This is a genomic window from Streptomyces sp. NPDC052687, from assembly GCF_040678395.1.
Lineage (GTDB): Bacteria > Actinomycetota > Actinomycetes > Streptomycetales > Streptomycetaceae > Streptomyces.
Genome location: NZ_JBFATR010000016.1, coordinates 51,914 through 106,910 on the forward strand (window position 1 = coordinate 51,914; position 54,997 = coordinate 106,910).

The window sequence follows — 54,997 nt, forward strand, 5'->3', positions numbered from 1 at the left end:
CGATGGACTCGTAAAGGTCGCGTTGCTCCGGCGTTAGTTTCGCGAGTGCTTCACGATACTCGTCGGTTTTCGTCTTGGCCTTTGCCGTGGTGTCGATCGAGGAGAGCCGGGCGGACTCGACGCCCCGCTCCGCTGTGGCGATGGACTCCGCCGCTTGCGTCTGGGTGACGGCCGCGTTCTCGACAGCGTCGGCTAGGTTGCGCTGTGCGTCGGCGACGGACTGAGCCGCCTCGACCTGAGTGCGCGCTGCGTCCTTCTGTGCGTCGGTCAGCGCCTCGGCCTGGTCACGCACGTTCCGCTGTGCATCGGCGACGGCCTCAGTGGCGCGCTTGACGTTCTCGTTGCCGTTGACGCCGGCCGCATGCGCAGCCTTCGCCTCTTCCTGGAGGCGCTTGTATTCGGTTGCCTGGTCCTTCTGGCTCTGGAGGGCCTGGTCATAGGCAAGCTGTGCTCGCTCGCGCTGAAGGTCCGTAGCCGTCGGGTCCGCGAGGGTCTGTTGCAGCTCCTCGTAGGCCTCCTGGACGCGGAGCGCGGCCTCCCGCTCGTCGAGGGCTCCGGAGGCAAGCCGGCTCTCCAGATCCTCCAGTTGCTGCGCAGCGTCCCGGCGTGCCTGCGTGAGGGCTTCCTCCGCCTGGAGTGACTGGCGCTTGGCGTCGGCAAGTGACTGCTCTGCGTCCTCGACACGCTCCGCGGCCTGCTCGCGCTGCTCCATGGCACGGGCCGCAGCCTGGCCAAGAGCACGCTCCGCGTCCTCGACCTGGCGGTTGGCCTGAGCGATGGAGCGGGCGGCGTTGCGGTGCGCAGACGAGAGGGCCTGCTGAGCGCCGGCCATCTGGAGGGCGCTCTGAGCGGCACGGACGGTGGCGGCAGCGCTGTTGTCCGTCGCCCGCGCCGCCTCCTTCTCCGCAGCGCTCTTGGCCTGGATGACGGAGGTAACGCCCTTGATCGCCGGAATGGCAGCCAGGGCCAGTGCGCCGACGCCGGCGGCAGCAACGAACGCCGCAGAGGCAATGGCGCCGATACCGGCGGCAGCGATGGGGATAACTGGGAGGACTGCAACGGCACCCAGGGACACAGACAGCTGGAAAAGCGCTGCCTGGGCCTGTGCCGTGTTGGCGTGGACGCGAATCCGGACGTCGTCGCGGTCCAAGTCATTGACCTGATGCTGTACAGCAGCGAGCCGAGCCTCCGCGGCTGCTGCGTCGGCCCGAACATCCACGGTCGGGGTGCGCCCGCGAAGCCGGTCGATCATCAAGTTCAGATTCGTGATCGCGACCCGGGCACGGCCTGTGTCGACGTCCACCTGTGCACGCTGCGCGGAGAGAAGGCGAAGCTTCGCTTGAATTTCGTTGATCTGCGCCAGCGCGTCCTCAGCACTGATGTCAATGCCGACCTTCAGATCCCGCATGGCAGTTAGACGAGCGCGCAGAGAAGCGATCTCTCGTTGGGCCGGGGATGTGTCCGCGTCGATATTGATGTTGGGGAGACTTGCCTCCGCCTCCCGAACAGCCGCACGAATCCTGGCGCCGAGAGCGCCGTCAGTCTCGATACGGATGCGCGTAGGGTCCGCAGTAGCGGCGTCGATCTCCTCGCGGAAGGCAGCGAGAGCCGCCCGCGCAGCAGCCGTATCAACGCGCACTGCTACGTTCGGATGTGCGGCACCCAGTCGACGGAGTTCCGCCTCCAGCTCCTCGACGTGTGCGCGGGCGGTAGCCGCGTCAACGTCGATACCGATGCGCTTGGCGGACAGCTGCTCCAGCTTCGCCCGGATGCGGGCAAGTTCCGCGTCAACGCCCGTGTCACTCAGCTTGACGTCGAGCTTGGGCATGGAGCGGAATGCCTGCTCCAGCTTGCCGCGCAGGGACCGCGCAAAGGCGCCACCAGCGTTGTTACCCTGCCGGGTGGCGGCGACACGAGCAGCCTGCCCACCCTGGTTGATGGCGTCGGGAATGGCAACGGTGATGTTGCGGGAGATCGCGTCTCCCATCTTGCGGCCGGCTTCCTCCCCCACCTTGTCCGCGATGGGCAGGACGATTGCCTTCAACTGTTGGTGGAAGTTGGGGGCGATCGGGACGACGTCGACCGCTGCCGTCCCGACAATGTCCAGGTTGGCGGCCATGCGCTACGCCTCCTTCGGCTGGTTCCTCAGCCGCGGATCAAGGGCGCGGCGCTGCTCGACTGTGAGTGCTCTGCGCGACTTCTGCGCGCTCTTCGGCGGGATGCCGGGGCGTGGTGTCGGGGTGAACTCCCCAGGCTTGCCGCCGTTGACGGCGATGAGTGCCAGACGCACGAGGCGCACCTCGTCCTTCACGGCCGCTAGCAGCGTCTCTGTGCCGCTCCACGGCGCCAGGTCGGGCCGTCCCTCCCCCGCCTTCTCCAACTCCTCCGGCGGGATGCTGTTCCGGATCGCCGTCTTCGTCGCCGACTCCGGCGGCAGATGCTCGATGAGCACTCGCAACCGCCGGATCGACAAGCGTCCTCGGTAGACGTCGAGGAGGTCTACGCCCTGGTAGAAGCGGAGGAGGTCTGCCTCTAGCGCTTCCGCGTGCTCCGCGAGGATCGCGGCTGTGCGGAGCGCTTTCCCACCGGCTCGCCGGCGGACTCCGTCGCCTCAGCGGTGAAGGTGTTGATCTCGTCGAAGGTCGCGTCCGCCTCGATGAAGGCGTCCACGTCGTCCGGGTGGAGGGCCCCCTCCGCCCAGGTGTCGTAGTCGCCCAGGCGCAGCGCTCGCAGATACGACGGCCGCCACTGGCCGATGGTCTTCACGCGAAGCGGCTTGTCTCCGAGGTTCGCGGTGACGTAGCCCTCCGTCGCCTCGATCTCTTGGGCCTTCGCGGGGGTGGTGGTCTCAGACATGCGCGGGTCTCCTTCTGCCGGGCGTCGACGCCTGGCGCTGATCGGTGTGGTGCTGCGCGGGTCGTTGTGGAACTGGAGCGGGACCCCGGACCCGCGCAGATACGGGGCCCCGCTAGTCATTTATGGAGCGGCAGGGAAGAAGCCGGAAACGTCGACGTCGCCGTAGTCGATGCTCCGCGTCACGGCCGCCGCACTGGCGCCCTTGTAGAAGCGGAAGGTCATCTGAACTGGCATGACGTCCTCGGTCTGAGGCTGCTCGTCGCCCCGCTCCACAACCTTGCCGTTCGGCATGTAGAGCCGAATTCGCTTGTCACCGTCGATGGTGTCGGCGAGGAAGGCGTATCGAAGGTCGTTTGGCTTGTCCGGGAACGCGTAGCTTGCGATACCGTCGGTCGGCTGGAGAGCCGTCACCGGGACGTTGTCGTACAGCGCCCGGACGAGAGGGTTCAGACCCTCCAGGAAGGTGACCTGAAGCGACTTCGTCGACCGGGTCATCAGGGTTCGGATCGGCTCCAGAGAGCCGGCAGCGTTGACGTCCTGGCTCTCCTCCTCGACCTTGAAAAGACCGCCTTCGGTCGTCACCCACCCGAGGCACTGCCAGGCGGCAGCGGGATCGGCGAACCCGGTCGGGCTGGCCGTGTTCACGGCCGCCATGTGGATCAGCCAGTCGGTGGCGCCAAAAGTCAAGTCGGCATTGCGGGTATCCGCCATGAGCCCTCCAGGGCATGCGAGAGACCCGCGCGACGGCGGGTCGAATGATCAGGGGTTACGCGGCCCGGAAGGACACGGTGTACGCGGCGCCGCGACGGTGAATCGCCTCGTTCGCCCACGGCCGCCGGGACGGGCCGGAGTCGCAGCGGACACCGCGGATGACAGCGCCGTTCACAGCTCCGCGGAGGGCGATCAGGGCGTCACGGAGGTCGTTGGCCAGGGAGCGTGCCTCATCGGCCGTGGCGGCGAAGACGTCGGCATACACCCGTGGGTGACCGCTGAACTGGCCGTCTGCCCCACCCCCACGCTCTATACGGATGTAAGGGAGCTTCGCCTCCAGGTCCGCCGGCGTAGAGGCTCCGGCTCGAACTCCGGTCACCGCCTCCGCCCACGGGTTGAGGACCGCTTCAATGTCAGGCACCGTGGGCCGCCTTCACTGCGTCCATGGCCCGCTGAAGCACCGCGTACCGCGGGACTCGTCCGTCACCGTGCTCCACGCGCCAGGCGTGCGGAGCGGTGTTGATCAAGCGCGCTCCGGCGCGCATCTTTGGCTTGCCGCGGAATGGGACGTTCTTGTAGATCGGGACAACGTCGAAGGAGCGCGCATAGAGGCCCGGGTGCCGGTCCTCCTCCGGGTCTCCCACTGGCGATGTCGCCTCCGCCACGGTCTTCATCTCGACAGCCGCGTCCCTGCACTTGCGCTGGATCCCGGGCTTGGTGAAGAGGTTGCCGATGCCGGTGTACCGGCCGGTGTACTTACTGCGAAACGTCGCCATCAGCCGGTCACCTCCTTCAAAGCGGCCTCGACGTGGGCGAGGGATGTAGCGGGGAGCACGTTCGGCCGTCCTACTACCTGCCAGCGTTCGCCGTTGGTCCGGACGATCACGTCAGCGGGGCGGACGTCGGTACCGAGAGGGGCGAAGAGGACCCGACGCGTCTCGACGATCGCCGACGCGTCGTGCGTCTCCGTCGAGCTGCCTACCGTCACGCCGTAAGGCGGCATGATGGCGCAGTAGTCGACGGAGGTCCGCACGGGTGGCCCGGGGATCTCGGATCCCGTGGAGTCGCGGACAGGCGGCCCCGGGCGCTCGATCTCGATCGTCTCGTTGAAGAGCTGCGCGAAGAGACTCACAGCGCCCTCCAGACCCTCGTGGGCTGGCAGGCGTCCTCCGGCGCGATGTCCAGCGACGAGGCACCGGACGCCATGCCGACGGACCGGCGAAGGCGCCGGCGTTCGTCGTCGGACAGCATCACGCCAGTTTCGGAGTCTGCGTATGTCTGGAGCATGCCGCCCGCCTGCTCCGACCGAAGTCCGCCGGGGTTAGTCAGGATGCGAGCCGCCACGGCGAGAGCGACGCTCTTTACGCCCCGCTGGGGCGGATTCGCCAACCGGTCCCCGACCTCACCAAGGAAGGCGTCCTCCGTGAGGTCGTGGGCGAGCGTGCACTCATCATCGGTCAGCGGACGCCTAAGCAATGTGCGCAGCTCAGTCGCGCTGAACAGTGCCACTTCCGGCCGCCTTCCGTCGAGGCGCGGCGCGCTTTGCGGGCGCTGGCTTGGCGGGCTCCTCCGTGAGACGACTTACGGAGGGAGGCTCCGTCCACGCCTTCGGATTCGTGATCAGTTCCGCAGCCCACGTCGGGACATCATCCGCGGGGCCGAACACGTGGGCCGCGCCCTTGTCGTCCGTCACGTGGACGTAGCCGTTAAGGGTTGCCATGCGTAAGTGACTCGCGTTCTGGGTCAGGCGTTCAGGACGTCAGCGACGAAGGTCAGGTCCGGGGCGCCGACCACCGGGAGGACGATCGACGTCGCGCGGGTCCACACGGTCTGTGGGTCCTCCGACTTGTAGCCGCCGACAGCCACGCCGGCAGCGTCGCCCTGGAGACCGTAGCGGGGGTCGTTCGCCTCGACGGGAACGCCCCACAGGGTCTTACCCAGCGCGTCCCCCTGCGCAGGCAGGAACGCAATCTTGTCCTCCGGCGTCACCCGGGTCGCGGTGCCGTCGACGGAGACCTTGGCGTCGTAGATCGTGACCGGCGGGATGTCGAAGTCGCCAAGGATGTTGTTCAGGTCGTCGCGCGTCAGGACGGTCGGGGCCGTCGAGGCGCCACGGTAGGCGAGTTCGCGGATCTGCTTGTTCCGTCGCAGGAAGTTGTACGCCTTGCGGGACATCAGCGTGACCGCCGGAAGGTCGCCGTTCGTGTCGTTGTAGACGTCGAGCCACGACATGAAGTAGTCGTAAGCGAGGCTGTTCTCCGTGTCGTTCCAGGCGATTGCCGCCGTGACGGAGTGGCCGGCCTTACGCCCGAAGTCGACGGAGGCCGACACCCGGTTCTCGTTGATCGTCACGGAGCCGTTGAAGATCGCGTCACCGCGAGCGAGTTCCACACGAGCCGCGATGGCGTTGACGAGCTTGATGGAGTCGGCCTCCATCGCGTCGCGAATCTCCGCGGCCTGCGTGTCGACGTTCCGCATGCGGATCTGCTCGTACTCACCGACGGGCATCTTCCGTGAGATGGGCGGCAGTTCGCCGCTCACACGCGCGGCACCCGCACGGGTACCGATGTCCGACTCAGCATCGTACGCGCGGTACACGGCCGCCTCGACGAGGCCACCGCCACCCCGGTTGAACCGGTAGGTCAGGTCGTTGATGGTGTCGTTGGGAAGCCAACGGTTGAGCGAGAACTGATTCTCTTCGCGGTCCCGGAGCGCGGCGCGGGCGTAACCCGTCAGCTCCGCGGGAGTCGCGTACTCAGTGAAGAGCTGCATGCTCTACCTCTCAGACGAAGATGATGCGGCCGGCGACGTCCGCCTTGCCGTTGGCGTCGACAGCACCGAGCGGGAGCTTCGCCTCGCGGATGAAGCAGTGAAGGAGCATCGAGCCCACAACCTTCGTCGACGCGACGCCGCGCGCGTTGACGTCCTGCGCGGTGAAGAGGAAGCCCACGAGGGTCTGACGGCCGTCGGTCGCGGCGTCGTCGTAAGGCCCGTAGAGGCTGGTCGCGGTGACCTTGCCGAGGGGGATGCCGCTCTTGATGTAGCCGTCCGGGTAGTGAGTGCCGGCGGTGAACTTGGAGACGTCGAGCGTCACAGAGACAGGGGCGTCGGTACCGTGCTGGGACCCCAGCCAGTTCCGCTTGTCCTGCGTGAAGCTCTCAGTCTTGAGGCTGAGGTCCATACGGATCCCTCCGTGTTAGGTGGTTATTTGCCGTGCTTCTGCGCGTAGCGCTCAGCTCCTGCGCTCACGGACTTGGTCGCGCCGACGTCCGATCCGCGAGCGCCGCCAGAGCGCGGGGGCGGCGTGGCGCCGCCGGTAACGGCGGGCGCACCGAACAGCGCCTTCAGGGCGTCGGCGTCAGCCTCCAGCTCCTCCTTCGTGGAGCCCTGGAGCCGGGAGGCCTGCGCGGGAGTCAGGCCCTTGTCGAAGGCGATCTCCAACAGGAGTGCCTTACGCGTTGCGGCCTCCGCTTCGGCCTTCGCCGTCGCAGCCGCAGCCTCAGCAGCCGCCTTCTCCGCCTGAACGCGCTCCGCCTCGGACATCTCCGCGGCCTTGCGCTGGTTCAGCTCCGCCTCAGCTGCACGCAGACGCTCCAGCTCCGCAGCGTCGGGGGCGGAGTTCGCCCGCTGCTCGTGCTTGCGAGCGTGGTGCCTCCAGTAGGCCACCTGATGCTCCGCCGACATATCGGCGACGGGAGTCGCGTCGGGGTAGCCGTGTTCGTTGACCTTTGGAGCGCCACCACCCCCGCCACCGCCGGCTCCCGGGTCGTCCTCGAAGAGGTTCCAGGGCTGCGCGGAGAACGTAAGGAGCGCGGCGTTACGGCGTGCGAAAGTGCGTCGAGGCATGCTGAAGTACCCCTGTCGGGTGTCGTCGGCCCATGTCGGGCGTCAGGTCGGAAGGTTGATGTCGTCAGGGCCGGTGAACCGCTGCCCTGCGAAACCGAGCACGGGACCAATCTCTCCGTGCTCGTGGGAGACGATGATCTTGCGGTAGTCGACCGCTCGGCCTCCACGGTCAAAGGTGCCCAGCGCCTCTTCCACGAGGTCATGGATCCGCTCTAGGCGCTCCTCGTCGATGATCTGGCCCGGGTCGTAGTCGGCTGTGACGGTCTTGACGAGGCAGTCACATCCGGGGTGGATCGGCGCCAGGTCACGCTTGTGGTAGCGCTGGGTGGAGGCGATCATGCACAGCGCACAGTCGTACTCTCCTTGCAGCTCACGGACGGTGTACGTGAAGCGGGGCATGTCGGCCGACACCTCGCGCACCGTGTGCGTGCGGGCGAGTTGCAAGTCAGTCTTGACGAGGGTTTCAAGGCGGTGTGCGCCCCGGTTGACTGCCTCGTCGAGAGACACATCGTCAGCTAGTGCCGCGCGGAGTTCCTTGAAGGGGCGCTCATAGACGTCCGCCGGATCCACGCCGCGGAGGGAGCGGCCCGTCACGGCGTCGAGGTCGACGGACACGCGATGTGTCTCGTCGGCCTCCCCTCGGTAGAGCTGTTCCAGGTAGGACGCTGTGAGCGTCGCTATCTGCCGCTCGCCGGCGAGAATGATGGGGAGCGCCTGGCGCTGGAATCGGCGCACGTCCGCGTCACGCCAGGAACCGAGCCCCAGGAAGGACCAACTAGTCCGTCCCAGGACGCTCGCCCACACGCTGCGGACCGCGGAGCCGTAACGGAGGTCAAGCCGCGATAGCGCCATCGTCCTCTTCCTCGCGTCCGATCACGGGGCGTTGATCGCGTCGTGCGCGCGCCTCGTCCAGCGATGTCGGGACTGGGGCCGCCGCATCGGTCGCCGTCTGCGCGTTTAGGGCGTCTGCCGCGCGGTCGATCTCCATGCGAGCGATCTGCGCCGGGGTGTAGCCCATGTCCTCCATGCGCTGACGCCACGGGACGCCGGCGGTCGACTTCTTCACAGCAGCGTCGGCAAGCTCCGCGATGCTGCGAGACTCCGGGTCACGCCATAGGGTCTCCGCGGTGTACGCCGTGGCCTTCGCCTCGTCGCCCAGGACGCGGAACGCCAACCTCATGGTCTGCTCCCACGACTCGCCGAAGCTGCGCTGGCGGTCCCTGACCTTGCTGATAAGGCCTGTCTCTGCGGCCTTCAGGGCGTCACCGGAGACGTTGACGACGGCCCCGATCAGGTAGTGCGGCGGAGTGCGGGAGATGGCTGCCAGATCCTGAACAGCAGCCTGAACAGCCGCAACGTACGGCTTCAGGTCCGTGGCCGCGAACTCGCCGAACTTGACGTCGGGATCGTCCGTTGTCCACAAGCGCCTGATATCGAGCTGGAAGGGTTCAATCGGCTTGCCGGTGACCGGGTCCTCTCCGACCTCTAGGCCCGCGGCCCAGCGCTGACGGAAGGCGCCGTACTTCATCGCGGCCAGGAGGTTGATCAGGCTCAGGTTGATCCGGTTCTGAATGCTCAGAACGTCCTCATGTTCGGCGAAGCCGGTGAGCCGACGGTTCCGGCGGTTGATGAAGGGGACGAGCGGGACCGTGCCCAACTCATTGGGGCGGGAGCCGTCGTCGGAGTCGGGCAGGACGAGCGCATCCCAGCCGCGGAGTTCGGCGGCGTTACCCGCGAACTCAATGAGATCGCTCTCCGATACGAAGTCGAAGATCCGCTCCGGAGTCCAAAGAGTGGCCCGGGTGTGCCCGGTCCAGTCGTCCCTCCAGAGCTTCAGACCCGCGGCGAGCTTCCGCCGGCTCCCCTGCTCGTGCTCCACGGCCACCTGGCGGGGCGTCTCGTGCGTGATGACCGGACGCCCGTCCTCGCCACGCTCGACGAGGGCGAAAGCTCGTCGCTGGGAGAGAGCGCCATAGTGAATGAGGTCTGCATCCGCGTCGAGGCTGTTCTCCTGCCAAACGCGGTTCGCCTCGCTGTCGGCCTTGCGGGCGTCTTCGCTGTCGTCGTCCGGGTCGCCGAAGCGGAAGCCGTCGACGTGCATACGCTCTGCGGGGCTGTCGAGGACCAGCGCAGTCCAGTTCGTGCGCGCGTCCTTCATCCACTCGCGGGCCTCCCGCGGGTCGACGCCCAGGACGTGCGGGACCGGCGGCCGGCCTTCGGCGTAGTCCCGGAGGGTGTCGAGTCCCGGGATCCTCTCGCCGCTGGCGTCGGTGTTGTCCTCTCGCTCGTCGAGGAGCTTTTTACCGAGGCGCTGGAGCCACCATCCGGGAGACTCGACTACCGATGCATCGATAGGCACTTATGGACCTCCCTCAGAAGGCGACTAGGCGACCGGACTTCTTCTTACGTTTGGTGATGCCTGCGGCCACGGCGTCGGCGCGGCATTCGTAGGCTAGGACGGCGCCCATGGCGGCGTCGATCTTCTTCGGGGACTTCGGATGTTCCTTGCCGATGCCCATGTGGTTGCGGCCCATCGGCCGGCGCTTCGCGTTCAGCACGTGACGGGTGAGCGTGGCGCCGAGTTTGGACCATTCCGACTCGTCGTCGTCAGCCTTGTCGGTGCCAGCGAAACTCAGTGCCTTATCGTCGACGGCCTCTACGAATCGGTCGAGTGCATGCTCCATGGCTGTGGGTCGGTTGGTCCACCACTCCAACGGTCGCGCCTGCGTGGCGCTGATCTGGAGCTGATCGGCGTATTCCGATGTCCACTTGTCTACGTAGTCCTGCCAGTGCGGTGGGTCGCAGTAGAAACCACAGACCTCGTATCGGTCGAAGGCGCGAGCGACGCAGTTGTCTACCGCCTCGCGGTCGACCTGCCAGCCGTCGCCTTCGGCGCCTTCGGGCTTTTCCCAGACCCCGAGGAGCTGGAGATGACCATCGGACACCCGGCAGGCTGTGAGCGCCGTGGCGTCGTCGCGGATGGACCCGTCGAAGCCGAGAGTGACGAGGTCGCCGGGCTGGAGCTGTTCCGGCCGGCGGCAGATCTCCCACGCGTCGGGCTCCATCCACGCATCGGAGGAGGAGGTCCGGGAGTTGAGGAAGTACCGCTTGCCGTCCGCGGAGTCGTTACGCAGGTCGTAGAAATCGTCGACCAGCGTTTCGAGGTCCATCCACTCCATCGCGTCGCCGTACGCATCGACGAGAGCCGCGCGGAGTTCGTCCTCGTCTTTCAGGTTCTTGCAGACGCCGTAACGGTGGTCGTAGAGGAGTCGCGCGCGACCACGCTTCTTCTTTCCCTCACGAATCGCTTCGGCTTCCTCGTAGGTGCGCTCAGCGACGGAGTCTTGCCCCGGGGCGAACATCGTGGTTGTTTCGAGGTACCACGTCCCGGCGCCCTTCTTCCGCTTGCGGAGGTTACGGGTAACCGTCGCGTACATGCGGCGAAGTTCCGGGGTGTTGTACAAGTGGGTTTCGTCGAAACAGACCCACGTTTCCTTGCCGCCGTCTTTCGAGGAGCTGGAGGCGGTCGACGGTGTGATTTCTCCACCGTCAGGAAGGTTGATCTTTGTCAATCCCGGGTCAACGCCCGGGATTTGCGACAGGGGCGACGCCTCGTCGGTCAGGTTGAAATGGATGGTGTCGAATACGTTTCCGGTCTGGCCTTCCTCCGTCGCCATGATGCGGAGGTAGGGGACGCGCACCGGACGGCCCATCGGCTCACCGGGCTCGTAGACGTACTCGAAGCCCAGCCCCCACGGGTCGCGGTAGACCTCCCCGCCCTCAGCCCAGCCGTCGAAGCGGCAAGGGCCGAAGGCTTCGAAGAGGCCGATGCGGGCGCCTAGGCCCGACTTGTCGCAGCCTTTCGGGCGGGAGAAGAACGCGGAGTCATAGAGCATCTTGCCGGCGTCGTCGACCGCGTAGCAGTCGACCACGAACCCGGTGTACTCGTCACCGTGGCGTACCGGCTCGCCCTGGACGTCGCCAGGACCGTGTACGACCATGAATTCCATCCATGCGACCGCCATCCACCCGAGCGAGCGGGAGCGATCGTGACCGGGGGCGCGCACGGTGACGTGCGGCACGCGGTCTCCTAGCCTGTGAGACGCGCTCTGCGCGAGTTGATGTCCGAGACGTTGTCCGGGCGCTGTGCGGGCGTCTGGCGGGCTCCTGTGGGCTCGTCGACCCTCAGCTTCAAGCGCGCTCGGTCCTCGGGCGTAGCGCCGAACTTGGCGGAGCGCATCCGGACTTCAGACAGGAATTCCCACTTGCCCTTAGTCCACGCTGTGTGGTGCATCAGCGCAGCGTCGAGGAGGAACGCCCAGTCGGTGTCGAGGAAGGTGGCCGCCATCGGCGACGTGCGCCAGGTCTGCCACCAGTTGACGGTCATGGGGTGCCACTCCTCGTCGCCTGGGAGGACGCCCTCTGGCAACTCCGGTCCGCGGAGTGCGCCGTCGTTGACGATGACGGTCTCCGGGTCGGTGGCGTTGCGCCGACGGCGCTTCGATGGATCCTTCGGCGCGGGTCCGCGGCCAGCCATGCGCAACTCCCTTCAGATGCATTGATGATCACTGAGTGCCGGTTGACCGGCATGGACTATGCCCTAGTAGTCAGAATGGGCTATGCCCTCGTAGCCCAAGACGGTGATGGTAGGCCGTACCGGCTATGGCCTACACGGGCCATACCTTGCTAGCCTGAACTAGCCGCATGTTGCGGTCAGTTCGGACTAGCCCCAGGGGGATCGGGGATGACGGATGGGAACCGTTGAATGGGTCGCCGTGGCCTTGGGCGGCGTCTCCGGCTTCGTCGCTGTCGTCGCGTACACGCTTGATCAGGTACCCGCACTCAGTCGCAGGCTGGTAAGCGCAATCAGGTCCGTGCGGGAAGTCCGGACGGAGCTGCGATCAGGTCGGAAATGACAGTCGATACATCCGCGAGAATCGACGGGGCGTTGCCATGCCGGCGCCCCGTCATTGCGATGTACCGGCCGGTCCCATAGATCTCTACCGCCGTGCCGTCGGGGCGTCGGATGCGTCGTCCCTGTCGGACGTCAGCACGGCCCCAGATGTGCAGTCCATCGCCGGACGGGGACACCTCTACGTAGGTGGCGCCCGCGTCGCGGAGGATGGCTGCGGCCCACGGGGCAAGTCGCCCAGTGAGCGGGTTCAAGCAGTGGTCCAGGTCGATGCAGACCACGTCGTCGACGTCGGAGAGGACGAAACCCAGTCCGACGCCCGCCACGGACTCCGCGGCGTTCTTGTAGGTGCTCCAGGTGCGAGGGTCGGTGCTTGACGCGGCCCTGCCGGTCGTCGTCAGCGGCCTCTTGTCGCCGGCCCGACGTACCCACCTGTCGCGGGACGTCAGCTCCAGCGGAATCACCCGCTTCTTCGCCGCACGGTGTGCAGCGACGCGGCACCGGGTGGAGCACGTCCGAGCGTCCGCGCGAGCGGTGATCGGCATGTCGCCTCCGCAGTGCGCGCACAGTCGCTCGGTCTTCATCATGGCTCCATTGTAGATGCGGCGTGTAACACTTACAAGCCTCTGACCTGCGGAGTTCATACCCGTCAGGACAGGCGGCGAGTAACACTTACGGCCTAGGTCGACACTCAGATGCCCCCAGGAAGCCCTGTGCGGCCGTCTCGCGGCCTCTCAGCCGGCGACCCGTAGCCGTTACGTTTTGGATCCCCAGACCCGTACAGACCGCGACGCCCAGCACCTGTACGGTCTTCCAATTTCAAGATCGGGGATCACCCCCCTGGGTGATCATGGTCCGGGGGCTATTCGATCTTGGCTGCGAAGCCGGCGCGCGACGCGCGACGCTCTCCGTCGGCCAACTCGCCGCGGATCTCCAGGCGGCTGGGGACGAGCGTGAGGGTGATCGTCGTGCAGTGTCCGTCTTGACCGACGTCGATCTTCGGCGCCTTCGCGAGTCGACCAACGTCAACGCCATCAACGAGCACTCGCGTCACGCTAACGCCGCTCTCGCCCGTGTCGTCTGCCTCCTCCAGCACCACATGGGCACCGCTCATAGAGACACACCTCCATGATCATGGGCGCGTCCGTAGACTCTGGACATGCCGAACTGGGAACCCGATCAGTGGTTCATGCGCGCTGATGGCAAAGGATTCATCCTGGCCCATCAGAACGAGGGCAGCCTCACGGCCTGGTCCATCATGGAATCCTCACAGGACAACCCCACTGACGTTGTGCTGCATCCTCTCGGGCTCGACGAGGACGAGGCACGTCAAGCATGGGCACAGCTCAGGGAGTGCGCTCTAGCAATGGGGCCGCTGACGGACGACTCCGCTACCTAGTCATCCAACGCAGGATGTGGCGGCTTGGGTCGGTCCATACGCACGCGCGTAAGGGCCGCTGCTTGGCCGCCTTCCTGCGCGCTCTTCCTGGCGTGGCACCACCCGCACAGTGCCCGCAGGTTCGCCATGCTGTGGTCGTCCCCGGGGACTATGTGGTCCACGTCTGTGGCCACTGCTCCACAGAGCCGGCCATCAGAGAAGCGGGCCTGACAGACGCCCTTGTCCCTGCGCAGGACACGGCGCCTGATGAGCGCCCAGTTCTTCGGAAGACGTGATCTGCGCGTGCTCCCTTCCCACACCATTGCGTCTCCTCGTCCCGCGCCTGTGCTTTACGCTGATTGCTCCGTGTGGCCAGGGAGGGCCACTGAGTCATGGGGGGATGCGCTGTGCGCACCTACATTCGCCGCGCCGTAATGCCGGCCGCTGTCCTGTCCGCCGTCCTGTTGACGGGGTGTTCGTCGGAGCCGGACAAGGACCGACCCGCTCCGGCGCTCTCCGCGTCAGTCGATTCGCCCGCGGAGGAGCCTTCACAGGAGCCGCTTGAAACGGCGGCGTCCTCCGCCCCTGCGCCCGTCGTGAAGGTCGGCGAAACGGCGAAGTGGGATGTCGTCGAGACCGACGAGTACGGAGAGAACCCGAAGGTGACGACTCAGATGTCCGTCAGCGTCGAGAGCGCCCGCTACGTGACGCCGGCGGAGGTCGACACGACCAATGAGCCGGAGCACGGTCAGTACGTCGAGCTGAAGCTCACGCTGAAGAACGTCGGCAAGGCACCCGCGGAGATCATGACGTACGGGATGATGCGGTGGGAGGACCAGCAGACAGCCGCGCAGGACGCGACGACGCTTGAAGGCGTCGGTGAGGGTCCGGAGCTGGACACGACCTACAAGCCGGGGCAGTCCGTCACCGGCACGCTCATCCTCGACGTCGCCCGCAAGGGCGGGACCGTCGGCTACTACGGGACCGAAGACCCGAGCGGTGAGCCGGCGTTCGTGGTGGAGCTGCCAGCTAGCTAATCAGGCCCAGGTCGATCAGGCTCGCGGCGTTGCGCTCGTACCACGAGTAGTCAACGTCGTCCGCCCAGTCGCGACGCCAGTCCGCACGCTCCCGAAGCCGCATGACCTTCGCTGTGTGCTTCGGACGGGGTGTGTGCGTCCGTCGGCACCTCGGGGAGCATCCTGTACCTGCGAAGCCTGCGGCGCCCAGCATGTGCGCCATGCACCCTCCTGAACGTCGTCAACCCCGCTCGCGGGAACTCTCCTCCGCGGCGGGGTTGGTCTGCTAGCGTTTTCCTCGTGCTCCCCGCCGTAGCGGGGGTGAACCAGATGCACACGACGACATGTCGTCGACTTCCCCGCCGTAGCGGGGGTGTTCCTGCTGACTGCTTGCAATCGTCCCCGCGCAAGCGGGGTACGAAAGGCCCCGGGGGGTAGACGGGGCCTTTCTCATTTCAGATCCGGACCGGCGTGAGCTTCAGCTCCGCATGGTCGACGTCGATGAGCAGCTTCCCGCCGTACTCGTTGATGTCGAACGGGCCGAAGAGCTGCTTCTGTCCCACTGCCAGTGTCTCCGCCCGCGGAGTGACGGCCAGGCCGTCGACCGTGCGGGAGATCCGGAACGTCACCGTGCGGGGCACCGTCACGCCCGTGTTCTCGACGATCACGCCGGTCTGACCGTCGTTGTCGACGTAGTGGTTGTTGACCGGGTCACCAGTCGTCGCAGTGAGCGTGACGCCGGCGCGAGTCGCCTGAATGACTGGGATGTTTACGCGTGGCATGTGGCCTCCGGATTGTTGAGGGGTCCGGCAGGCCGCGCCGTCTGCTCTGCCTCCGGCGGAGCCCTGTGACCGGTCTGTCCGGTCGCCGGATGAGTCGGGACGGTGCGGGTCGAACGCACGATCTCCCGCTCCCAAAGCGGGTGCCTTACCTCTTGGCCACGTCCCGGCATAGGATGTTTGCGTGGATATCAGCGACGAGGAGTTCGAAGCCCTACTGTCGGCATCCTCCCTCGGCACACCTGAAGCTCAGCGCTTGATTGCTCAGGTGCCTCCGGAGGTGGCCCGGCGCCTCCACGAAGCCGTCAAGGCAAACGCGGCTCGTAGAGCTGCCGAAGCGGAGTAACTTGAGCCCCCGGCGCGACTCGAACGCGCGACTCCCGTCTTACGAGGACGGCGCTCTACCGACTGAGCTACGGAGACCCGTCAGGGTCTTTGATAAGGCAGGACCCGACGTCCCGGAGACTGCCGTTACGCTCATCCCATGGCCAGTGGTGACCACGGAACCAAATACGCGCGCATCGCCGACGACCTGCGCAAGGAGATCGTCGAGGGTCAGCTCGCGGAAGGGGCTGAGGTGCCCGGAGAGAATGCGCTCATGAAGCGCTACGGCGTCGCACGGATGACCGCGCGCCGCGCTCTCTCTGTCCTCCGTGAGCAAGGACTCGTCGACGTCCGGCGCGGGAAGGGAACCTTCGTCCGCGCCCGCCATGAGCCGCGGGCGATGTTGAAGGGATCCGTCGAAGTCCCGCGCGAACTCCTGGAGGAGTTGCGGAAACGTCACGGGCTGGCAGAGGGAGATATCGGCCGCGTCCTCCCGAAGGTGGAGCTGAAGCTCGTCGAGGCCGGTGACGCTGGCACGTGGGCCGTCGAGTACCGGGTACCGCTGGACTGAGAGCCCCCGGCGCGAGTCGAACGCGCGACTTCCCGCTTACAACGCGGGTGCTCCGGCCACTGAGCTACGGGGGCAGAACGGCAGGGGCCGGGCCGATCAGCGCCCGGTGGGAACTCTCTCGCGAGCAGAGAGGCCCTGTCGCCTCGTCCCTGGCCGTGGAATCGAACCACGCTAGCCGTTCCCGGCGCAGGCTTTACAGGCCCGATTGCGTCCCAGCGCTCCAGGGTTGTGCTGCCCGGGTCCCGCCGTCGGACAGCGTGGCTCCCCGCTCTCGCGGATCGTGGCCACCTCTGGGCGCGCGCTGCGCAGTCGCGCACGGGACGCCCCCTGTGGACCCGGGAGGACTCGAACCTCCGACACCCGCATCCGTAGTGCGGTGCTCTGTCCAACTGAGCTACGGGACCTCGTCCGGACCGTTAGGCCCGGGTGTCGGCCGTCGCGCCACGGTGGCAGCACCGAAGCCACGTCCTCTGTCCGCGGCAAGTAGCCCCGTTCCCGGCGCCTCGCGGTACAGCAGTGCCAAGCGATGGATTCGAACCACCGACCTCCGGCGTATGAAACCGGCGCTCTACCGACTGAGCTAGCTAGGCGTGTGACGAGCCGGCGGACCAAACGGACATGCCGCCATCCCCGTTGTTCCGGCTCGTCTGAGGTTACGCCGGGCATCCCGCAGGAGAGCTGACGATAGCCGCGGGGCCGGCGGAAGTTCGGCGTGCTGAGTGCGTCAGAGACTCAGCCGCCCGGCGTCCTCCTCACCGTCGTGAATGGGGCCGGAGTCGAACCGACCTGCGCGGATCATCGGGCACGCGGCCCTACCTTTTCGCCACCATGGTCAAGGGGAATCGAACCCCACACCGTTGCCAGACGGACGCCCGAATCGAACGGGCAAACGCTCGCCACTCCATCCATGCGGGCCGCCTGCGTCTCCGCGCGCACCCTCCCCGTCGTCCGTCCCCTGGACGTCGACGGGAAACCTACTGCGACCGCCGGTCGCTACTGCTTCTGCTCCATGCGGAGCGCCGGATCCGGCCCTCTTGGTCCCCTGGCCGTCGCTTGCCGGTCAGGTACCGCTCAGGTGTCGGCCGAATGGCCTGTTGCCGGTACCGCTGAAGCGCGTGACCCGGGCACCACCCGGCGATGATGCCGGGCTCGGGGCACTGCGGGTCGTTGCATGACGGTCTGATCACGTCGTCCATGAAGCCTCCCAAGTCGCTCGGGACGCTCGCGGTCCCACACATTCGTTATGGGGGAAACCGCAGACGATGTGACGTCGAGGACGGCCGGGCGCTCAACCACGCTGCAACGTGGGAGGAGAAAGCCACGGAGCGCGGGAGCGACGCCGGCCGTCGAGGAGGGGAGCGGGCCGCACGCTACACGCTACGGCCGCCACGTCCTCCCCTCCTACTATGGTTATGGGGTTCGCGTGACGCGCAGATGATCTTGGTAGCGTCCTCCGGCAGGGGGTGCGCAAACTGCCAAACTAACCCCCCTTTTCAGGTCGACCCTTAACACGTTAAGAGGGACTTGAAAACACTAGTTAGTTTGACACTTTGGCTAGAGAAATGACCTAAGTAGCCACTATGCGTGACCTCTTGGCGTCACTCGTGACTCTCTGGAGTTATCCACAGGCGCCCTGTGGATGAGAGGACGCCGCTCGACGTCGGCGAGGAACCCCGCAGGCGGTCGACGAGGACGCGGAGAACCCGGAGGTGCGGCTCCGGGACCCGCGTCACTGTTACCGATCCGTTATGAAGTGGCTAGCCGCGGAGCGCTCGATGCCTCGGCATCTGGCGTCAGTCCTCGTACTGCTCTTGCTCCGCCCACCGGTAGGACAGCCGATCCGGATCGAACCCCTTCGGCCCCCTGCGCCCCGGACCGACGACCAACTCCTCAAAGGCGTCGGCGAGCAGGTCCCGGCGGTCGTCGACCATAGCGCTCTCCCAGTACTCCGCCATTGTCTGCCCGGTAGGCACCATCTCCGTCCGCCTGCCGGTATCCATGCCGGACAACTCCTGTTGCCGTGCCTGGAGTCGCTGGAGCCTGGCAAACGTCGCGGCGTCCGCTGCCGTGGCCAGGTCCGCCAGAGCATCCTTAATCTCTTCCTCAATCATGGCGAGTTCTTCCAGCCCGGAAACGATCGTCTTCTCCTTATACATGGGCATGTGCCCAACGGTGCCTAGATAAAGGCCGACGATGTAATCCTCAATGGGACCCGCGGTAACCGTGACGGGCTTTTCGCACACACCTCCCTGACTCCGGGTGTTGCAGCGATACATGATTTTGGGCGGCCTATCAGGGGCCTTTTCCTTGCCGTCGCGCGTTCGAGCTGCGGCGTGGTGGACGATCAGGTCACCCAAGCAGGAATGACACGTCAGAAGTCCCGAAAGCACCCGGGCGGGGTGTCCTCCGCCTTTCGGTGCTGTTCCGTTCGGGGCGAGCCTGGAGCGCAGCGCCGACACCTGGCTTACCGTGAGAACGGCGGGGAAAGGGGCGAGGATTTCACCCTCCTCGTCGCGCAGCAAACGCCCGTTCTGGGTGACGCGGCCGAGGATGTGATCCCCCGTAAGTACCTTGCGCAGCGTCACCCGGGACCATGCCTTGGCCCGACGAGGAGCCACGCCCTGGTGGTTCAGGCGGCGGACAACGCGAGTCAGCGGGTCCGGTGGCGTCTTCAGCAGAGCTTCAACAGCTTCGCGAATGGCCTGCGCCTCCTCCGGCTCTATCTCCAGCACCCAGCCCGCTCCGTTGGGGTTGGGGACGGCTCGATAGCCGAAGGGCGGGGTCCCTCCGCCCCACCGGCCGGCACGACGGAGGTTGCGTGCCCGGTTGCGTGAGCGCTGACGGATGCGCTCGCGTTCGGCCCGACCCACCTCTGCCTGGATGACGAAGCGGAACCGGAAGGCATCGCCGTGGGCGCTGTCCAGTCCGTTGCAGTCGATCAGCCTCACGGGCGGGTGAGCGAGCTTCCCGGTCGCCGGGTCCTTGCCCTCCACGACGTCCAGGATGGTCGCTGCGACGTTCAGCCCCTCGCGGGTGAGCCGGTCGGTCACGGGGTTGACCAGGACGTCACAGAAGCCCGTGCGGGCGTCGTTCAGCCAGGCTTGGAATTCGTCCCGGTCGCGACGTCCGCCCGACTTACCATCGTCGATGTGGAGGGCTACCTCCTCCAGTCCTTCGCGGGCACAGAGTGCGCGCATGTCTTCCACCATGCCCTCAAGGGACAGGTTCTCAGCGTCGGCAGCAACGGACAGGCGGGCGTACAGACTTGCCCGCTTGCGGTGGGTCGTCATGCGCCTAGCGTACTGGCTATGATGTGTCTTGGGGAGCAGTTCCGACACCCCGGAGTTCCGCGGGATCACCTTCCACGAGGTGCGGGCCCGCTCGATCCTCAACCGGGTGCCCGGGGCCTCCCGCATGCCGTTCGAGTGGACGGTGAACCCCTACCGCGGGTGCTCGCACGCGTGCGTCTACTGCTTCGCCCGCAAGACGCACAGCTACCTGGACCTCGACACGGGCCTGGGCTTCGACACCCAGATCGTGGTGAAGGTGAACGCCCCCGAGCTGCTGCGCCGCCAGCTCGCCTCACGGCGCTGGCAGGGCGACCACATCGCGATGGGCACCAATGTCGACTGCTACCAGCGCGCGGAGGGCCGCTACCGGCTGATGCCGGGCATCCTCGCCGCCCTGCGCGACCACGCGAACCCCTTCTCGATCCTGACCAAGGGCACCCTGGTCCTGCGGGACCTGGACCTGCTGACGCAGGCCGCGCGGGTGACGGACGTCGGCGTCAACGTCTCGGTCGGCTTCACCGATCCCGCCCTGTGGCGCACCGTGGAGCCCGGCACCCCGGCGCCCGAGCGGCGGCTGGACGTCGTCCGCGTCCTCGGGGAGCACGGGATCGGCTGCGGGGTGCTGATGGCGCCGGTGATCCCGTTCCTGAGCGACGATCCGGCGCAGCTGCGGGCCACCGTGCGGGCCATCGCCGCCGCCGGGGCCACCTCCGTGACACCCCTGGTGCTGCATCTGCGGCCCGGCGCCCGGGAATGGTTCATGGCGTGGCTGGCGCGCGAGCACCCGTACCTGGTGCGCCGCTACGAGCGGCTGTACGCGGACGGCGCCTACGCCCCGAAGTGGTACCAGCGCCGCGTCACCCGCCAGGTCCACGAGCTGGCCCAGGAGTACGGCATCGGTCCCGCGCGGGCGGGGACGGCGCGCCGGATCCGCCAGGCCGAGCCGGCACCGGCGGCCCCTTCGGAACCGACCCAACTCACGCTGCTGTGAGCGCATCGGGGCGCATGTAGCGGCTCGATCGGGTCAATTCTTGCCCCAACATGTTCTTCCGGATGCCGCTGCCGGGACGATCCCGCGAGGGCCGTGATCCTCGCGGTCCGGAAACCTCCGTCCCGGGAGGACTCCATGGACTCGTTGACCCGGCGCGCGGCCGTGCTGTGCGGTGCCGCCGTCGTCGCGGCCGGAACACTCACGGCTGCCCCCGCCCGGGCGGGCACCCCCCGCCCGGTTCCCGCCCCGGCCGCGCCGCTCGCCTGGACGAAGTGCGCCACCGCCGCCTACCCGACCCTCGAGTGCGCGTCCCTGAAGGTGCCGCTGGACCACGCGACCCCGGACGGGCGGCAGATCACGCTGGCGCTGTCCCGCGTGCCGCACACCGCCGAGACGTACCAGGGACCGCTGCTGGTCAATCCCGGCGGCCCCGGCGGCAGCGGTCTCACCCTCGCCGGATTCGTCGCCTCCGCGCTGCCCGAGGCGGTCGCCGCGCAGTACGACGTGATCGGCTTCGACCCGCGCGGCGTGGGCCGGAGCGAGCCCGCCCTGAACTGCGCGCCCGGCCACTTCGCCCCGGTGCGGCCGGACTCCGTACCGGGCACGCCCACCGTCGAGGCCGCGGGCCTCACGCGCGCCAGGTCCTTCGCGCAGGCCTGCGGCAGGAAGTACGCGGACGTGCTGCCGCACCTGCACACCGTCGCCGCCGCGCGGGACGTCGACCGCATCCGCCGGGCGCTGGGCGCCGAGCGGATCTCCTACTTCGGCTACTCGTACGGCACCTACCTCGGCGCGGTCTACGCCCGGCTGTACCCGCAGCGGGTGCGCCGCGCGGTCCTCGACTCGGTCGTCGACCCGACCGGGGTCTGGTACGAGAACAACCTCACCCAGGATCGCGCCTTCAACGACCGCCACCGCGCGTTCCTGGCCTGGGTGGCCCGGCACGACCGGACGTACCGGCTCGGCACCGACCCCGAGAAGGTGGAGGAAACCTGGTACGCGATGCGGGCGGCGCTGGCGAGCAGGCCCGCGGGCGGCACGGTCGGGGCCGCCGAGCTGGAGGACACCTTCCTGCCCGGCGGCTATCACCACGGCTACTGGCCGTTCCTCGCCGAGGCCTTCGCGGCGTACGTCAACGACCAGGACACCGAAGCCCTCGTCGAGGCGTACGAGGAGTTCGGCGCGGTGGACGCCGCCGGCGAGAACACCTACAGCGTCTACGTCTCCGTGCAGTGCCGGGACGCCCGCTGGCCGCGCGACTGGCGGCGGTGGCGCGCGGACAACTGGGCGGTGCACGCCGAGGCGCCGTTCATGACCTGGAACAACGCCTGGTACAACGCGCCGTGCGCGTTCTGGCCGGTCGGCGCGGAGCGGCCGGTGCGCGTGGCCAACGACCGGCTGCCCCCGGTGCTGCTGTTCCAGGCGACCGGGGACGCGGCCACCCCGTACCGGGGCGCCGCCAGGCTCCACCGGCTGCTGCGCGGCTCCCGTCTGGTGGTCGAGGACGGCGGCGGGAACCACGGCATCACGCTGAGCGGCAACGCGTGCCTGGACCGGCACCTGGTGGCGTATCTCACCGACGGCACGGTCCCGCGCGGCGATGGCGACGGCGACGATGGTGTCGGGGACGGCGGGGCGGACGCGGTGTGCGCGGCGCTGCCGGAGCCGGAGCCGCTGCCCGCCGAGAGGGCCATGGCGACGTCGGGGGCGGCCCTTCACCGCCTGATCGGCTTCCGGCCCTGAGGGCCTTGAGCCGACCCGGCCCGGCCCGCGCGGCAGCCGCACGTGACGCGCACACGTCCGGTGCGGGGCACGTGAGCTGACACCCCGTCGGGGGCGATGTCAGACCCATGGTCCACCATGGGTGCATGACCGAACCGACCAGGATCCCCGCCCCCGACGGCGTCGCCCCCGCCGCGCAGTACTCCCACGTCGTCATGGGCACCGGCCGCTTCGTGGCGATCTCGGGCCAGCTCCCGCTGGACGAGGACGGCGGCCTCGTCGGCGAGGGCGACCCGGCCGCCCAGGCCCGCCAGGTGTTCGAGAACCTCCGGCGGTGCCTGGCCGCCGCCGGGGCGACCTTCGACGACGTCGTCAAACTGACCTACTTCGTCACGGACATGGCCCACCTGCCCGCGATCCGCGCGGCCCGCGCCGAGCACATACCCGACGACCGCCTGCCGGCCGCCTCCGCCGTCCAGGTCGCCGCGCTGGTGAGGCCCGAGTTCCTGATGGAGATCGAGGCCTTCGCCGTGGTCGCGGCGTGACGGACGTCCTCGTCCGGGAGATGGTGCCCGCCGACTGCGACGCCGTGGCGCGGATCCGGATCGGCGGGTGGCGGACCGCCTACCGGGGGATCGTCCCCGACTCGTACCTCGACGCACTGGACGTGGACCGGGACGCCGACCGCCACCGCGCCCGCCTCGCCCGCCTCACCCAGGAGGCCGGCTCAGGGCTCGAACTGGTCGCCGAACGGGACGGCCGGGTCGTCGGCTGGGGATGCCACGGGCCGTATCGCGACGGTGAGCGCCGCACGGCCGACGCCGAGCTGTACGCGCTCTACGTGGACCCCGCGCTGCGCGGCCACGGCATCGGCCGCGCGCTCCTCGACACGTCGGTGCGCGCCTGCGCGGCCGCCGGGCATCCGCGCGTGTTCCTGTGGGTGCTCGAGGGGAACGCCGCCGCCCGCCGGTTCTACGAGCGGGCCGGGTTCCGGGCGGACGGCGCGAAGGAGCCGTTCGAGGCGGACGGCGTGGCGGTGCCGGAGGTGCGGTACGTCCGCCGGCTGACGGTGTGACGGGCGGGTCACGGGCGGGTCATCGCTGCCGGGGGATCCGGGCCAGGGCGCGCACCGCGGCCTCGGCCAGGGGCGGGTGGGCCAGGGCCTCGTTGAGGACGGGCCGGGCCCGCGGGTCGGCGAGGGCGCCCAGGCCCTCGACGCAGGCGAGGGCGACCCGGCGGTAGGGGTCGTGCGGGCGCAGCCGGCGTTGCAGCGTGGTGATGAGCGCGGGCACGGATTCCGGCGCCCGCAGCTCGACCAGGAGGCGGACGGGGTGCAGGGCGTAGGCCACGCGGAGTTCGTTGGTGGCGAGGGCGGCCGCCGCGCGGGCGGTGCGGGGGTCGGCGAGCCGGGCGAGCGCGTGGGCGGCGGCGGCGCAGCGGGGCGGGTCTCGGTGGTTGAGGAGCAGGACCAGGGCCTCGAAGGCGCGGCGGTCCCCGGCCACGCCCAGCCGGAAGGCGGCCAGTTCGCGGGCCCACAGGGGCTGTCCGGGGGCGGTCAGCACCTCCGCGAGTTCCTCGTGGTCCTCGGTCGCCAGCAGATGCTCGTACGCCGGCGAGGCTCCGGACTCCTGCCGTAAGCGTTCGGTGAGCGTGCGTGACGCTTCGTCGCTGACATCCATGAGGCGAGGGTAGGGGCGATCAGGCGGGTGGGGGAGCCGATGAGGGATCCATGTCACAAGGACGAGGGACTGGCGCGCTCGTTACCCGCCGGTTAAGCTCAGACGAGCGAGTTACCCACTCGCATCCTCTCGTGACGGTCTGGTGACGCGGCCGCCGCGAGCGGGAGCACTTCCCACGCCCTCAGGGCAGTGGGGCAAGTCGGTTCGGTACGTCTTTCCGTACGTACCTCGGTACGACTCGGCCACGGGACAGGGCCGGTCGGTTCACCGCCGTAGCGCGGACGTTGTGCGCGTCCGCGGCGACCGGCACCGGGCGTGTGCGCTCGCAGCCCGGCACCACCCGCATCGAGCACCTCTTTCACGCACCCGGTGTGCGCCGTTGCGGCGCACCCGGGCGCGTGCCTCCCGTCGTCACCCTCATTCCTGGAGTCCCGCGATGGCCGCTCCCCTGTCCGACAGTTCCCTGTCCCCGCTCCAGACCGTCGCCGTGGTGGGCCTCGGCACCATGGGCACCGGTATCGCCGAGGTGCTCGCCAAGGCCGGCCGCACGGTCGTCGGCATCGACATCAGCGAGGCCCAGGCGGCGCGCTGTGTCGCCGCCCTGGAGGCCTCCACCGCCCGCGCGGTCGACCGCGGGAAGCTCACCGAGCAGGAGCGCGCGGACGCCCTCGCCCGGATCCGCACCTCCACCGACCTGCGGGCCGCGGCAGACGCCGACCTGGTCATCGAGGTGGCGCCGGAGTCGTACGAGATCAAGCAGCAGATCTTCCGTGAACTGGACGCCGTCGTGCGGCCCGAAACGATCCTCGCCACCGGCACCAACGCGCTGTCGGTGACCCGGCTGGCCGCCGAGTCGGCCCTCCCGGAGCGCGTGGTCGGCCTGCACTTCTTCAACCCGGCCCCGGCCATGAGGCTGGTCGAGGTGGTCTCCTCGGTGCTGACCGCGCCGGCGGCCGTCACCGCGGTGACCGATCTCGCCCTGGACCTCGGCAAGGAGCCCGTCGCGGTCGGCGACCGGCCCGGTTTCGTCGCCGACGGCCTGCTGTTCGGCTACCTCAACCAGGCCGCCGCGATGTACGAGGCGAAGTACGCCTCCCGTGAGGACATCGACGCCGCGATGAAGCTGGGCTGCGGGCTGCCCATGGGCCCGCTGGAGCTGCTGGACCTGATCGGCATCGACACCGCCCGCACGGTCCTGGAGGCGATGTACGCCGAGTCCCAGGACCGGCTGCACGCCCCCGCGCCGATCCTGCGGCAGCTCAGCGAGGCGGGCCTGACCGGCCGCAAGGCGGGCCGCGGCTTCTACACCTACGAGGCGCCGGGCAGCGCCGCCGTCGTGCGGGACGCGCTGACGCCGCTGGAGGGCGGTCCGGCGGTCCCCGGCCGTCCGGTCCGCTCGGTCGGCGTGGCGGGCTCCGGGACCATGGCGTCCGGGATCGCCGAGGTGTTCGCCAAGGCGGGCCACGAGGTCGTGCTCGCCGCGCGCAGCGAGGAGAAGGCCGCGGCCGCCAAGGCCCGGATCGGGAAGTCGCTGGCCCGCTCGGTGGACAAGGGCCGGATCACCGCGGAGGCGGCCGCCGCCGCCCTGGAGCGGATCGTCCCGGCGGGCTCCTACGACGCCTTCGCCGACGTCGACCTGGCCGTCGAGGCGGTCGCCGAGGACCTGGAGGTGAAGCGGCAGCTGTTCACCGCGCTGGACAAGGTCTGCAAGCCGGGCGCGATCCTGGCCACCACCACCTCGTCGCTGCCCGTCGTCGCCTGCGCCCGCGCCACCTCGCGCCCGCAGGACGTGATCGGCATGCACTTCTTCAACCCCGCTCCGGCGATGAAGCTGGTCGAGGTGGTCCGCACGGTGCTGACCGCGGACGACGTCCACGCCACGGTCCGCGAGGTGTGCGTCAGGATCCGCAAGCACGCGGTGGACTGCGGGGACCGGGCCGGGTTCATCGTGAACGCGCTGCTGTTCCCGTACCTGAACAACGCGATCAAGATGGTCCAGGACCACTACGCCTCGCTGGACGACATCGACGCCGCGATGAAGCTGGGCGGCGGCTACCCGATGGGCCCGTTCGAGCTGCTGGACGTGGTCGGGCTGGATGTCTCGCTGGCCATCGAGCGGGTCCTGCACCGGGAGTTCCGCGAGCCCGGCCTGGCCCCCGCGCCGCTCCTGGAGCACCTGGTGGCCGCGGGCTGCCTCGGCCGCAAGACGGGCCGCGGCTTCCGCGAACATGCCCGGCGCTGAGCGGTCCGGCGACCGGTTCCAGGCGGGTGCGGACTGGGGCGGGCTGCTCGGTCCCGAGCGGCCCGCCCCGCCCCCGCCGGCTCGGACTCCCCCGCCCTGCGCGGGCGGGGGAAACCCCGGACCTGCGCAGAAGGCTCCGCACATGCAGTACGTTCGGGTCATGTCCCAGCCCGCCAAGTCCTCCCGTACACCAGCCACGCCCGACGCGCCGGAAAGTGCCGCAGGCAGTCGCGCCGCCGCCCAGCGGCTGAAAATGCGCCGAGAACTGGCGGCCGCGGCGATGGAACTGTTCGCGACCAAGGGGTATGAGGCGACCACCGTCGACGAGATCGCGGCCGCGGCCGGGGTCGCCCGCCGCACCTTCTTCCGGCACTTCCGGTCCAAGGAAGAGGCGATCTTCCCGGACCACGACGACACCCTGATCCGCGCCGAGGCGGTGCTCAACGCCGCCCCCGCGCACGAGCACCCGCTCGACACGGTGTGCCGCGGGATCAAGGAAGTGATGAAGATGTACGCGGCCCGGCCGGAGATCTCGGTCGCCCGCTACAAGCTGACGCGCGAGGTACCCACCCTGCGCGAGGCGGAGATCGCGTCGGTGGCCCGCTACGAGCGCCTGTTCACCCGCTATCTCCTCGGCCACTTCGACGAGCACGCGCACGACGACGACGCCAACGACGATCCGCTGCTGGCGGAGGTCGCCGCGTCCGCGGTGGTCACCGCGCACAACCACGTCCTGCGGCGCTGGCTGAGGGCGGGCGGCCAGGGCGACGTGGAGGCCCAGCTCGACCACGCCTTCGCGATCGTCCGCAAGACCTTCGGCACCGGGATCATGGCGGGCCGCACCACGGCCCCGCGGCCGCCCGCGGCGACGGCCTCCGCGCACGGCGAGGTCCTGGTGACCGTGGCGCGCACCGACGCGCCGCTGGAAGAGGTCATGCGGACTATCGAGGAGGCGCTGAAGGAGCGCTGACCGCCGCGCCGACCCGCGCGCACCGATGTGATGACGGCCACCCCACGGGGTGGCCGTTTTGGCATGTCAGAGCCCCTTTTCACCCCTCCCGTAGACCCCGTTCGATCGATCATCGCTCATCTGTCGGGTAAAGAATTCATTTGAGAGCAACTTCTGGCACCCAGTGCCTTGTCACCTGACACGGCGTGCCATACGTTGATGTCGTCCGGGCGGCCGGCGCACCCGATCACAGTGCGGCGACTGTCCCCGCGAGCCCATGGCCCGCGCGCCCGGACGCCTGCGTCACAGGCACCCTCCCGCGCCACAAAGCGCTGCCGAAGCACCACCCGCCGAACCGACGGCACCCCGAAAACCCTCACCCCTCAGCAGCACCGACGTAACCCTCAGCGCCCTTCCCTCGAGGGCGCTCATCGCCGGAGGCAACACCGTGACCGTGAAGGACATCCTGGACGCGATCCAGTCCCGCGAGGCCGGCTCGGCCGACTTCGCCAACCTGCCGCTCCCCGAGTCGTACCGCGCGATCACCGTCCACAAGGACGAGGTCGAGATGTTCGCGGGCCTGCAGACCCGCGACAAGGACCCGCGCAAGTCCATCCACCTGGACGAGGTGCCGGTTCCGGAACTCGGCCCGGGCGAGGCCCTGGTGGCCGTCATGGCCTCCTCGGTCAACTACAACTCGGTGTGGACCTCGATCTTCGAGCCGGTGTCCACGTTCGCCTTCCTGGAGCGCTACGGCAAGCTGTCACCGCTGACCAAGCGGCACGACCTGCCGTACCACATCATCGGCTCGGACCTCGCGGGCGTCGTCCTGCGCACCGGTCCCGGCGTCAACGCCTGGAAGCCCGGCGACGAGGTCGTCGCGCACTGTCTGAGCGTCGAGCTGGAGTCCCCCGACGGCCACGACGACACGATGCTCGACCCCGAGCAGCGCATCTGGGGCTTCGAGACCAACTTCGGCGGCCTCGCCGAGATCGCGCTGGTGAAGACCAACCAGCTGATGCCGAAGCCGAAGCACCTCACCTGGGAGGAGGCCGCCGCCCCCGGCCTGGTCAACTCCACCGCCTACCGGCAGCTGGTCTCCCGCAACGGCGCCGCGATGAAGCAGGGCGACAACGTCCTGATCTGGGGCGCGAGCGGCGGCCTCGGCTCCTACGCCACCCAGTTCGCCCTGGCCGGCGGCGCCACCCCGATCTGTGTCGTCTCCTCCCCGGAGAAGGCCGAGATCTGCCGGAAGATGGGCGCCGAGCACGTCATCGACCGCAACGCCGAGGGCTACAGGTTCTGGAAGGACGAGCACACCCAGGACCCCAAGGAGTGGAAGCGCTTCGGCAAGCGCATCCGCGAACTCACCGGCGGCGAGGACATCGACATCGTCTTCGAGCACCCCGGCCGCGAGACCTTCGGCGCGTCCGTCTACGTCACCCGCAAGGGCGGCACCATCACCACCTGCGCCTCGACCTCGGGCTACATGCACGAGTACGACAACCGCTACCTGTGGATGTCGCTGAAGCGGATCATCGGCTCGCACTTCGCCAACTACCGCGAGGCCTACGAGGCCAACCGCCTCATCGCCAAGGGCAAGATCCACCCCACGCTGTCGAAGACGTACCGCCTGGAGGAGACCGGCCAGGCCGCCTACGACGTCCACCGCAACCTGCACCAGGGCAAGGTCGGCGTTCTGTGCCTGGCGCCCGAGGAGGGCCTGGGCGTCCGCGACGAGGAGATGCGCGCCCGGCACATCGACGCCATCAACCGCTTCCGCAACATCTGAGGACACCCGGGGTCATAGATGACTGAGCGTCAGCCCGCCGACGGCAGGCGGGAGAAGGACCGGCCGTGGCTCATGCGCACCTACGCCGGTCACTCCACGGCCGAGGCGTCCAACGAGCTGTACCGGCGCAACCTCGCCAAGGGCCAGACGGGTCTGTCGGTGGCGTTCGACCTGCCGACCCAGACCGGCTACGACCCGGACCACATCCTCGCCCGCGGCGAGGTCGGCCGGGTCGGGGTGCCCGTCGCGCACCTCGGTGACATGCGCCGGCTGTTCCAGGACATCCCCCTGGAGCAGATGAACACCTCGATGACGATCAACGCCACCGCCATGTGGCTGCTGGCGCTCTACCAGGTCGTCGCCGAGGAGCAGGGCGCGGACATCACCAGGCTCCAGGGGACGACCCAGAACGACATCGTCAAGGAGTACCTGTCCCGCGGCACCCATGTGTTCCCGCCGGGCCCGTCACTCCGGCTGACGACGGACATGATCGCGTACACGGTCTCCCACATCCCGAAGTGGAACCCGATCAACATCTGCAGCTACCACCTGCAGGAGGCCGGGGCCACGCCGGTGCAGGAGATCGCGTACGCGATGTCCACCGCGATCGCCGTCCTCGACGCCGTGCGCGACTCCGGGCAGGTGCCGCAGGAGCGCATGGGCGATGTCGTCGCCCGCATCTCCTTCTTCGTCAACGCGGGCGTCCGCTTCGTCGAGGAGATGTGCAAGATGCGGGCGTTCGGCCGCATCTGGGACAAGATCACCCGTGAGCGGTACGGCATCGAGAACCCCAAGCAGCGCCGCTTCCGCTACGGCGTCCAGGTCAACTCCCTCGGTCTGACCGAGGCGCAGCCGGAGAACAACGTCCAGCGGATCGTGCTGGAGATGCTGGCCGTGACGCTGTCCAAGGACGCCCGCGCCCGCGCCGTCCAGCTGCCGGCCTGGAACGAGGCCCTCGGCCTGCCCCGCCCCTGGGACCAGCAGTGGTCGCTGCGCATCCAGCAGGTGCTCGCCTACGAGAGCGACCTGCTGGAGTACGACGACATCTTCGAGGGCTCGAAGGTGATCGAGGCGAAGGTCGCCGAGCTGGTCGAGGCCTCGCTGGCGGAGATCGACCGCATCCAGGAGATGGGCGGCGCGATGGCGGCCGTCGAGTCCGGCTACCTCAAGTCGCAGCTGGTCGCCTCGCACGCCGAGCGCCGGGCGCGGATCGAGTCCGGCCAGGAGAAGATCGTCGGCGTCAACATCTTCGAGTCGACCGAGCCCAACCCGCTGACCGCCGACCTGGACACGGCGATCCAGACGGTCGACCCGGCCGTCGAGGCCCGCGTCGTCGAGTCGCTGCGGCACTGGCGGGACACCCGCTACCAGCCGCCGTTCAACCACCCGCGCCCCTGCAAGGCGCTGGAGCGGCTGAAGGAGGCCGCGCGCGGCACCGAGAACCTGATGGAGGCCACCCTGGAGTGCGCCCGCGCCGGGGTCACGACCGGCGAGTGGGCCGGGGCCCTGCGCGAGGTGTTCGGCGAGTTCCGGGCGCCCACGGGTGTCTCGTCGGCCCCGGTGGCCGTCCCTGCCGAGGAGGGCTCCCAGCTGGCCGAGGTGCGCCGCAAGGTGGAGCTGACCGCCCGCGAGATGGGTGTGGGCAAGCTGCGCTTCCTGGTCGGCAAGCCGGGCCTGGACGGGCACTCCAACGGCGCCGAGCAGATCGCCGTGCGGGCCCGCGACGCTGGCTTCGAGGTGGTCTACCAGGGCATCCGGCTCACCCCGGAGCAGATCGTGGACGCCGCCCTCGCGGAGGACGTGCACGCGGTCGGCCTGTCCATCCTCTCCGGCTCCCACGCGCAGCTGGTGCCGGACGTGCTCGACCGGCTGCGTGTGGCCGGTGCCACAGATATCCCGGTGATCGCAGGTGGCATCATCCCGAACGGTGACGCCGAACAGCTGCGCGCCGCCGGAGTGGCCGCGGTCTTCACCCCGAAGGACTTCGACATCACCGGAATCATCGGCCGCATCGTCGACGAGATCCGGAAAGCGAACAAGCTCGACCCCCTGGAGGTCCCCGCATGACCACCGTCAACCGCCTTCGCCCGCGGCGCTCCTGCCTGGCCGTACCGGGCTCGAACCCGCGCTTCCTGGAGAAGGCGCAGGGCCTCCCGGCGGACCAGGTCTTCCTGGACCTGGAGGACGCGTGCGCGCCGCTCGCCAAGCCCGAGGCGCGGCACACCATCGTGAAGTTCCTCAACGAGGGTGACTGGACCGGCAAGACGCGCGTGGTCCGCGTCAACGACTGGACGACCGAGTGGACGTACCGCGACGTCGTCACGGTCGTCGAGGGCGCCGGACCGAACCTGGACTGCATCATGCTGCCCAAGGTCCAGAACGCCCAGCAGGTCGTCGCGCTGGACCTCCTCCTCACCCAGATCGAGAAGACCATGGGCTTCGAGGTCGGCCGGATCGGCATCGAGGCGCAGATCGAGAACGCGCAGGGCCTGAACAACGTCAACGAGATCGCGCAGGCCTCCCCGCGCATCGAGACGATCATCTTCGGCCCGGCCGACTTCATGGCGTCGATCAACATGAAGTCGCTGGTGGTGGGCGAGCAGCCGCCCGGCTACCCGGCGGACGCCTACCACTACATCCTGATGAAGATCCTGATGGCGGCCCGCGCCAACGATCTGCAGGCGATCGACGGCCCCTACCTGCAGATCCGCAACGTCGACGGCTTCCGCGAGGTCGCCGGCCGCGCCGCCGCGCTCGGCTTCGACGGCAAGTGGGTGCTGCACCCGGGCCAGGTGGACGCCGCCAACGAGGTCTTCTCGCCCTCCCAGGAGGACTACGACCACGCCGAGCTGATCCTGGACGCGTACGACTACTACACGTCCGAGGCGGGCGGCAAGAAGGGCTCGGCGATGCTCGGCGACGAGATGATCGACGAGGCCAGCCGCAAGATGGCCCTGGTCATCGCGGGCAAGGGCCGCGCCGCCGGGATGCGGCGCACCAGCACGTTCGAGATCCCGGAGGGCTGAGCGCCATGCAGTTCGGACGCACCTACGAGGAGTTCGAGGTCGGCGCGGTGTACAAGCACTGGCCGGGCAAGACGGTCACCGAGTACGACGACCACCTGTTCTGTCTCCTCACCATGAACCACCACCCGCTCCACCTGGACGCGAACTACGCGGAGAAGACGACGGACTTCGGCAAGAACGTCGTCGTGGGGAACTACATCTACTCCCTGCTGCTCGGCATGAGCGTGCCGGACATCTCCGGCAAGGCGATCGCCAACCTGGAGATCGAGTCGCTGAAGCACGTGGCGCCGACCTTCCACGGCGACACGGTCTACGGCGAGACGACCGTGCTCGACAAGTGGCCGTCGAAGTCGAAGAACGACCGCGGCATCGTCTACGTCGAGACCAAGGGCTACAAGCAGGACGGCACGCTGGTGTGCGTGTTCCGCCGCAAGGTGATGGTGCCCACCGAGACGTACATCAAGGAGCGCGGCGGCGAGCAGCCGGGCCGCCCTGAGCTGAAGCAGCAGGAGAAGTAGCCATGGCCCGTCTCGCCCAGACCCACGGCCTCACGGACGTCCAGCGGGAGATCCTCTCCACGGTCCGGGAGTTCGTGGACAAGGAGATCATTCCCGTCGCGACGGAGCTGGAGCACCGCGACGAGTACCCGCAAGCGATCGTGGACGGCCTGAAGGAGCTGGGGCTGTTCGGTCTGATGATCCCCGAGGAGTACGGGGGTCTGGGCGAGTCGCTGCTGACGTACGCGCTGTGCGTGGAGGAGATCGCCCGCGGCTGGATGTCGGTCTCCGGCATCATCAACACGCACTTCATCGTGGCGTACATGCTCAAGCAGCACGGCACGCAGGAGCAGAAGGACCACTTCCTGCCGCGCATGGCGGCCGGCGACATCCGCGGCGCCTTCTCGATGTCGGAGCCGGGGCTGGGCTCCGATGTGTCGGCGATCACATCGAAGGCGGTCAGGGACGGCGACGAGTACGTCCTCACGGGCCAGAAGATGTGGCTGACGAACGGCGGCACGTCCTCGCTGGTGGCCGTCCTGGTGCGAAGTGACGAAGGACACCCCGAGGGCACCGCGCCCCACAAGTCGATGACCACCTTCCTCGTCGAGAAGGAGCCCGGCTTCGGTGAGGTCCGCCCGGGTCTGACCATTCCGGGCAAGATCGACAAGATGGGGTACAAGGGGGTGGACACCACCGAGCTCATCATGGATGGCCTGCGGATTCCCGCCGACCGGGTGCTCGGCGGAGTCACCGGACGCGGTTTTTACCAGATGATGGACGGCGTCGAGGTCGGCCGCGTCAATGTCGCGGCGCGTGGCTGCGGCGTCGCTCAGCGTGCGTTCGAACTGGGTGTCCAGTACGCCCAGCAGCGTCACACTTTCGGCAAGCCGATCGCCCAGCACCAGGCGATCCAGTTCAAGCTCGCCGAGATGGCTACCAAGGTCGAGGCCGCTCATGCCATGATGGTGAACGCAGCGCGCAAAAAGGACTCCGGGGAGCGAAACGACCTCGAAGCAGGGATGGCGAAGTACCTCGCCTCCGAGTACTGCAAGGAGGTCGTCGAGGACGCCTTCCGGATCCACGGCGGCTACGGCTTCTCCAAGGAGTACGAGATCGAGCGCCTCTACCGCGAGGCACCGATGCTGCTCATCGGTGAAGGTACCGCCGAGATCCAGAAAATGATCATCGGGCGCAGGCTGCTCGAAGAGTATCGATTCCAGGGCTGAATGTCCGGGACGGGGTGTTTTCTTCGAGAAGAAGATCACACCCCGTAGGCACTCTTCGGCCGCCGACTCGGCTTCCTGACTTACCCAGTTGTGGCGGTTAGCCGCTACGATCGCGGGAAAGCCGCCGTCCCCCCGTCAGAAGCGCGGCATCATTCCGCTACGAAGGTCATCCATGCCCCACAGCCAAACCTCTGCACCTCGCGACAGCCGAGTCGGCGTACGCCTCGCGCGCGGAGCATCGCCGTGGCTTCTGCCGACCGTCGCCACCGCAGCCCTCAGCCTGGCCCGGGCGCGCCGCTCCGGCGCCGCCAAGGCCGTCGCCGTTCCCGCCACCGCGCTCGCGGCGGGGATGCTGTGGTTCTTCCGCGACCCCGAGCGCGAGATCGCCACGGGCCGGGTCATCTCGCCCGCCGACGGTGTGGTGCAGAGCATCATGCCGTGGAAGGACGGCCGGACCCGGGTCGCGATCTTCATGAGCCCGCTCAACGTCCACGTCAACCGCGCGCCCCTGGCGGGCACGGTGACGTCGGTGGAGCACATCCCGGGCGGTTTCGTTCCCGCTTTCAACAAGGAGAGCGAGAACAACGAGCGGGTCGTGTGGCACTTCGACACCGAGCTGGGCGACATCGAGATGATCCAGATCGCCGGCGCGGTCGCCCGCCGGATCGTGCCGTACGTCCCCGAGGGCACCAAGGTGGAGCAGGGCGAGCGGATCGGCCTGATCCGCTTCGGCTCGCGGGTCGACCTGTACCTGCCGGAGGGCGTGGAGGTCGCGGTGGAGGTCGGCCAGAAGACAGTGGCTGGGGTGACTCGCATTGACCGTGACTGATCCGGAGGCGCAGCCGGGCTGGGTCCCCGAGGCCATCGAGGACGACGAGGAGGAGATGCCGCTCTCGCTCCGCCTGTCGATAGCGGACACGCTCACCCTCGGCAACGCCACGTGCGGCTTCATGGCGGTGTACTTCACCACCACCGGCATCCTGATCCCGCACCTCACGGGGAGCCAGGAGACCGGCATGGCCCGCCACAGCGCGGCCACGGCGGTGATCCTGATGCTGTGCGCGGCGGTCTTCGACCTGTTCGACGGCCTGGTGGCGCGCAAGCTGCGCTCGTCGCCGATGGGCGCGGAGCTGGACAACCTCTCGGACCTGATCAGCTTCGGCCTGGCGCCGGCGTACTTCGTCCTGGTCTACGGCATGGTCGCGGACGACGCGCACCAGCGGGTGGCGGCGGTCGGCGCGATCGTCGTGCTGCTGGCGGTGGTGCTCAGGCTCGCGAGATTCAGCTGCGTCACGGTCAAGGACGGCACCTTCCAGGGCATGCCGAGCCCCTTCGGCGCGCTGACGGTGGTCTCGATCGTCCTGCTGGAGCTGCCCTTCGTGGCGACCCTGCTGGCGATCCTCGGCACGGCGTGGCTGATGGTCAGCCGGGTCGAGTACCCGAAGCCTCGCGGCCCGCTGGCGGTCGCGATGCTCTCCTGGATCGTCTCCGCGATGGGTCTCCTCGCCGCCTGGGCCTTCGACGCCCCCGGCGGCCAGCTGCTCCTCCAGACCGGCTGCGCGCTCCAGCTGGTCCTCGGCGCGGTGATCCCCCTGTTCGCCACGGCCCGCCGGGTGAACAACTTCCGCGACAACCGACGCGAGGCGCGGGCGGCACAGCTGCCGTAGCGGTCCTACGACGACGAAAGGCCCCGGACCTGATGGTTCGGGGCCTTTCGCGTGTGGAGGAGGGGCGGGGCGCGCTATCAGGGCGGGGTGCGGAAAACCAGCCCGTCCGGCGCTTGAGGACGAGGCCCGTCCAGGGCCGAAGCGGGGGTCCGGGGGCGGCAGCCCCCGGGGACGAGAGGCAGGGCGCAGAATGGCCCCGCCCGCGGTCTCAGCTCAGGAAGTCCCGCGCGATGGACTCCGCCACCCGCTCCAGGATCGGTCCGGCGTCGGCGATGCACTTCGCCACGTCCGGCTCCACCTCCGTCAGGGGGTACGCGCGGCGGATCCCCGCCCGCCCCAGCGCCTCGGGCGCCAGCGCCAGCCGTCCGCAGACCGCGACGACCTCCTTGCCGGCCGCCCGGGCGGCCGCGGCGACGCCCGCGGGGGCCTTGCCGTGCAGGGTCTGCTCGTCGAGGGAGCCCTCGCCGGTGATCACGAGGTCGGCCCGCTCCAGCGCCGGGGCGAACCCGAGGACGTCCAGCATGACCTCGATACCGGGCCGGAAGCGGGCGCCGATCAGCAGCGCGCCGTACCCGATGCCGCCGGCCGCGCCCGCGCCCGGCGACTCGGCGTACTCGGCGGCCTTCGCGCCGACGCCGGGCGTCCCGGAGAGCACCTTCGCGTAGTGCGCGAGCGCCGCGTCCAGGGCGGCCACGTCGTCCGGCGAGGCGCCCTTCTGCGGGCCGTACACCGCCGGAGCGCCCTTCGGGCCGGTCAGCGGGTTGTCGACGTCGCTGGCGAGGACCAGCTCGATCTCGGCGAGGCGCGGGTCGAGGCCGGACAGGTCCGCCGAGGCGAGGGCGGCGAGGCCTCCGCCGCCGGGCGGCACCGGCGCGCCCTCGGCGTCGAGGAACCGCGCCCCGAGCGCGGCCAGCATGCCCGCGCCGCCGTCCGTCGTCGCGCTGCCGCCGACGCCGAAGACGATCGAGCGCGCCCCGGCGTCCAGCGCGGCGCGCAGCAGCTCGCCCGAGCCGTACGTGGACGCGGTCAGCGCGGCGAAGACGCCCTCCGGCAGCCGCTGAAGCCCGCTGGCCTCCGCCATCTCCACGACCGCGGTGTCCCCGCGCAGCGCGAACGCGGCGGTCACCTCGTCGCCCAGCGGCCCCGCGACCCGCACCTCACGGCGCTCGAACCCGGCGGCGACCGCCGCGGCCACGGTGCCGTCGCCGCCGTCGGCCACGGGCATCGCCTCGACGGCGAGGTCCGGTACGACCCGGCGCAGCCCGGCGGTGACCCGCTCGGCGACCTGTACGGCGGTCAGCGAGCCCTTGAACTTGTCCGCGGCGACGAGCACCCTGCGGGCGCCGTCCTGTGCAGCGTCAGCCACCTTGCTTTTCCCCTTGCTCTTCGAGCCTTGCCCACGTCAAGGCAGTCGCGCCGCTGCGACCATAACCGCAAGGCGCCCCCGCCGTCATGCCCCTGCCCGGAGCGTGGAACGCCGTCCGGCGGGCCGGTGGCGGGCACGCGAAACGGGTAACCCGTCAGTCATGACCTCTCCAGGCACGCCACCGGACCTCGCCGACCGTGTCCTCGGCGGCTGGCTGGGCCGGATCGCGGGCAACATGCTGGGCAAGCCGGTCGAGCAGGGCGAGGTGTGGACCCGCGAGCGCATCGACCGCTATCTGCGCCGCGCCGGCGGCGGCCTGCCGCTGACCGACTACCTGCCCGAGCCGCCCGCCGACGCCCACGACCTGCCGCCGCTGCGCCCGGAGTGGCGCGCGTGCGTCCGCGGCCGGGTCGACGGCAGCTGCCGCGACGACGACGTCGACTACGCGATCCTCGGGCTGCACCTGCTGGAGACGTACGGCTTCGGCTTCAGCACCGAGCAGGTGGGCGACCTGTGGCTGCTGCGGCTGCCGTATCTGCAGACCTTCACGGCGGAGCGCGCCGCCTACCGCAATCTCGCGAACGGGCGGCGGCCGCCGCTGACCGCGACGTACGACAACCCCTACCAGGAGTGGATCGGCGCCCTGATCCGCGCCGACGTGCACGGCTGGACCCACCCCGGCGCCCCGCGGGAGGCGGCGTCGCTGGCCCGCCGGGACGCGGTGCTCTCGCACACCGGCAACGGCGTCTACGGCGCGATGTGGGCGGCGGCGCTGATCTCCGCCGCGTTCACCGCGCCCACGGTCCGGCACGCCGTCGACACGGCGCTGGGCGTCGTCCCGGCGGGCAGCCGGCTGGCGCGCGCCGTGCGCCGGGTGGTCTCGCTGCACGACACCGGGATGGGCTGGCAGGACACGCTGGCGACGGTGTCCGAGGAGACCGCGGGGCTGCACTGGATCCACGTGGTGCCGAACGCGGCCGTGCTCACCGCGGGGCTGCTGTACGGCGACGGCGACTTCACCCGCACGATCGCGCTCACCGTGCGCGGCGGTCTCGACACCGACTCCAACGGGGCCACGGCGGGCTCGGTGGCCGGGGTGCTGGGCGGTGCGCGGGGCATCCCGCCGCAGTGGACGGAACCGCTGCGGGACACGGTGCGCAGCGCGGTGTTCGGCTTCGACGGGGTGCGGATCAGCGAGCTGGCGGAGCGGACGCTGCGGCTGGCGCGGGCGGAGGCGTAGGGCGGCGCGGGTGAGGTGCGGGGCGGCGCGCTGCCGCACGGCGGGCTTCGTGCGCCGGGGATGGCGGCCCGCGCGCTGGTTACCCTTCCAGGATGACCAACGCTCAGGACTTCGCCGCGTACATCGCCGGCCTGCCCCGGGTGCTCGCCGGGGCCGCCGCGCTCTTCCGGGACGCCGAGGGACGGGTGCTGCTCGTCGAACCCAACTACCGGGAGGGCTGGGCGCTGCCGGGCGGCACCGTCGAGTCCGACGACGGCGAGACCCCGCGCCAGGGCGCGCGCCGCGAGACGGCCGAGGAGATCGGCCTCGACCGCACGATCGGCCGGCTCCTCGCCGTGGACTGGGTGCAGGGACCGGGCCGGCCGCCGCTGGTGGCGTATCTGTACGACGGCGGTGTGCTCGACGAGGACGACTTCAAGGCCATCCGGCTCCAGGAGGAGGAACTGCTGTCCTGGCGGCTGGTCCCCCGCGAGGAGCTGACCGACTACCTGCCGGACGCCCTGGGCCACCGCGTCCTGGCCGCCCTGGACGTCCTGGCGGACGGCTCGGGTCCGGTGGAGCTGGAGAACGGCCGGCGCGTGGCGTGACCCGTGCGACGGGGCTCAGCCCTCGTCGCGCGGCTTGACGTCGACCTCGCGCAGCGCCTCGTCGCGGGCGGCGAGGCGGGCCTCGGTGCGGTGGCCGCGCTGGATGTAGTCGCGCAGGACGAGTTCGACCGCGTCCTGGGGGCTGCCGACACCGGCGAGCACCATGGCTTCCACGACGAGTTCGGCGTCGAGCGAGACGGTGACCTTGGCCATGCGCGGACCCTAGCACCGGCCTCCACCTTCCGGATATGCGTTCGCATCGGCCGTCCGGCCCGGCCTACGCTCGGCGCCATGAGCAAGCCCCTCGTCGCCCTGCTGACCGGAGCGGGGATCTCCACCGACTCCGGCATCCCCGACTACCGCGGCCCGAACGGCCTCTGGCAGCGGGATCCGCAGGCCGAGAAGCTGGTGACGTACGAGTACTACATGGGTGATCCGGAGATCCGCCGCCGCTCCTGGCGGATGCGCCGCCAGGCCGGGACGCTGGACGCCCGGCCGAACGCGGCGCATCTGGCGGTGGCGGAGCTGGAGCGGTCCGGGGTGCCGGTGCGGGTGATCACCCAGAACGTGGACGGCCTGCACCAGCTGGCCGGGATGCCCGACCGCAAGGTGCTGGAACTGCACGGCACGGCACGCCGGTACGTGTGTACGGCGTGCCACGCGCGCGGCCCCATGGAGGACGCCCTGGCCCGGCTCGACGCCGGGGAGCCGGACCCGCCGTGCCGGGAGTGCGGCGGCATCCTCAAGCCGGCGACGGTGATGTTCGGCGAACGCCTGGACCCGATGGTGCTGGGCGAGGCCGTCGCGATCACGAAGGCGTGCCAGGTGTTCGTCGCCGTCGGTACCAGCCTCCAGGTGCAGCCCGCGGCCGGTCTCGCGGGGGTCGCCGCCGACCACGGCGCCCGCCTGATCATCGTCAACGCCGAGCCGACGCCGTACGACGAGCTGGCCGACGAGGTGATCCGCGAGCCGATCGGCACGGCCCTGCCCGGCCTGCTGCGCCGTCTGGCCGGCCCGGAGTCCTCGCCCGGCGGCTGAGTGGCCCGGCGGGCGCCCGGGTCAGAACAGGGCCGTTCCCGCCTCGAAGTCCAGCAGGCGCTGTTTGCGGGCCAGTCCGCCGCCGTAGCCGGTGAGGCTGCCGTCGGTGCCGACGACGCGGTGGCAGGGGACGATGATGCCGATGGGGTTGCGGCCGTTGGCGAGGCCGACCGCGCGGGAGGCCTTGGGGTTGCCGAGGGCGGTGGCGAGCTGCCCGTAGGTGCGGGTCTCGCCGTACGGGATGGTGCGCAGGTGCTCCCAGACGCGGCGCTGGAACGGGGTGCCGTGCAGCCGGAGCGGGAGCGTGAACTCGGTCAGCTCGCCCGCGAAGTAGGCCTCGAGCTGGGCCTCGGCCTCGGCGAAGGGGCGCTCGTCGCGGGGGCCGAAGGTGTCCTCGGCGGGGCGGTGGCGCTGGTCCTCCATGTAGACGCCGCACAGGACGCCGTCGTCGGCGACCAGGGTCAGCGGGCCGTACGGGCTGTCGATCACCGTGTGCCGGCGGTGCCGGGCCGTCGAGGGGTGCTGTGCCGATGAGGGGTGCTGGGGCGCCGAGGGGCGGTGGGTCGCTGAAGGAAGCTGTGCCGCTGAAGGGTGCTGGGTCACTGTCACTGGACGTCCTAGACCGGAAGGAAGTTGATGGGGTGGTTGTCCGTCGCCCACAGGTACTGGACGGCGTAGGCCCGCCAGGGCCGCCAGGCCGCCGCGCGGGCGGTGAGCGCCGCGGGGGTGGCGGGCAGGCCCAGGTCGCGGGCGGCGCGGCGGATGCCGAGGTCGGTGGGGAGGAAGGCGTCGGGGTCGCCGAGGGCGCGCATCGCGATGACGTCCACCGTCCAGGGGCCGAAGCCGGGCAGGGCGAGGAGCCGGGCGCGGGTCTGCGCCCAGTCGCTCTCCACGCCCAACCGGAGTGAGCCGTCGGCCAGTTCGCGGACCAGGGTGGTGAACGTGGTGCGGCGGGTGCGGGGCATCGCCAGGGACTGCGGGTCGGCGCCGGCGAGCGCGTCCGGTGCCGGGAAGAGGTGGGTGAGGCCGCCCTCCGGGTCGTCCACCGGCTCGCCGTGCGCGGTGACGAGGCGGGCGGCGTGGGTGCGCGCGGCGGCCGTGGACACCTGCTGGCCGAGCACGGCCCGTACGGCGAACTCGGCCTCGTCCACGGTGCGCGGGACGCGCCGGCCGGGTGCCTTGTCGACCAGCGGGGCGAGGACCGGGTCGGTGCGCAGCCGGTCGTCGACGGCGACCGGGTCGGCGTCCAGATCGAGCAGGCGGCGGCAGCGGCTGATGGCGACGGGCAGGTCGCGCAGGTCGGTGAGGGTGAGGCGGCAGGCGATGTGGTCCGGCTTCGGGGTCAGGGCGGCGATGCCGTGGCCGTACGGGAGGCGCAGGGTGCGGCGGTAGGCGCCGGCGCGCCATTCCTCGACGCCGGGGACGGCGGTGGCGGCGAGGTGGCCGAAGAGGTTGTCGGGGTTGAGCGGGGCGCGGAAGGGGAGGCGGAGGGAGATCGCTCCGGGGGTCGCCGGGGCGGTCCCGCGCGGAGTGCGGGCGCGCAGGTCGCTCGGGGTGAGGGCGTACACCTCGCGGACGGTGTCGTTGAAGGTGCGGATGGAGGCGAAGCCCGCGGCGAAGGCGATCTCCGCCATGGGCAGGGCCGTCGTCTCGATCAGCAGGCGGGCGGTCTGGGCGCGCTGGGCGCGGGCCAGGGCGAGCGGGCCGGCGCCCAGCTCGGCGAGCAGCTGGCGTTCGATCTGCCGGGTGCTGTAGCCGAGCCGGGCGGCGAGGCCGGGGACGCCTTCGCGGTCCACGACGCCGTCGGCGATCAGCCGCATGGCGCGGGCGACGGTGTCGGCGCGCCGGTTCCACTCCGGGGAGCCGGGGGTGGTGTCCGGGCGGCAGCGCTTGCAGGCCCGGAAGCCGGCCTGCTGGCAGGCGGCCGCGCTCGGGTGGAACACCATGTTCTCGGGCTTGGGCGGCACGACCGGGCAGCTGGGCCGGCAGTAGATCCCCGTCGTCAGGACGGCGGTGAAGAACCAGCCGTCGAACCGGGCGTCCTTGGACTGGACGGCGCGGACACAGCGCTCGGTGTCGGTGTGCATTCCCGTCTGCATGCGTCCAGCATCGGGCACCGGACGCCCGCGGGCTGGCGAGATTCCGACATCAACCTCGGCCGGCCTGCACGGACCCGGATCGCCACGCGGACTCGCGCAGCAGCCGCAGCCCGTTCAGTCCGACCAGCACGGTCGAGCCCTCGTGGCCGGCGACGCCGAGCGGCAGCGGGAGGTGGCCGGCCAGGTCCCAGACGACGAGGACGGTGATGAAGGTGCCGGCGATGACCAGGTTCTGCACCACCAGGCGGCGCGCGGCGCGGGACAGGCGGACGACCGCGGGGACGGTGGCGAGTTCGTCGCGGACGATGACCGCGTCGGCGGTCTCCAGCGCCAGGTCGGACCCGGCGCGCCCCATCGCGATGCCGGAGTGGGCGGCGGCGAGGGCGGGCGCGTCGTTGACGCCGTCGCCGACGAACAGCACCTTGCGGCCGGACTCCTGGAGTGCGCGGACGGCCTTCACCTTGTCCTCGGGCAGCAGTTCCGCGCGGACGTCGGTGAGCCCGGTGGCCTCGGCGACGCGGGCGGCGGTGTGCGCGTTGTCGCCGGTGAGGAGGACCGGGGCGGTGCCGGTGAGGGCGGTCAGCTCGGCGGTGGTGGCCGCGGCGTCGGGGCGCAGGCGGTCGGTGAGGGCGAGGGTGCCGACGGGGACGCCGTCGCGGGTGACGGTGACGACGGTGGCGCCGCGCGGGTCACCGGAGCCGGGGCCCTGGTCGCCGGGCAGGAGGCCCTGGCCGAGGTCTTCTGTGTGGACGGCGTCCTTCGGCCGGCCGACCGTGATCCGCCGGCCGTCCACCGTCGCCGTGACCCCCTCCCCCGGCGTCGCGGTGAACTCCTCCGCCGCCGCGATCGGCAGGTCGCGGGCCCGCGCCGCCGCCACGACCGCCCGGGCCAGCGGGTGCTCGCTGGGGTGCTCCGCCGCGGCGGCGAGGGCCAGCAGCCGGTCCTCGTCGAGCCCGGAGCCGGGCAGCGGCCGTACGGCCGTGACCTCGGGGGTGCCCTCGGTGAGGGTGCCGGTCTTGTCGAGGGCGGTGGTGTCGACCTCGCCGAGGCGTTCCATCGCGACGGCCGACTTGACCAGGACGCCGTGCCGGCCGGCGTTGGCGATGGCGGACAGCAGCGGCGGCATGGTGGCGAGGACGACCGCGCACGGAGAGGCGACGATCATGAAGGTCATCGCGCGGAGCAGGGCCTCGGTGAGGTTCTCGCCGAAGGCGAGGGGGACGGCGAAGACGGCGAGGGTGGCGGCCACCACACCGACGGCGTACCGCTGTTCGATCTTCTCGATGAACAGCTGAGTGGGCGCCTTGGTGCGGGACGCCTCCTCGACCAGGGTGACGATGCGGGCGATGACGGAGTCGGCCGGGTCGCGGTCGACGCGGACCCGGAGCGAGCCGGTGCCGTTGAGGGTGCCGGCGAAGACCTCGTCGCCGGGGCGCTTGACCACCGGCAGGGGCTCGCCGGTGATCGTGGCCTGGTCGGCCTCGCTGGTGCCGTCCAGGACCGTGCCGTCGGCGCCGATCCGCTCCCCCGGACGGATCAGCAGGACGTCGCCGACGGCGAGGTCGGCGGTCGGCACGGTCTCCTCGGTGCCGTCGGCGCGGACCCGGGTCGCGGTGGCGGGCGCCAGGTCGAGCAGGCCGCGCACCGAGTCGGCGGTGCGGGCGGTGGCCAGGGCCTCCAGGGCGCCGGAGGTGGCGAAGATGACGATGAGCAGGGCGCCGTCGAGGACCTGGCCGATCGCGGCCGCGCCCAGGGCGGCGACGATCATCAGCAGGTCGACGTCGAGGGTCTTCTCGCGCAGGGCGCGCAGCCCTTCGAGGGCCGGCTCCCAGCCGCCGGTCACGTAGGCGACCGCGTACGGGATGCCGTAGGCCCACACGGGCGCGCCCCCGAGGTCGAGCGCGAGGCCCACCAGGAAGGCGACCAGCGCGGCGAGCGCCCAGCGGGCCTCGGGGAGGGCGAGGACGCGGGTGCGGCGGCGCGGCGGCGTCAGGGAGCGGACAGGGGTCGTCTGAGGAGCGAGAGTCGCGGACACATCGCCCCACCATACAGGAACACATGAAGACTCATTCATTCGTTCATATGCGGTGAGTAAGATACTCGCCATGGGTCATGGAGCCGTCACCAGCGCGCAGAACGCCCCCGAGCGCGTCCGTCTCGACGCGGACAACGTCGCCAAGGTGGCCACCACGCTCCAGGCCCTGTCCACCCCGTCCCGGCTGCTGATCCTCGCCCGGCTGCGCGAAGGGCCGCTGCCGGCCACCGAGTTGGCCGCCGAGGTGGGCATGGAGCAGTCGGCGTGCTCCCATCAGCTGCGGCTGCTGCGCAACCTGGGCCTGGTGGTGGGCGAGCGCCGCGGCCGGTCGGTGGTGTACGCGCTGCACGACCACCACGTGGCCGAACTCCTCGACCAGGCCGTCTACCACGTGGAGCATCTGCGCCTGGGGATCAGCGACGCGGCGGAGTAGCGGACGCGGCCGACGGCGGCGCGGCCGGTGTCCACGCCGTCAGCGCCCACAGCACGACCACGTCGATCGCCACCATGACCAGCGCCCACAGCGGCGCGTACGGCAGGAACAGGAACTGCCCGACCAGGCTGAGCGTGACCAGGGCGAGTCCGGCGGGCCGCGCCCGGGACGCGCCGGTGAGAACGCCCCAGCCGGTCACGGCGACCAGGGCGCCCACGACGATGTGGATCCAGCCCCAGCCGGTGAGGCGTACTTCGTAGACGTACCCGCCGATCCGGGCGTAGACGTCGTCCTCGGCGACGGCCGCGATCCCCTGGAGCACGGCCATGACGCCGCCGCACAGCATCAGCACCCCGGCGAGGGTGCCGGTGCCCTGGCCGTGGTGGTGGCCGGAGGGCGGGGCGGGCGCGTCGGTGGTGCCGCGCCGGCGCTCGGCCGTCCAGGCGGTGCCGATCTCGCCCTGCGGCGGAGCGGCCTGGCGCGGCCGGTGCGGCTGCTCGCTCATCCCGCTGTCCGTTCTCTCCGGGTCCGGCCGCCCCGGTCGGGCGGCGCCGGCCCCGGGGGAAGAACGGGGCCGGTCGACGCCAGCAGACAGCGCGGGCGGCGGACGGGCGAGCGGGTGCGGGCCGTCCGGGTGAACGCGGTCCGGCCGCGGGGTGCGGGAGCCGGTGCCGTCCGGAAGCCGGTGCCGGGTCCGGAGGCCGGTGGCAGGCCCGGAAGCCGACGCCGGGTCCGGACGCCGGTGGCAGGCCCGGAAGCCGACGCCGGGTCCGGACGCCAGTGGCAGGCCCGGAAGCCGGTGCCGGGTCCAGACACCGGTGGCAGGCTCGGAAGCCGGTGTGCGGGGCAAGCCGATGCGCCGAACGCGGCACCCGGTGCCGGGGTCAGAAGTTGATCATGTGTCCGGCCAGGCCGTGCACCGCCTCCTTCACCGCCTCCCCCAGCGTCGGATGGGCGTGCACGTTGCGGGCCACCTCGTGGACGGTCAGGTCCCACTGCTGAGCCAGGGTCAGCTCGGGCAGCAGCTCGGTGACGTCCGGGCCGATGAGGTGGCCGCCGATCAGCTCGCCGTGCGTGGCGTCGCTGATCAGCTTGACGAACCCGGTGGAGTCGCCGAGGCCGTGCGCCTTGCCGTTCGCGGTGAACGGGAACTTGGCGACCTGCACGTCGTATCCCAGGTCGCGGGCCTGGGCCTCGGTGAAGCCGAAGCTGGCGATCTGCGGCTGGCAGTAGGTGGCGCGCGGGATCATCGCGTAGTCGAGTTCCATGGTCTCCGCGTCCGCGATGGTCTCGGCGGCGACCACGCCCATCGCCTCGGCGGCGTGCGCCAGCATCAGCTTCGCGGTGACATCGCCGATGGCGTAGATGTGCGGCACCGAGGTGCGGCAGCGGGCGTCCACGTCGATCGCGCCCCGGTCGGTGAGCTTCACCCCGGTCCGCTCCACCCCGTAGCCCTCGACGTTCGGGGCGAAGCCGATCGCCTGGAGCACCTTGTCAGCCTCCAGGACCCGCTGGGAGCCGTCCTGGGCGGTGACGGTGACGCGGACCTGCGGGCCGGACTCGTCGATGGCGTCGACGCGGGTCGAGGTGAGCAGGTCGATGCCGAGCCGGCGGTACTGCTTGGCGAGTTCCGCGGAGACGTCGGCGTCCTCGGTGGGGGCGACCCGGTCCAGGAACTCGACGATCGTGACCTTCACGCCGTAGTGGTGCAGGACGTACCCGAACTCGATGCCGATGGCGCCGGCGCCCGCGATGACGATCGAGCGGGGCAGGTCATCGGCGAGGATCTGCTCCTCGTACGTCACCACGCGCGCGCTGCGCTTGGTGCCGGGCAGCAGCCTCGGGGTGGCGCCGGTGGCGATGACGCAGTCGTCGAAGCCGATGGTGCGGGTGGTGCCCTCGTAGTCGGTGACCTGGAGGGTGTGCGGGTCGAGGAAGACGCCGCGGCCGTCGAACTCCGCGATCTTGTTCTTCTTCATCAGGTAGTGGACGCCCTTGACCCGGCCGTCGGCGACCTTGCGGCTGCGCCGGAACGCCTCCCCGTAGTCGAAGGTGATCGGCGAGTCCGACCTGATGCCGAAGGTCTTCGCCTCGCGGGTGACGATGTGCGCGAGTTCCGCGTTGCGCAGCAGGGCCTTGGTGGGGATGCAGCCGACGTTCAGGCAGACGCCGCCCCAGTACTTCTCCTCGACGACGGCGACGCGTCTGCCCAGCTGGGCGGCGCGGATGGCGGCGACGTACCCGCCGGGGCCGGCGCCGAGTACGACGACGTCGAAGCGCTCGTCCTGCTCAACCATGCGCGAGGTCCCTTCGGTGCGGTGCGAGCGGTGGGTGCCAGTCCGGATTGTTCCGCCCCGCCCGCCTGCCCGCCACCGGCCGGGACACGGCACCACCCGCCCGTGCCGCTGCCCGTGCCCCGCCCGTCCCGGTACCCGTGCCCCGCCCATGCCGGTACCCGTGCCCCAGCCGTGCCGGTACCCGTGCCCCGCCCGTGCCGGTACCCGTGCCGCTACCTCCGGCGGTGCGCGCCGCCGCCCCCTGCGCGGCGCATCCGCCGCCGTACGACGGCCAGGTCCACGGCGGCGACCACGGCGAGCACGGCGCAGACGACCGCGAGGACGGTCAGCGGGCCGCTGCCCGGGCTGTCACCGGGTGCCGAGTCCGCCGCCCAGAGGCCCAGCAGGACGGCGGCCGCGGCAAACAGCGGCAGGAACGCGGCGCTCAGCAGCAGCCGCAGGCGCAGTGCGCTGCGCGCGGTGGCGGGTTCGGTGCCGGTGCGGTTTCCCGGCGGGGCGTGGTCGTGGTGCACGGCGGGTCTCCTCACGGCCGTGACGGCCGCGTCAGCGGTTGGGGGCCGCGCGGCTGATGTCGGCGAGGGCGGAGTGCGGGTCCTCGGTGGTGGCGAGGTCCCCGAGGGTGACCATGCCGACGGGGCAGCCGCCGTGCTCCACGACGGGCAGCCGGCGCAGGGCGTGCCGCCGCATCAGCTCCACGGCGTGGTCGGTGGTGTCGTCCGGGTCGAGGGTGATCACGGGCGGCCGGGTGCACAGCGAGCCGACGGTGGTGACCCGCGGGTCGCGGCCCTCGGCGACGGCCCGGACCGTGATGTCCCGGTCGGTGAGGACCCCGAACAGATCACAGTCGTAGGCCACGAGGACATCGCCGATGTTCTGCTCGCGCATGACCCGGGCGGCCTCGGTGAGGGTCGTCATGGGTTCGACGGCGGTCGCGCCCGGCGACATCACGTCCCGCACGTGCCTGGTCGTGGCGGTCATCGCGGTACCTCCTAAGCCTGTGTGCAGGGCCTTGAGGACGTCGTCGTCGGTGAGCTGGCCGAAGTCGTCGTACCAGAGGCCCACCGCGTGGAAGGGGCTCGGCCGCAGCAGGCAGACGACGTCGTCGGCCTCGTGGCGCAGCAGCTCGACCGCCTCGTGGGAGGCCACGGGCACGGCCACGACGATCCTCTCCGGCTGCCGGCGGCGCACCGCGTGCACGGCGGCGCGGGCGGTGGCGCCGGTGGCGAGGCCGTCGTCGACGAGGATGACGGTACGGCCCTCCAGCTCCGGCGCGGGGCGGCCCTGGCGGTAGCGCTCCTCACGGCGGCGCAGCTCGGCCCGCTCCCGCTCCACCACGGGGGCGAGGTCGTCCTCGGTGAGGCCGGTCTGCTCCAGGGACCGCCGGTCGAACAGCGGCGGCTCGTCGCCGGCGAGGGCGCCGACGCCGTACTCCTCGTGGGACGGCACGCCGATCTTGCGGACCACGAGCACGTCGAGGGGTGCGCCGAGGGCGCGGGCGGCCTGCTCGGCGACGGTGACACCACCGCGCGGCAGGGCGAGGACGACGGGGTGCGGGAGGAGGCCCTTCTCCTGGAGGATGCGCAGATGCTCGGCCAGCTCTCGGCCGGCGTGCGCGCGGTCGTGGAACCGTGCCGTCATGTGTCCGCCCCCGTCCGGTCCGTGTTCCGGTGCGTCTGGTGCTCGGCCGCGCGGGCCGGTCGCTCACTCGCCGGTGCCGCTGGTGCCGTCGGTTCCGCTACTTCCGTCGGCTCCGCTGCTTCCGTCGGCTCCGCTGCTTCCGTCGGTTCCGTTGCTTCCGTTGCTTCCGTTGCTTTCGTCGGTTCCGCTGTTCCCGACGGTTCCGTTGCCGGTGCCGTTCGTCCGGTCGCCGGGTCCGTCCCGCCGTCCGTCCCACTGTCCGCCCCGCCGTCCGTCCCGCCGATCCGCAGGCGGCGCCGTTTCGGTGTCGCGGACTTGGGCAGCCGGACCCGCAGGACGCCGTCGGTCAGCTCCGCCTCGGCCCGCTCAGGGTCGGCTCCCGCGGGCAGGGTGGTGCGGTAGAGGAAGCGGCCGTCGGGCCGGGAGAGGGTGCGCGCCCGCTCCTCCTCGCCGAGTTCACCGGAGATCCGCAGTTCGTGTGCGTCGACGTCGACGGCGATCCGCTCGCGCGGGACGCCGGGCAGCCGGGCGCGGATCTCGTAGGCGTCGTCGGTCTCCTCCTCCTCGACCGCGGGCCCCCAGGCGACGCCGCCCCAGGCCGGCGCGGTGCCGCGGTCGCCGGCGCGGTCCTGGTCCGTGTCACGCCGCAGCCGCCGCAGCTCCGCGAGCGGGTCCCAGTCCCACGGTCCGCCGCCCCGGCCGGGCCCCCGCCGCGGCTCCAGGGGGCCGCCGCCACGCCGCGCAGGCGTGTTCATGGCACGCCTCCCTTCTGTGAGGTCCCTCAGGAGCCCCGGGTTTCCCCCGCGGCACGAACCACACGCGCCGTCCCGCGCGGTGTCGTCCTACGGTGGAGAGATGGGCGGCGATGTCGTGACGCTGTTCCTGTGCGGGGACGTGATGCTCGGGCGCGGCGTCGACCAGATCCTCGCGCACCCCGGTGATCCGGGGCTGCGGGAGGAGTACGTCCGTGACGCCCGCGGCTATCTGGCGCTGGCGGAGGCGGTGAACGGGCCGGTGCCCGCGCCGGTGGACCCCGCGTGGCCGTGGGGCGAGGCGCTGGCGGTCCTGGCCGAGGCGGCGCCCGCGGCGCGGATCGTGAACCTGGAGACGGCCGTGACGGCGGACGGTGCGTTCGCGCCCGGCAAGGCGGTGCACTACCGGATGCACCCGGCGAACCTGCCCGCCCTGACGGTGGCCCGCCCCGATGTGTGCGTGCTGGCCAACAACCACGTCCTGGACTTCGGCCGGCGGGGCCTGGCGGAGACCTTGGAGGCGCTGGCCGGCGCGGGGCTGCGGACGGCGGGCGCGGGCCGGGACGCGGACGAGGCGTACGCGCCCGCCGTGATCGACACCGGCTCAGGTGCCCGGGTGCTGGTCTTCGCGCTGGGCATGAGGTCCAGCGGGATCCCGCCGGGCTGGGCGGCGACCGCGGAGCAGTCCGGCGTGGCCTATGTGCCGGCGCCCACTCCCCCGGCCGCCGAGGCGGTCGTACGCCGGGTGCGGGAGGCCAGGCGCCCCGGCGACCTGGTGGTCGTCTCCGTGCACTGGGGGTCCAACTGGGGTTACCGCGTACCGCAGGAGCAGGTCCGTTTCGCGCACGCGCTCGTCGACGGCGGGGTGGACGTGGTGCACGGCCACTCCTCGCACCACCCCCGCCGGATCGAGGTGTACGGGGAGCGGCCGGTGCTGTACGGCTGCGGCGACTTCATCGACGACTACGAGGGAATCACCGGCCACGAGGAGTACCGCGACGACCTGCGGCTGGCCTTCCTGGTCTCCCTCGACGCGGGGACGGGACGGCTGGCCGGGCTGCGCATGGTCCCGTTCCGGGCGCGGCGCCTGCGGCTGGAGCACCCGGCCGCCGACGACCGCGCCTGGCTGCACGCGACGCTCGACGGGATCGCCGTCGGCGCCGAGGTCGTGCCCGGGCCGGGCGGCACCCTCGAAGCGCGCTGGTGACGCCTCACCCCTCGGTGGCCGTGGGCCTGCGGGAGAGCCGCATCGCGTCCTCGACGTCCGCGAGGGGCCGCAGCCGGTAGGTGTAGGAGTAGTCGCGGTCGGCGAACAGCTTGTACTCGTCGTGGGTGTGGGCGCCCCAGCTGTTGTCGCCGCCGACGCCCATCTGCCGGTGGCTGACGCGCAGGACGACCTCCTCGCGCGGGGTGAGCTGGTAGTCGTGGCGCACGCCGTCGGACAGGTCCTCGGGGGTGAAGTGGGAGGCGTTGACCTCCAGCAGTCCGTCGCCGGTGACCAGCAGTCCGGCGCCGCTGTCGTCGGTGAGGGCGATCCAGCGGACGTCGGTCTTGTTGCCGTTCTCCTGGGGGCGGATGTACGGCGTCCACTGCCCGGCGACGGTGCCGGAGTACACGCCGACGTCGGTGCCGTTGTTGCGGTCCCAGTGGTTCTCCTCGGGACCGCGCCCGTAGTAGCGCAGCAGCTCCAGGCGGCCGGGCAACAGGAGCAGGGCGCCGACCTCGGGGATGTACGGCAGGTTGGGCGCGCCCGGGTGCAGGGTGTGGTCGACCTTGATCTCGCCGTTGCCGAAGACGGTGTAGGTGGTGGTGAACGTGGAGGCGACGGTGGTCGGGAGGGTGCCGGTGACGGTGACCTCGACGGCCTTGTCGCCGAGGGTGCGCGCCCGGACGTCCGACACGGTGCGGCGGGCTCCGGCGTCGCGCCAGGTCTGGTTGCGGATGTGCTGGCCGTTGCCCTTGTCGTTGTCGGTGGGGGCCCGCCAGAAGTTGGGGGCGGGCCCGGAGAGGATCAGGGGCTTGCCGCCGGCCTCGTAGGAGGTGAGGACGCCGGCGCGCTTGTCGATGGTGACGGAGAAGGCGGCCCCCGTGACGGTGATCTCGCGGTCGCCGTCGGTGTGGCGCAGCGCGGGCACGCTGTCCAGCGGCACGGGGGTCACCTCGGGGGCGCCGGCGTCGAGGGGGATCTGCTGCCGGGCGATCTCGAAGCCGCGCGCGGCCCACGGGGTGGGCTCCCTGGTGGTGAAGGACAGCTCGAGGAAGAACTCGGTGCCGGGCGGCGGGTCCTGCGGGAGCCGTACGGGCAGGGTGATCCGTTTCGTGGACAGGGGCGGTACGTCGAGCTGGTCCCGGGTGAGTCTGCCGCGCTGGACGGTCTCGCCGTCGGCGACGAGGGCCCAGTGGCCGTCGTAGGCGCGGAGGTTGGTGAACAGGTACTCGTTGGTGAGGGTGACCGCGCCGGGGCCGCCGTCCGCGGGGGCGGCGCCCACGGCCTGGTGGACGCGTTTGATCTCGGCGGCCTTGCCGGTGTGGCCGCGGTCGGCGGTGACGATGCCGTCGGCGACGAAGTTGCCGTCGTTGGGGTTGTCGCGCCAGTCGCCGCCGTAGGCGAAGAAGGTCTTCTCGCGGGGCTTCTTCTCGGTGCGGACGGCGGTGGCCGCGTCGAACCAGAACCGTACGCCGTCGTCGCCGGGGCCGCGCTCGGCGGAGGCGAGTTCGGCGGCGGTGAGGGCGCGGGCGTAGACGCGGGCGCGGCGGATGGTGCCGCTGAACTCGCGGGTCTGGTGGTCGGCGTCGGTGGCGAGGGCGAGGGGCGCCGTGGTGCTGCCGGGCCGCCGGGTGGTGGTGCGGGTGGCCCGGACCCGGCCGTCGACGTGGAGGGTGAGGGTGCCGGCGTCGGCGTCGTAGACGCCCGCGACATGGTGCTCGCGGCCGGTCCAGTCGTCGGGCAGCGCCCAGCTCGCGGTGATCCACTGGCCGTCGCCGTGGATGAAGAACTCCAGGTTCCGGTTGGTCTGCTTCAGGGCGTACTGGGTGTCGCCCTTGGCGAGGATGGGCTGGTGGTAGCCGAGGACGTGCGGGGTGATCCAGGCCTCCAGCGTGAGCGAGCCGGTGAGGTCCAGGCGCTCGTCGCGGGGGAAGACGGTGCCGCCGAAGACGCCCTTCGTCCGGTCGAAGGTGCCGCCGGGGGCCATGATCTCGCCCTGGAGGCGGGCGGGGCCGGTCTCGGTGAGGAGGATGCGCGGGGGGACGGGCCAGGTCAGCGACTGGTCGGCGAAGTCCCAGATCCAGCCGCCCTGGAGGACGTCGTGACGGCGGACGAGGTCCCAGTACTTCTTGAAGTTGCCGTTGGAGTTTCCCATCGCGTGGGAGTACTCGATCATCACGTACGGCCGGGTGTCGGCGGTGTCCTTGGCGCGGGCCTCGACGCGCTGCGGGGTGTCGTACATCTCGGAGCGGATGTCGCTGATGCCCGGGCGGTCGTCGCCCTCGTACTGGATGACGCGGGTGGGGTCGTAGGAGCGGATCCAGTCGTGCATGGCGGTGAAGGTGGAGCCGCCGCCGGCCTCGTTGCCGAGGGACCAGATGACCACCGAGGCGTGGTTCTTGTCGCGGTGCACCATGTTCTGCGCGCGGGCGAGGCAGGCCTCGGTCCACTCGGGGTGGTCGCCGGGGTACTCGTCGCGGATGCCGTGGGTCTCCAGGTTGGTCTCGTCGACGAGGTAGAGGCCGTACTCGTCGGCGAGTTCGTACCACACCGGGTTGTCGGGGTAGTGCGAGGTGCGCACGCTGTTCATGTTGAGCCGCTTGATGAGGCGGATGTCGCGCACCATGTCCGCGCGGGTGAGCGCCATGCCGCGGTCGGGGTGCATCTCGTGGCGGTTGGTGCCGCGGAAGGAGACCGGCTTGCCGTTGATCCGCATCAGCCCGTCCTTGAGCGCGAACTCGCGCAGGCCCACGCGGTGCGAGAGGGTCTCGGTCACCTTTCCGGCGGGGTCGCGCAGCTGGAGGACGGCGGTGTAGAGGTAGGGGTCCTCGGCGGACCACAGGCGGGGTTCGGGGACGGCCCGGACGGCCTCGACGGTGGTCTCGCCGCCGGCCGGGACGTCGGCGGACTGCCGGAGGGGGCGGCGCCAGACGGGCCGGCGGTCGGCGTCGTAGAGCGTGATGTCGACGGTGTACCGCCCGGGCGAGCCGTCGGGCCGCCGCTCCGGTCCGCCGGTCGGTGCGCCGTAGTCGCGGATGTGGGCGGTGACCTTCAGTTCGGCGGCGGTGCAGTCGGCGCTGAGCGGGGTGTCCAGCTTGAAGTCGCGCAGGTGTACGGACGGCGTGGAGTAGAGGTAGACCGAGCGGAAGATGCCGCTCAGCCGGATCATGTCCTGGTCCTCCAGCCAGTCGCCGTCCGAGTAGCGGTAGACCTCCACCGCGATCTGGTTGGTGCCGGGCTTCAGGTGCGGGGTGATGTCGTACTCGGCGGGCGTGTACGAGTCCTCGTGGTAGCCGGCGAGCTTGCCGTTGATCCACACGTAGTGCGCCGACTTCACGCCCTCGAAGTGCAGGAAGGTGCGGCGGCCGGTCCACGAGCGCGGGACGGTGAAGGTGCGGCGGTACTGGCCGACCGGGTTGTAGCGGGTCGGCGCGGCGGGCGGGCGCGGTTCCTCGCCGAGGCCGTTGGGGCCCCAGTAGGGGTAGGTGATGTTGAGGTAGACCGGGCGGTCGTAGCCGTGCAGCTGCCAGACGGAGGGGACGGGCAGGGTGTCCCAGCCGCTGTCGTCGAGGTCCGTGCGGTGGAAGTCCGGGTCGCGGTCGTCGGGGCGGTCGGCGTAGGCGAACTTCCAGGTGCCGTCGAGGCTGAGGCGGTACGGCGAGCGGGTGCGGTCGGCGTCCAGGGCCTGGCCGGGACCGGCGTACGGCATCAGTGTGGTGTGCGGCGGTTCGGTGCCGAGCCGGAAGACGTCGATGCGGCCGTTCCACTCGGTGCCGTCGGGTGCGGCGAGGGGGCCGGTGGCCGGCGTGGCGGCGGGCCGGCCGTGGGCGTGCGCCGTGCCGGGCGGCGTGGACAGGGCGAGCGCGCCGAGGACGGCGGCGCCGCCTTCGAGCAGTCGGCGGCGGCTGACGACCGGGCGGTGGTGGCGGTCGGCGGGCGGTTCGGGGCGGTGGGCGTGCGGCGCGTGCGGGTGCGGCATGACCGTGACCTTCCTCGGGGGTGAACCACTCAACTCGCGGGCCCCAGGGGACTTCTGAGCCGCAGTCACACTAAAACTCCAACAGATTCGAAGCAATGACGCCGTCGTTGTGTGTGCGATTCTGTTGGGCCAGTCGGCCGATATCCGACCCTTACGACCCCCTGCCGTCCACTGCGGTCCCTGACGGCCCGCGCTGTGGCGCAGCCCACACCCTCCGGCGGAAGAAATTCCCGCGCCACGCTGATCGAACGGCCCGGCTTTTGCGTACCTCCTGGCGTACCACCCGCTCGCGTCTGGAGGCAGCATGCGGATGTCCCGCAACACGGCAGGAAGCGTCTTCGTGTTCGGCGCGCTGGGTCTGACCCTGGCGGCGCTGGCGTATCCCGCCATGCTCGGAGTGGAGAACACGTCCACGACGGCGGACCGCATCATCGCCAACACCCGCTACGGTCCGCTGACCGAGGCCGACCGTGACTTCGTGGTGAAGGTGCGGGCGGCGGGGCTGTGGGAGTACCCGCTGGGCGAGCTGGCGATGGAGCGGGGCACCACGCCGGAGATGAAGGAGGCCGGCGCGCATCTGATCGTCGGTCACGCCCGGCTGGACGAGACATGCCGCCGGATCGCGCCGGAGCTGGGCATCACCCTGCCCAACCAGGCCAGTCCCCAGCAGCAGCAGTTCGTGGCGACGGCGGCCGCGGAGAACGGCCGGCAGTTCGACTCGACGGCGGTCACCATCATGCGGGTGACGCACGGGCAGATCTTCCCGGTCGTCGCCAAGGTCCGCGCGAACACCCGCAACAGCCTGGTGCGGCAACTCGCCGACCAGGCCAACGACACGGTCCTGGACCA

General features: G+C 70.5%; 52 protein-coding genes, 5 tRNA genes and 2 pseudogenes (2 of these 59 cut by a window edge). 22 read left to right on the plus strand and 37 right to left on the minus strand.

All coding sequences use genetic code 11. The annotated features are described in order from the left end of the window. From AB0K92_RS16155 to AB0K92_RS16230, 16 genes are all read right to left on the minus strand, one after another. Positions 1-2,119: the 5' end (the start) of a peptidoglycan DD-metalloendopeptidase family protein gene (locus AB0K92_RS16155; RefSeq protein ID WP_365923270.1), read on the minus strand. It extends 2,984 nt beyond the left edge of the window; 2,119 of the gene's 5,103 nt are visible here — the first part of the coding sequence; it begins with the start codon at positions 2,117-2,119; the stop codon falls past the left edge of the window. Positions 2,120-2,122: 3 nt separating this feature from the next. After that, positions 2,123-2,473, minus strand: coding sequence for a hypothetical protein (locus tag AB0K92_RS16160; protein ID WP_365923272.1), 351 nt, complete (start codon positions 2,471-2,473; stop codon positions 2,123-2,125). Between the two features lie 59 nt (positions 2,474-2,532). Beyond that, positions 2,533-2,856: a hypothetical protein gene (locus AB0K92_RS16165; protein ID WP_365923274.1), complete on the minus strand. Its 324-nt coding sequence runs from the start codon at positions 2,854-2,856 to the stop codon at positions 2,533-2,535. A 120-nt stretch (positions 2,857-2,976) separates the two neighbouring features. After that, positions 2,977-3,567, minus strand: coding sequence for a phage tail protein (locus AB0K92_RS16170; RefSeq protein ID WP_365923276.1), 591 nt, complete (start codon positions 3,565-3,567; stop codon positions 2,977-2,979). A gap of 413 nt (positions 3,568-3,980) precedes the next feature. Continuing rightward, positions 3,981-4,343 carry a hypothetical protein gene (locus AB0K92_RS16175; protein WP_365923278.1) on the minus strand — a complete coding sequence of 121 codons (363 nt, stop codon included), beginning with the start codon at positions 4,341-4,343 and terminating at the stop codon, positions 3,981-3,983. Continuing rightward, positions 4,343-4,699: a hypothetical protein gene (locus tag AB0K92_RS16180; RefSeq protein WP_365923280.1), complete on the minus strand. Its 357-nt coding sequence runs from the start codon at positions 4,697-4,699 to the stop codon at positions 4,343-4,345. Before AB0K92_RS16180 ends, AB0K92_RS16175 begins: the two co-directional genes overlap by 1 nt. Beyond that, positions 4,696-5,076 carry a hypothetical protein gene (locus tag AB0K92_RS16185; protein WP_365923282.1) on the minus strand — a complete coding sequence of 127 codons (381 nt, stop codon included), beginning with the start codon at positions 5,074-5,076 and terminating at the stop codon, positions 4,696-4,698. Before AB0K92_RS16185 ends, AB0K92_RS16180 begins: the two co-directional genes overlap by 4 nt. Positions 5,077-5,310: 234 nt before the next feature. After that, a complete protein-coding gene (locus tag AB0K92_RS16190) occupies positions 5,311-6,339 on the minus strand; it encodes a major capsid protein (protein WP_365923284.1) in 1,029 nt (342 codons plus the stop codon). Positions 6,340-6,349: 10 nt separating this feature from the next. Then, complete coding sequence (locus AB0K92_RS16195; protein ID WP_365923286.1) at positions 6,350-6,748, minus strand: head decoration protein; 399 nt, start codon at positions 6,746-6,748, stop codon at positions 6,350-6,352. 23 nt (positions 6,749-6,771) lie between these two features. Further along, positions 6,772-7,413, minus strand: a complete 642-nt coding sequence (locus AB0K92_RS16200) for a hypothetical protein (RefSeq protein ID WP_365923288.1) — start codon at positions 7,411-7,413, stop codon at positions 6,772-6,774. 42 nt (positions 7,414-7,455) lie between these two features. Continuing rightward, positions 7,456-8,148 carry a hypothetical protein gene (locus AB0K92_RS16205; RefSeq protein ID WP_365923290.1) on the minus strand — a complete coding sequence of 231 codons (693 nt, stop codon included), beginning with the start codon at positions 8,146-8,148 and terminating at the stop codon, positions 7,456-7,458. A 97-nt stretch (positions 8,149-8,245) separates the two neighbouring features. Further along, the gene (locus AB0K92_RS16210; protein WP_365923292.1) at positions 8,246-9,772 is read right to left on the minus strand and encodes a phage portal protein; all 1,527 of its coding nucleotides are present in this window, start codon (positions 9,770-9,772) and stop codon (positions 8,246-8,248) included. A 13-nt stretch (positions 9,773-9,785) separates the two neighbouring features. Beyond that, positions 9,786-11,495 (minus strand): terminase, encoded by a 1,710-nt coding sequence (locus AB0K92_RS16215; RefSeq protein WP_365923294.1) that lies wholly within the window; start codon positions 11,493-11,495, stop codon positions 9,786-9,788. A gap of 8 nt (positions 11,496-11,503) precedes the next feature. Next, positions 11,504-11,950 carry a hypothetical protein gene (locus AB0K92_RS16220; RefSeq protein WP_365923296.1) on the minus strand — a complete coding sequence of 149 codons (447 nt, stop codon included), beginning with the start codon at positions 11,948-11,950 and terminating at the stop codon, positions 11,504-11,506. Positions 11,951-12,279: 329 nt separating this feature from the next. Continuing rightward, positions 12,280-12,912: a bifunctional DNA primase/polymerase gene (locus tag AB0K92_RS16225; protein ID WP_365923298.1), complete on the minus strand. Its 633-nt coding sequence runs from the start codon at positions 12,910-12,912 to the stop codon at positions 12,280-12,282. Positions 12,913-13,187: 275 nt separating this feature from the next. Further along, on the minus strand, positions 13,188-13,439 hold the full coding sequence (locus AB0K92_RS16230; RefSeq protein WP_365923300.1) for a hypothetical protein: 252 nt from the start codon (positions 13,437-13,439) through the stop codon (positions 13,188-13,190). A gap of 45 nt (positions 13,440-13,484) precedes the next feature. Here AB0K92_RS16230 and AB0K92_RS16235 point away from each other — a divergent pair, with 45 nt between their 5' ends. Then, positions 13,485-13,724, plus strand: a complete 240-nt coding sequence (locus tag AB0K92_RS16235) for a hypothetical protein (RefSeq protein WP_365923302.1) — start codon at positions 13,485-13,487, stop codon at positions 13,722-13,724. Here the strand turns inward: AB0K92_RS16235 and AB0K92_RS16240 are convergent. Further along, positions 13,721-14,026: an HNH endonuclease gene (locus AB0K92_RS16240; RefSeq protein ID WP_365923304.1), complete on the minus strand. Its 306-nt coding sequence runs from the start codon at positions 14,024-14,026 to the stop codon at positions 13,721-13,723. The two genes, AB0K92_RS16235 and AB0K92_RS16240, sit on opposite strands and share 4 nt — an antisense overlap. An 84-nt stretch (positions 14,027-14,110) precedes the next feature. On the opposite strand from AB0K92_RS16240, the gene AB0K92_RS16245 reads away from it, so the two are divergent. Next, entirely contained in the window at positions 14,111-14,740 is a 630-nt protein-coding gene (locus tag AB0K92_RS16245) for a DUF4352 domain-containing protein (RefSeq protein WP_365923306.1), read from the plus strand. A 434-nt stretch (positions 14,741-15,174) separates the two neighbouring features. On the opposite strand, the gene AB0K92_RS16250 is transcribed toward AB0K92_RS16245, so the two are convergent. The 3 genes from AB0K92_RS16250 to AB0K92_RS16260 form a co-directional block, all read right to left on the minus strand. Beyond that, the gene (locus AB0K92_RS16250) at positions 15,175-15,501 is read right to left on the minus strand and encodes a hypothetical protein (RefSeq protein ID WP_365923308.1); all 327 of its coding nucleotides are present in this window, start codon (positions 15,499-15,501) and stop codon (positions 15,175-15,177) included. A 94-nt stretch (positions 15,502-15,595) separates the two neighbouring features. After that, positions 15,596-15,667, minus strand: a tRNA-Pro gene (locus AB0K92_RS16255). 181 nt (positions 15,668-15,848) lie between these two features. Further along, a tRNA-Thr gene (locus AB0K92_RS16260) sits at positions 15,849-15,921 on the minus strand. Positions 15,922-15,982: 61 nt separating this feature from the next. Here AB0K92_RS16260 and AB0K92_RS16265 point away from each other — a divergent pair. Continuing rightward, positions 15,983-16,393: a GntR family transcriptional regulator gene (locus AB0K92_RS16265; RefSeq protein ID WP_365923310.1), complete on the plus strand. Its 411-nt coding sequence runs from the start codon at positions 15,983-15,985 to the stop codon at positions 16,391-16,393. Position 16,394: 1 nt separating this feature from the next. On the opposite strand, the gene AB0K92_RS16270 is transcribed toward AB0K92_RS16265, so the two are convergent. From AB0K92_RS16270 to AB0K92_RS16285, 4 genes are all read right to left on the minus strand, one after another. Then, a tRNA-Thr gene (locus tag AB0K92_RS16270) sits at positions 16,395-16,467 on the minus strand. A 256-nt stretch (positions 16,468-16,723) separates the two neighbouring features. After that, positions 16,724-16,797: transfer RNA gene (locus AB0K92_RS16275), tRNA-Arg, on the minus strand. Positions 16,798-16,910: 113 nt separating this feature from the next. Then, a tRNA-Met gene (locus tag AB0K92_RS16280) sits at positions 16,911-16,983 on the minus strand. 1,203 nt (positions 16,984-18,186) lie between these two features. Then, positions 18,187-19,683, minus strand: a complete 1,497-nt coding sequence (locus tag AB0K92_RS16285; RefSeq protein ID WP_365923312.1) for a recombinase family protein — start codon at positions 19,681-19,683, stop codon at positions 18,187-18,189. A gap of 43 nt (positions 19,684-19,726) precedes the next feature. Here AB0K92_RS16285 and AB0K92_RS16290 point away from each other — a divergent pair. The 4 genes and pseudogenes from AB0K92_RS16290 to AB0K92_RS16305 all read left to right on the plus strand — a co-directional run. Further along, positions 19,727-20,674: pseudogene (locus tag AB0K92_RS16290) on the plus strand (Rv2578c family radical SAM protein); the annotation flags it as partial. Positions 20,675-20,818: 144 nt separating this feature from the next. Further along, complete coding sequence (locus AB0K92_RS16295; RefSeq protein WP_365923389.1) at positions 20,819-22,417, plus strand: alpha/beta hydrolase; 1,599 nt, start codon at positions 20,819-20,821, stop codon at positions 22,415-22,417. A 125-nt stretch (positions 22,418-22,542) separates the two neighbouring features. Next, a complete protein-coding gene (locus AB0K92_RS16300; RefSeq protein WP_365923314.1) occupies positions 22,543-22,941 on the plus strand; it encodes a RidA family protein in 399 nt (132 codons plus the stop codon). 20 nt (positions 22,942-22,961) lie between these two features. Then, complete coding sequence (locus tag AB0K92_RS16305; protein ID WP_365923391.1) at positions 22,962-23,471, plus strand: GNAT family N-acetyltransferase; 510 nt, start codon at positions 22,962-22,964, stop codon at positions 23,469-23,471. 19 nt (positions 23,472-23,490) lie between these two features. On the opposite strand, the gene AB0K92_RS16310 is transcribed toward AB0K92_RS16305, so the two are convergent. After that, positions 23,491-24,075, minus strand: coding sequence for an adenylosuccinate lyase (locus AB0K92_RS16310; RefSeq protein WP_365923316.1), 585 nt, complete (start codon positions 24,073-24,075; stop codon positions 23,491-23,493). 436 nt (positions 24,076-24,511) lie between these two features. Here AB0K92_RS16310 and AB0K92_RS16315 point away from each other — a divergent pair, with 436 nt between their 5' ends. From AB0K92_RS16315 to pssA, 9 genes are all read left to right on the plus strand, one after another. Then, complete coding sequence (locus AB0K92_RS16315) at positions 24,512-26,317, plus strand: 3-hydroxybutyryl-CoA dehydrogenase (protein WP_365923318.1); 1,806 nt, start codon at positions 24,512-24,514, stop codon at positions 26,315-26,317. Between the two features lie 160 nt (positions 26,318-26,477). Beyond that, positions 26,478-27,287 carry a TetR family transcriptional regulator gene (locus tag AB0K92_RS16320; protein WP_365923320.1) on the plus strand — a complete coding sequence of 270 codons (810 nt, stop codon included), beginning with the start codon at positions 26,478-26,480 and terminating at the stop codon, positions 27,285-27,287. A gap of 433 nt (positions 27,288-27,720) precedes the next feature. After that, entirely contained in the window at positions 27,721-29,058 is a 1,338-nt protein-coding gene (gene ccrA / locus AB0K92_RS16325; protein WP_365923393.1) for a crotonyl-CoA carboxylase/reductase, read from the plus strand. 18 nt (positions 29,059-29,076) lie between these two features. Continuing rightward, positions 29,077-31,125: a protein meaA gene (locus AB0K92_RS16330; protein ID WP_365923322.1), complete on the plus strand. Its 2,049-nt coding sequence runs from the start codon at positions 29,077-29,079 to the stop codon at positions 31,123-31,125. Further along, on the plus strand, positions 31,122-32,084 hold the full coding sequence (locus tag AB0K92_RS16335) for a CoA ester lyase (protein WP_166003135.1): 963 nt from the start codon (positions 31,122-31,124) through the stop codon (positions 32,082-32,084). The genes AB0K92_RS16330 and AB0K92_RS16335 overlap by 4 nt, the downstream gene beginning before the upstream one ends. A 5-nt stretch (positions 32,085-32,089) precedes the next feature. Further along, positions 32,090-32,602: a MaoC family dehydratase gene (locus tag AB0K92_RS16340; RefSeq protein WP_365923325.1), complete on the plus strand. Its 513-nt coding sequence runs from the start codon at positions 32,090-32,092 to the stop codon at positions 32,600-32,602. A 2-nt stretch (positions 32,603-32,604) separates the two neighbouring features. After that, positions 32,605-33,810 carry an acyl-CoA dehydrogenase family protein gene (locus AB0K92_RS16345; protein ID WP_365923327.1) on the plus strand — a complete coding sequence of 402 codons (1,206 nt, stop codon included), beginning with the start codon at positions 32,605-32,607 and terminating at the stop codon, positions 33,808-33,810. A gap of 172 nt (positions 33,811-33,982) precedes the next feature. Next, on the plus strand, positions 33,983-34,639 hold the full coding sequence (locus tag AB0K92_RS16350) for a phosphatidylserine decarboxylase (RefSeq protein ID WP_166003132.1): 657 nt from the start codon (positions 33,983-33,985) through the stop codon (positions 34,637-34,639). Continuing rightward, entirely contained in the window at positions 34,626-35,477 is an 852-nt protein-coding gene (gene pssA, locus AB0K92_RS16355) for a CDP-diacylglycerol--serine O-phosphatidyltransferase (RefSeq protein ID WP_166003131.1), read from the plus strand. Before AB0K92_RS16350 ends, pssA begins: the two co-directional genes overlap by 14 nt. 208 nt (positions 35,478-35,685) lie before the next feature. Here pssA and AB0K92_RS16360 read toward each other — a convergent pair whose 3' ends face one another. Further along, positions 35,686-36,843, minus strand: a complete 1,158-nt coding sequence (locus tag AB0K92_RS16360; protein WP_365923329.1) for a glycerate kinase — start codon at positions 36,841-36,843, stop codon at positions 35,686-35,688. Between the two features lie 160 nt (positions 36,844-37,003). On the opposite strand from AB0K92_RS16360, the gene AB0K92_RS16365 reads away from it, so the two are divergent. Together AB0K92_RS16365 and AB0K92_RS16370 are read left to right on the plus strand one after the other, a co-directional pair. Next, on the plus strand, positions 37,004-38,083 hold the full coding sequence (locus AB0K92_RS16365) for an ADP-ribosylglycohydrolase family protein (protein WP_365923331.1): 1,080 nt from the start codon (positions 37,004-37,006) through the stop codon (positions 38,081-38,083). Positions 38,084-38,175: 92 nt separating this feature from the next. Further along, complete coding sequence (locus tag AB0K92_RS16370; protein WP_166003128.1) at positions 38,176-38,670, plus strand: NUDIX hydrolase; 495 nt, start codon at positions 38,176-38,178, stop codon at positions 38,668-38,670. A gap of 15 nt (positions 38,671-38,685) precedes the next feature. Here the strand turns inward: AB0K92_RS16370 and AB0K92_RS16375 are convergent, their stop codons facing one another. Next, positions 38,686-38,883, minus strand: coding sequence for a type II toxin-antitoxin system VapB family antitoxin (locus AB0K92_RS16375; protein ID WP_365923333.1), 198 nt, complete (start codon positions 38,881-38,883; stop codon positions 38,686-38,688). Between the two features lie 78 nt (positions 38,884-38,961). On the opposite strand from AB0K92_RS16375, the gene AB0K92_RS16380 reads away from it, so the two are divergent. After that, complete coding sequence (locus AB0K92_RS16380) at positions 38,962-39,708, plus strand: Sir2 family NAD-dependent protein deacetylase (protein ID WP_365923335.1); 747 nt, start codon at positions 38,962-38,964, stop codon at positions 39,706-39,708. 21 nt (positions 39,709-39,729) lie between these two features. Here AB0K92_RS16380 and AB0K92_RS16385 read toward each other — a convergent pair whose 3' ends face one another. The 3 genes from AB0K92_RS16385 to AB0K92_RS16395 all read right to left on the minus strand — a co-directional run bounded on the left by AB0K92_RS16385 (position 39,730) and on the right by AB0K92_RS16395 (position 43,842). Continuing rightward, positions 39,730-40,197: a methylated-DNA--[protein]-cysteine S-methyltransferase gene (locus AB0K92_RS16385; protein ID WP_166003125.1), complete on the minus strand. Its 468-nt coding sequence runs from the start codon at positions 40,195-40,197 to the stop codon at positions 39,730-39,732. Positions 40,198-40,325: 128 nt separating this feature from the next. After that, positions 40,326-41,807, minus strand: coding sequence for an AlkA N-terminal domain-containing protein (locus tag AB0K92_RS16390; RefSeq protein WP_365923338.1), 1,482 nt, complete (start codon positions 41,805-41,807; stop codon positions 40,326-40,328). Positions 41,808-41,856: 49 nt separating this feature from the next. Then, positions 41,857-43,842: a heavy metal translocating P-type ATPase gene (locus AB0K92_RS16395; RefSeq protein ID WP_365923340.1), complete on the minus strand. Its 1,986-nt coding sequence runs from the start codon at positions 43,840-43,842 to the stop codon at positions 41,857-41,859. A 70-nt stretch (positions 43,843-43,912) separates the two neighbouring features. On the opposite strand from AB0K92_RS16395, the gene AB0K92_RS16400 reads away from it, so the two are divergent. Beyond that, positions 43,913-44,275 (plus strand): metalloregulator ArsR/SmtB family transcription factor, encoded by a 363-nt coding sequence (locus AB0K92_RS16400; protein WP_365923342.1) that lies wholly within the window; start codon positions 43,913-43,915, stop codon positions 44,273-44,275. Here the strand turns inward: AB0K92_RS16400 and AB0K92_RS16405 are convergent. The 6 genes and pseudogenes from AB0K92_RS16405 to AB0K92_RS16430 all read right to left on the minus strand — a co-directional run bounded on the left by AB0K92_RS16405 (position 44,256) and on the right by AB0K92_RS16430 (position 48,965). Continuing rightward, positions 44,256-44,780: a hypothetical protein gene (locus AB0K92_RS16405; RefSeq protein ID WP_365923344.1), complete on the minus strand. Its 525-nt coding sequence runs from the start codon at positions 44,778-44,780 to the stop codon at positions 44,256-44,258. The two genes, AB0K92_RS16400 and AB0K92_RS16405, sit on opposite strands and share 20 nt — an antisense overlap. Before the next feature lie 379 nt (positions 44,781-45,159). Next, the gene (lpdA, locus tag AB0K92_RS16410; protein WP_365923346.1) at positions 45,160-46,572 is read right to left on the minus strand and encodes a dihydrolipoyl dehydrogenase; all 1,413 of its coding nucleotides are present in this window, start codon (positions 46,570-46,572) and stop codon (positions 45,160-45,162) included. A 212-nt stretch (positions 46,573-46,784) separates the two neighbouring features. Continuing rightward, positions 46,785-47,084, minus strand: a complete 300-nt coding sequence (locus AB0K92_RS16415; RefSeq protein ID WP_365923348.1) for a DUF6343 family protein — start codon at positions 47,082-47,084, stop codon at positions 46,785-46,787. A 31-nt stretch (positions 47,085-47,115) separates the two neighbouring features. After that, positions 47,116-47,550 (minus strand): CBS domain-containing protein, encoded by a 435-nt coding sequence (locus AB0K92_RS16420; RefSeq protein WP_166005384.1) that lies wholly within the window; start codon positions 47,548-47,550, stop codon positions 47,116-47,118. A gap of 21 nt (positions 47,551-47,571) precedes the next feature. Next, positions 47,572-48,210: pseudogene (locus tag AB0K92_RS16425) on the minus strand (phosphoribosyltransferase family protein); the annotation flags it as partial. Beyond that, positions 48,207-48,965, minus strand: a complete 759-nt coding sequence (locus AB0K92_RS16430) for an Hsp20/alpha crystallin family protein (protein WP_365923349.1) — start codon at positions 48,963-48,965, stop codon at positions 48,207-48,209. The pseudogene AB0K92_RS16425 and the gene AB0K92_RS16430, both read right to left, overlap by 4 nt. Positions 48,966-49,065: 100 nt before the next feature. Between AB0K92_RS16430 and AB0K92_RS16435 the strand changes: the two genes are divergently transcribed. Next, positions 49,066-50,169 carry a CapA family protein gene (locus AB0K92_RS16435; protein ID WP_365923351.1) on the plus strand — a complete coding sequence of 368 codons (1,104 nt, stop codon included), beginning with the start codon at positions 49,066-49,068 and terminating at the stop codon, positions 50,167-50,169. 4 nt (positions 50,170-50,173) lie between these two features. On the opposite strand, the gene AB0K92_RS16440 is transcribed toward AB0K92_RS16435, so the two are convergent. After that, positions 50,174-54,148, minus strand: a complete 3,975-nt coding sequence (locus AB0K92_RS16440) for a glycoside hydrolase family 2 TIM barrel-domain containing protein (protein ID WP_365923353.1) — start codon at positions 54,146-54,148, stop codon at positions 50,174-50,176. Positions 54,149-54,452: 304 nt separating this feature from the next. On the opposite strand from AB0K92_RS16440, the gene AB0K92_RS16445 reads away from it, so the two are divergent. Continuing rightward, on the plus strand, positions 54,453-54,997 hold the 5' portion of the coding sequence (locus AB0K92_RS16445) for a DUF4142 domain-containing protein (protein WP_365923355.1). Its footprint extends 208 nt past the window's final position; only the first 545 of its 753 coding nucleotides appear in the window; it begins with the start codon at positions 54,453-54,455; its stop codon lies beyond the right edge, outside the window.

Excerpts from the sequence above, each read along its gene's own strand:
- AB0K92_RS16165 (WP_365923274.1), bottom strand. The coding sequence starts at position 2,856 with ATGTCTGAGACCACCACCCCCGCGAAGGCCCAAGAGATCGAGGCGACG.
- AB0K92_RS16170 (WP_365923276.1), bottom strand. The coding sequence starts at position 3,567 with ATGGCGGATACCCGCAATGCCGACTTGACTTTTGGCGCCACCGACTGG.
- AB0K92_RS16175 (WP_365923278.1), bottom strand. The coding sequence starts at position 4,343 with ATGGCGACGTTTCGCAGTAAGTACACCGGCCGGTACACCGGCATCGGC.
- AB0K92_RS16190 (WP_365923284.1), bottom strand. The coding sequence starts at position 6,339 with ATGCAGCTCTTCACTGAGTACGCGACTCCCGCGGAGCTGACGGGTTAC.
- AB0K92_RS16195 (WP_365923286.1), bottom strand. The coding sequence starts at position 6,748 with ATGGACCTCAGCCTCAAGACTGAGAGCTTCACGCAGGACAAGCGGAAC.
- AB0K92_RS16200 (WP_365923288.1), bottom strand. The coding sequence starts at position 7,413 with ATGCCTCGACGCACTTTCGCACGCCGTAACGCCGCGCTCCTTACGTTC.
- AB0K92_RS16220 (WP_365923296.1), bottom strand. The coding sequence starts at position 11,950 with ATGGCTGGCCGCGGACCCGCGCCGAAGGATCCATCGAAGCGCCGTCGG.
- AB0K92_RS16225 (WP_365923298.1), bottom strand. The coding sequence starts at position 12,912 with ATGATGAAGACCGAGCGACTGTGCGCGCACTGCGGAGGCGACATGCCG.
- AB0K92_RS16230 (WP_365923300.1), bottom strand. The coding sequence starts at position 13,439 with ATGAGCGGTGCCCATGTGGTGCTGGAGGAGGCAGACGACACGGGCGAG.
- AB0K92_RS16235 (WP_365923302.1), top strand. The coding sequence starts at position 13,485 with ATGCCGAACTGGGAACCCGATCAGTGGTTCATGCGCGCTGATGGCAAA.
- AB0K92_RS16240 (WP_365923304.1), bottom strand. The coding sequence starts at position 14,026 with ATGGTGTGGGAAGGGAGCACGCGCAGATCACGTCTTCCGAAGAACTGG.
- AB0K92_RS16250 (WP_365923308.1), bottom strand. The coding sequence starts at position 15,501 with ATGCCACGCGTAAACATCCCAGTCATTCAGGCGACTCGCGCCGGCGTC.
- AB0K92_RS16265 (WP_365923310.1), top strand. The coding sequence starts at position 15,983 with ATGGCCAGTGGTGACCACGGAACCAAATACGCGCGCATCGCCGACGAC.
- AB0K92_RS16285 (WP_365923312.1), bottom strand. The coding sequence starts at position 19,683 with ATGACGACCCACCGCAAGCGGGCAAGTCTGTACGCCCGCCTGTCCGTT.
- AB0K92_RS16300 (WP_365923314.1), top strand. The coding sequence starts at position 22,543 with ATGACCGAACCGACCAGGATCCCCGCCCCCGACGGCGTCGCCCCCGCC.
- AB0K92_RS16305 (WP_365923391.1), top strand. The coding sequence starts at position 22,962 with ATGGTGCCCGCCGACTGCGACGCCGTGGCGCGGATCCGGATCGGCGGG.
- AB0K92_RS16310 (WP_365923316.1), bottom strand. The coding sequence starts at position 24,075 with ATGGATGTCAGCGACGAAGCGTCACGCACGCTCACCGAACGCTTACGG.
- AB0K92_RS16315 (WP_365923318.1), top strand. The coding sequence starts at position 24,512 with ATGGCCGCTCCCCTGTCCGACAGTTCCCTGTCCCCGCTCCAGACCGTC.
- AB0K92_RS16320 (WP_365923320.1), top strand. The coding sequence starts at position 26,478 with ATGTCCCAGCCCGCCAAGTCCTCCCGTACACCAGCCACGCCCGACGCG.
- AB0K92_RS16330 (WP_365923322.1), top strand. The coding sequence starts at position 29,077 with ATGACTGAGCGTCAGCCCGCCGACGGCAGGCGGGAGAAGGACCGGCCG.
- AB0K92_RS16335 (WP_166003135.1), top strand. The coding sequence starts at position 31,122 with ATGACCACCGTCAACCGCCTTCGCCCGCGGCGCTCCTGCCTGGCCGTA.
- AB0K92_RS16340 (WP_365923325.1), top strand. The coding sequence starts at position 32,090 with ATGCAGTTCGGACGCACCTACGAGGAGTTCGAGGTCGGCGCGGTGTAC.
- AB0K92_RS16345 (WP_365923327.1), top strand. The coding sequence starts at position 32,605 with ATGGCCCGTCTCGCCCAGACCCACGGCCTCACGGACGTCCAGCGGGAG.
- AB0K92_RS16350 (WP_166003132.1), top strand. The coding sequence starts at position 33,983 with ATGCCCCACAGCCAAACCTCTGCACCTCGCGACAGCCGAGTCGGCGTA.
- AB0K92_RS16365 (WP_365923331.1), top strand. The coding sequence starts at position 37,004 with ATGACCTCTCCAGGCACGCCACCGGACCTCGCCGACCGTGTCCTCGGC.
- AB0K92_RS16370 (WP_166003128.1), top strand. The coding sequence starts at position 38,176 with ATGACCAACGCTCAGGACTTCGCCGCGTACATCGCCGGCCTGCCCCGG.
- AB0K92_RS16375 (WP_365923333.1), bottom strand. The coding sequence starts at position 38,883 with ATGGCCAAGGTCACCGTCTCGCTCGACGCCGAACTCGTCGTGGAAGCC.
- AB0K92_RS16380 (WP_365923335.1), top strand. The coding sequence starts at position 38,962 with ATGAGCAAGCCCCTCGTCGCCCTGCTGACCGGAGCGGGGATCTCCACC.
- AB0K92_RS16390 (WP_365923338.1), bottom strand. The coding sequence starts at position 41,807 with ATGCAGACGGGAATGCACACCGACACCGAGCGCTGTGTCCGCGCCGTC.
- AB0K92_RS16400 (WP_365923342.1), top strand. The coding sequence starts at position 43,913 with ATGGGTCATGGAGCCGTCACCAGCGCGCAGAACGCCCCCGAGCGCGTC.
- AB0K92_RS16405 (WP_365923344.1), bottom strand. The coding sequence starts at position 44,780 with ATGAGCGAGCAGCCGCACCGGCCGCGCCAGGCCGCTCCGCCGCAGGGC.
- lpdA (WP_365923346.1), bottom strand. The coding sequence starts at position 46,572 with ATGGTTGAGCAGGACGAGCGCTTCGACGTCGTCGTACTCGGCGCCGGC.
- AB0K92_RS16420 (WP_166005384.1), bottom strand. The coding sequence starts at position 47,550 with ATGACCGCCACGACCAGGCACGTGCGGGACGTGATGTCGCCGGGCGCG.
- AB0K92_RS16430 (WP_365923349.1), bottom strand. The coding sequence starts at position 48,965 with ATGAACACGCCTGCGCGGCGTGGCGGCGGCCCCCTGGAGCCGCGGCGG.
- AB0K92_RS16435 (WP_365923351.1), top strand. The coding sequence starts at position 49,066 with ATGGGCGGCGATGTCGTGACGCTGTTCCTGTGCGGGGACGTGATGCTC.
- AB0K92_RS16440 (WP_365923353.1), bottom strand. The coding sequence starts at position 54,148 with ATGCCGCACCCGCACGCGCCGCACGCCCACCGCCCCGAACCGCCCGCC.